At 68.4% G+C, this 57671-nt stretch carries 38 protein-coding genes and 1 other RNA gene (2 of these 39 running past the window's edge); 17 read left to right on the forward strand and 22 right to left on the reverse strand.

Going from position 1 to position 57671, the window contains the following annotated elements; translation table 11 throughout:
* The 4 genes from ACFWPQ_RS27330 to ACFWPQ_RS27345 all read right to left on the reverse strand — a co-directional run.
* On the reverse strand, positions 1 to 316 hold the beginning of the coding sequence (locus ACFWPQ_RS27330; RefSeq protein ID WP_384040021.1) for an ABC transporter permease subunit. Its footprint begins 1058 nt before the window's first position; only the first 316 of its 1374 coding nucleotides appear in the window; the start codon lies at positions 314 to 316; its stop codon lies beyond the left edge, outside the window.
* 5 nt (positions 317 to 321) lie between these two features.
* Positions 322 to 1653, reverse strand: coding sequence for an ABC transporter substrate-binding protein (locus ACFWPQ_RS27335; protein WP_384040023.1), 1332 nt, complete (start codon positions 1651 to 1653; stop codon positions 322 to 324).
* A gap of 62 nt (positions 1654 to 1715) precedes the next feature.
* Entirely contained in the window at positions 1716 to 3425 is a 1710-nt protein-coding gene (locus ACFWPQ_RS27340) for a glycoside hydrolase family 13 protein (protein WP_384040025.1), read from the reverse strand.
* Between the two features lie 169 nt (positions 3426 to 3594).
* A complete protein-coding gene (locus tag ACFWPQ_RS27345) occupies positions 3595 to 4866 on the reverse strand; it encodes an ABC transporter substrate-binding protein (protein WP_384040028.1) in 1272 nt (423 codons plus the stop codon).
* Positions 4867 to 4992: 126 nt separating this feature from the next.
* Between ACFWPQ_RS27345 and ACFWPQ_RS27350 the strand changes: the two genes are divergently transcribed.
* From ACFWPQ_RS27350 to ACFWPQ_RS27360, 3 genes are read left to right on the forward strand one after another with little or no spacing between them, the layout of a single operon-like run.
* The gene (locus ACFWPQ_RS27350; RefSeq protein WP_384040032.1) at positions 4993 to 5517 is read left to right on the forward strand and encodes a PadR family transcriptional regulator; all 525 of its coding nucleotides are present in this window, start codon (positions 4993 to 4995) and stop codon (positions 5515 to 5517) included.
* Positions 5514 to 6263: an ABC transporter ATP-binding protein gene (locus ACFWPQ_RS27355; RefSeq protein ID WP_384040035.1), complete on the forward strand. Its 750-nt coding sequence runs from the start codon at positions 5514 to 5516 to the stop codon at positions 6261 to 6263. Before ACFWPQ_RS27350 ends, ACFWPQ_RS27355 begins: the two co-directional genes overlap by 4 nt.
* Before the next feature lie 47 nt (positions 6264 to 6310).
* Positions 6311 to 8626, forward strand: coding sequence for an ABC transporter permease (locus ACFWPQ_RS27360; RefSeq protein ID WP_384040038.1), 2316 nt, complete (start codon positions 6311 to 6313; stop codon positions 8624 to 8626).
* A 35-nt stretch (positions 8627 to 8661) separates the two neighbouring features.
* Here the strand turns inward: ACFWPQ_RS27360 and ACFWPQ_RS27365 are convergent, their stop codons facing one another.
* Together ACFWPQ_RS27365 and ACFWPQ_RS27370 are read right to left on the reverse strand one after the other, a co-directional pair.
* The gene (locus ACFWPQ_RS27365) at positions 8662 to 9486 is read right to left on the reverse strand and encodes an SAM-dependent methyltransferase (protein WP_384040041.1); all 825 of its coding nucleotides are present in this window, start codon (positions 9484 to 9486) and stop codon (positions 8662 to 8664) included.
* An 86-nt stretch (positions 9487 to 9572) separates the two neighbouring features.
* A complete protein-coding gene (locus tag ACFWPQ_RS27370) occupies positions 9573 to 10397 on the reverse strand; it encodes a DUF429 domain-containing protein (RefSeq protein WP_384040043.1) in 825 nt (274 codons plus the stop codon).
* Between the two features lie 352 nt (positions 10398 to 10749).
* Between ACFWPQ_RS27370 and ACFWPQ_RS27375 the strand changes: the two genes are divergently transcribed.
* Together ACFWPQ_RS27375 and ACFWPQ_RS27380 are read left to right on the forward strand one after the other, a co-directional pair.
* Positions 10750 to 11475: a DUF4142 domain-containing protein gene (locus tag ACFWPQ_RS27375; protein ID WP_384040046.1), complete on the forward strand. Its 726-nt coding sequence runs from the start codon at positions 10750 to 10752 to the stop codon at positions 11473 to 11475.
* Positions 11476 to 11629: 154 nt separating this feature from the next.
* Complete coding sequence (locus ACFWPQ_RS27380; protein ID WP_384040350.1) at positions 11630 to 11953, forward strand: hypothetical protein; 324 nt, start codon at positions 11630 to 11632, stop codon at positions 11951 to 11953.
* On the opposite strand, the gene ACFWPQ_RS27385 is transcribed toward ACFWPQ_RS27380, so the two are convergent.
* The 6 genes from ACFWPQ_RS27385 to ACFWPQ_RS27410 form a co-directional block, all read right to left on the reverse strand.
* A complete protein-coding gene (locus ACFWPQ_RS27385; protein ID WP_384040048.1) occupies positions 11869 to 12105 on the reverse strand; it encodes a DUF4291 family protein in 237 nt (78 codons plus the stop codon). The two genes, ACFWPQ_RS27380 and ACFWPQ_RS27385, sit on opposite strands and share 85 nt — an antisense overlap.
* The gene (locus ACFWPQ_RS27390; RefSeq protein ID WP_384040051.1) at positions 12015 to 12578 is read right to left on the reverse strand and encodes a hypothetical protein; all 564 of its coding nucleotides are present in this window, start codon (positions 12576 to 12578) and stop codon (positions 12015 to 12017) included. The genes ACFWPQ_RS27385 and ACFWPQ_RS27390 overlap by 91 nt, the downstream gene beginning before the upstream one ends.
* 9 nt (positions 12579 to 12587) lie before the next feature.
* A complete protein-coding gene (locus ACFWPQ_RS27395) occupies positions 12588 to 17027 on the reverse strand; it encodes a DUF6531 domain-containing protein (protein ID WP_384040054.1) in 4440 nt (1479 codons plus the stop codon).
* An 11-nt stretch (positions 17028 to 17038) separates the two neighbouring features.
* Positions 17039 to 17350, reverse strand: coding sequence for a hypothetical protein (locus tag ACFWPQ_RS27400; RefSeq protein WP_384040056.1), 312 nt, complete (start codon positions 17348 to 17350; stop codon positions 17039 to 17041).
* A 752-nt stretch (positions 17351 to 18102) separates the two neighbouring features.
* Positions 18103 to 18921, reverse strand: coding sequence for a hypothetical protein (locus ACFWPQ_RS27405; RefSeq protein WP_384040059.1), 819 nt, complete (start codon positions 18919 to 18921; stop codon positions 18103 to 18105).
* An 84-nt stretch (positions 18922 to 19005) separates the two neighbouring features.
* Positions 19006 to 25782, reverse strand: coding sequence for an RHS repeat-associated core domain-containing protein (locus ACFWPQ_RS27410; protein WP_384040061.1), 6777 nt, complete (start codon positions 25780 to 25782; stop codon positions 19006 to 19008).
* 665 nt (positions 25783 to 26447) lie between these two features.
* On the opposite strand from ACFWPQ_RS27410, the gene ACFWPQ_RS27415 reads away from it, so the two are divergent.
* Together ACFWPQ_RS27415 and ACFWPQ_RS27420 are read left to right on the forward strand one after the other, a co-directional pair.
* Positions 26448 to 29810 (forward strand): DNRLRE domain-containing protein, encoded by a 3363-nt coding sequence (locus ACFWPQ_RS27415; RefSeq protein WP_384040065.1) that lies wholly within the window; start codon positions 26448 to 26450, stop codon positions 29808 to 29810.
* A 205-nt stretch (positions 29811 to 30015) separates the two neighbouring features.
* Positions 30016 to 31596 carry a hypothetical protein gene (locus ACFWPQ_RS27420; RefSeq protein WP_384040068.1) on the forward strand — a complete coding sequence of 527 codons (1581 nt, stop codon included), beginning with the start codon at positions 30016 to 30018 and terminating at the stop codon, positions 31594 to 31596.
* A 655-nt stretch (positions 31597 to 32251) separates the two neighbouring features.
* Here the strand turns inward: ACFWPQ_RS27420 and ACFWPQ_RS27425 are convergent.
* A complete protein-coding gene (locus ACFWPQ_RS27425; RefSeq protein ID WP_384040071.1) occupies positions 32252 to 33955 on the reverse strand; it encodes a TIGR04141 family sporadically distributed protein in 1704 nt (567 codons plus the stop codon).
* 190 nt (positions 33956 to 34145) lie between these two features.
* On the opposite strand from ACFWPQ_RS27425, the gene ACFWPQ_RS27430 reads away from it, so the two are divergent.
* The 6 genes from ACFWPQ_RS27430 to ACFWPQ_RS27455 all read left to right on the forward strand — a co-directional run bounded on the left by ACFWPQ_RS27430 (position 34146) and on the right by ACFWPQ_RS27455 (position 44806).
* Entirely contained in the window at positions 34146 to 36272 is a 2127-nt protein-coding gene (locus ACFWPQ_RS27430; RefSeq protein ID WP_384040074.1) for an N-6 DNA methylase, read from the forward strand.
* A gap of 79 nt (positions 36273 to 36351) precedes the next feature.
* The gene (locus ACFWPQ_RS27435; RefSeq protein ID WP_384040076.1) at positions 36352 to 38418 is read left to right on the forward strand and encodes an N-6 DNA methylase; all 2067 of its coding nucleotides are present in this window, start codon (positions 36352 to 36354) and stop codon (positions 38416 to 38418) included.
* A complete protein-coding gene (locus ACFWPQ_RS27440; protein WP_384040079.1) occupies positions 38415 to 39734 on the forward strand; it encodes a restriction endonuclease subunit S in 1320 nt (439 codons plus the stop codon). The genes ACFWPQ_RS27435 and ACFWPQ_RS27440 overlap by 4 nt, the downstream gene beginning before the upstream one ends.
* Positions 39735 to 39741: 7 nt before the next feature.
* A complete protein-coding gene (locus ACFWPQ_RS27445; protein WP_384040082.1) occupies positions 39742 to 40986 on the forward strand; it encodes an AAA family ATPase in 1245 nt (414 codons plus the stop codon).
* Positions 40987 to 41015: 29 nt separating this feature from the next.
* On the forward strand, positions 41016 to 41642 hold the full coding sequence (locus tag ACFWPQ_RS27450) for a DUF4276 family protein (RefSeq protein ID WP_384040084.1): 627 nt from the start codon (positions 41016 to 41018) through the stop codon (positions 41640 to 41642).
* The gene (locus ACFWPQ_RS27455) at positions 41603 to 44806 is read left to right on the forward strand and encodes a type I restriction endonuclease subunit R (protein WP_384040087.1); all 3204 of its coding nucleotides are present in this window, start codon (positions 41603 to 41605) and stop codon (positions 44804 to 44806) included. The genes ACFWPQ_RS27450 and ACFWPQ_RS27455 overlap by 40 nt, the downstream gene beginning before the upstream one ends.
* Positions 44807 to 44850: 44 nt before the next feature.
* Here ACFWPQ_RS27455 and ACFWPQ_RS27460 read toward each other — a convergent pair whose 3' ends face one another.
* Positions 44851 to 45264 carry an ATP-binding protein gene (locus ACFWPQ_RS27460; protein ID WP_384040090.1) on the reverse strand — a complete coding sequence of 138 codons (414 nt, stop codon included), beginning with the start codon at positions 45262 to 45264 and terminating at the stop codon, positions 44851 to 44853.
* A 252-nt stretch (positions 45265 to 45516) separates the two neighbouring features.
* Here ACFWPQ_RS27460 and ACFWPQ_RS27465 point away from each other — a divergent pair, with 252 nt between their 5' ends.
* The 3 genes from ACFWPQ_RS27465 to ACFWPQ_RS27475 all read left to right on the forward strand — a co-directional run bounded on the left by ACFWPQ_RS27465 (position 45517) and on the right by ACFWPQ_RS27475 (position 48262).
* On the forward strand, positions 45517 to 46365 hold the full coding sequence (locus ACFWPQ_RS27465) for a helix-turn-helix domain-containing protein (protein ID WP_384040093.1): 849 nt from the start codon (positions 45517 to 45519) through the stop codon (positions 46363 to 46365).
* A 9-nt stretch (positions 46366 to 46374) separates the two neighbouring features.
* Entirely contained in the window at positions 46375 to 46566 is a 192-nt protein-coding gene (locus tag ACFWPQ_RS27470) for a hypothetical protein (protein ID WP_384040096.1), read from the forward strand.
* A 79-nt stretch (positions 46567 to 46645) separates the two neighbouring features.
* Positions 46646 to 48262 (forward strand): protein kinase, encoded by a 1617-nt coding sequence (locus ACFWPQ_RS27475; RefSeq protein ID WP_384040098.1) that lies wholly within the window; start codon positions 46646 to 46648, stop codon positions 48260 to 48262.
* 16 nt (positions 48263 to 48278) lie between these two features.
* On the opposite strand, the gene ACFWPQ_RS27480 is transcribed toward ACFWPQ_RS27475, so the two are convergent.
* The 8 genes from ACFWPQ_RS27480 to ACFWPQ_RS27515 all read right to left on the reverse strand — a co-directional run bounded on the left by ACFWPQ_RS27480 (position 48279) and on the right by ACFWPQ_RS27515 (position 56403).
* Positions 48279 to 50435, reverse strand: a complete 2157-nt coding sequence (locus ACFWPQ_RS27480; RefSeq protein WP_384040101.1) for an AIPR family protein — start codon at positions 50433 to 50435, stop codon at positions 48279 to 48281.
* Between the two features lie 3 nt (positions 50436 to 50438).
* On the reverse strand, positions 50439 to 51791 hold the full coding sequence (locus ACFWPQ_RS27485; RefSeq protein ID WP_384040104.1) for a hypothetical protein: 1353 nt from the start codon (positions 51789 to 51791) through the stop codon (positions 50439 to 50441).
* Positions 51792 to 52461: 670 nt separating this feature from the next.
* An RNA gene (gene rnpB, locus ACFWPQ_RS27490) (RNase P RNA component class A) lies at positions 52462 to 52867 on the reverse strand.
* A gap of 18 nt (positions 52868 to 52885) precedes the next feature.
* Positions 52886 to 53833 (reverse strand): DMT family transporter, encoded by a 948-nt coding sequence (locus ACFWPQ_RS27495; RefSeq protein WP_384040107.1) that lies wholly within the window; start codon positions 53831 to 53833, stop codon positions 52886 to 52888.
* A gap of 16 nt (positions 53834 to 53849) precedes the next feature.
* The gene (locus ACFWPQ_RS27500; RefSeq protein ID WP_384040332.1) at positions 53850 to 54617 is read right to left on the reverse strand and encodes an AraC family ligand binding domain-containing protein; all 768 of its coding nucleotides are present in this window, start codon (positions 54615 to 54617) and stop codon (positions 53850 to 53852) included.
* 78 nt (positions 54618 to 54695) lie between these two features.
* Positions 54696 to 55214 (reverse strand): TetR/AcrR family transcriptional regulator, encoded by a 519-nt coding sequence (locus ACFWPQ_RS27505; RefSeq protein WP_384040335.1) that lies wholly within the window; start codon positions 55212 to 55214, stop codon positions 54696 to 54698.
* 13 nt (positions 55215 to 55227) lie between these two features.
* Positions 55228 to 55701 carry a DUF4260 family protein gene (locus tag ACFWPQ_RS27510; RefSeq protein ID WP_384040110.1) on the reverse strand — a complete coding sequence of 158 codons (474 nt, stop codon included), beginning with the start codon at positions 55699 to 55701 and terminating at the stop codon, positions 55228 to 55230.
* An 81-nt stretch (positions 55702 to 55782) separates the two neighbouring features.
* Complete coding sequence (locus ACFWPQ_RS27515; protein ID WP_384040113.1) at positions 55783 to 56403, reverse strand: TetR/AcrR family transcriptional regulator; 621 nt, start codon at positions 56401 to 56403, stop codon at positions 55783 to 55785.
* Positions 56404 to 56449: 46 nt separating this feature from the next.
* Here ACFWPQ_RS27515 and ACFWPQ_RS27520 point away from each other — a divergent pair, with 46 nt between their 5' ends.
* On the forward strand, positions 56450 to 57671 hold the 5' portion of the coding sequence (locus ACFWPQ_RS27520; RefSeq protein ID WP_384040116.1) for an FAD-dependent monooxygenase. The gene runs 434 nt beyond the window's last position; only the first 1222 of its 1656 coding nucleotides appear in the window; the start codon lies at positions 56450 to 56452; its stop codon lies off the right edge, out of view.

The raw sequence follows: 57671 nt of genomic DNA on the forward strand, positions 1-57671 counted from the left end.
GGATCAGGCCGAGCCCGGTGAGCAGGGTGGGGGCCACCATCACCCAGATCACGGTGTTGCGGATGGCCTTGAGGGTCGCCGGGTCGCGGAACATCTCGGTGTAGTTGTCGCCGCCGACGAACCGGGTGCCGGACGCGTCGAAGAAGCTGCGCCCGATCGAGAACAGCACGGGGTAGACGACCAGCGCGCCCAGCAGGAGCAGCGCCGGGAAGACGAAGAGCAGGGCGATGATCCGGCCGCGGCGCCGCGTCCGCCGGGCGCGTTCGGCCTGCCCGGTGACGGGTGGTCTGGTCTGTGGAACCACAGTCGCGGTCACGGCCGTCAGCCCTTGTACGCCTTGGCCGCGGCGGCCTCCAGCTGCGCCGCGGTCGCCTTCGGGTCGGACGGGTCGGCGAGGAAGTCCTGGAGGATCTTCCACTCGCCGGCGCCCTTGGTACCGCCGAAGGCCGCGGGTGCCTGGTCGGACATGTCGAAGCGGACCGAATCACCGCCGCCCACCAGGGACTTGGCGATCTCACGGGTGACGTCGTCGCCGTAGGAGGACAGGTCCAGGTTCTTGTTCGGGGAGAGGAAGCCGCCCTCCTTCGCCCAGACGGCCGCGGCCTCCGGCGTGGCCAGGTACTCCATGAGCTTCATGCCGGCCGTGGCGTTCTTGCCCGCCTTCAGTACGACGGCGGCATCGCCGCCGCTGACCACGGGCGCGGTGCCGCCGTCGACGGCCGGGAACGGGAAGAACGTGGCGTCCGTGCCGATCGTCTTGCCGAACTGGTCGTGGGCGACCCCGGCGACGAAGTCGCCCTCGTAGACCATGGCGGCCTCCGGCTTGGGCCCGAAGACCTTCTCCACGGAACCCGGGAAGTCGGTGTTGAGGGCCTCCTTCTGACCGCCCGCGATCAGCTGCTTGTCCTTGAAGAGGGCGCCGAGCGTGCCGAGCGCCTTGACCACCGACGCGTCGGTCCACGGGAGCTTGTGGGCGGCGAGGGCGTCGTACTTCTCGGGTCCGGCCTGGGAGAGGTAGATGTTCTCGAACCAGTCGGTGAGGGTCCAGCCGTCCGCGCCGCCTATGGAGAAGGCGGCGAGCCCCGAGTCGGAGACGGTGTGCCCGTCCTTGAGCAGGTCCGCCCAGGTGGTGGGCGGCTTGACGCCGGCCTGGTCGAGGGCGTCGGGGCTGTACCAGACGGTGGACTTGTCGGCGGCCTTGAAGTAGAGGCCGTAGAGGGTGCCGCCGACGCTGCCGTAGTTCTTCCAGACCGGCGCGAAGTTGGCGTCCACGGACTGCTGGGTGGTGCCGGACAGCGGCTTCAGCCAGCCGCTCTTGGCGAACTGCTGGAGCACGCCGACCTGCGGGACCATGACGACGTCCGGGGCGTTGCCGCCCTCGATCTTGCTGCCGATGACGGTGGAGACGTTGTCGCCGGTGGACACGAACTGGGTCTTGGCGCCGGTCTTCGCGCTGAACGCGTCGAGGACCTTCTGGAAGCTCTTCAGCTCGGCCCCGGACCAGACGCCGGCCACGGTGACGGTCTGGCCGCTGAGCGCCTTGGCGCCGCCGCCGGCCGCGACCGGGCCGTCGCTGCCGCCGCAGGCGGTGGCGCCGAGCGCGAGGACGAGGGCGGTGCAGCCGGTGAGCAGGGTGGTACGTCGTCGCATCATCGTTGATGTCCCTTCGGAAGAACGCGAGTTGAGCGGAGGGGTGCAGGGGGTTCGGAGGGGATTCAGAGGTCGTTGATCCACCAGGCGGCGGTGGAGCCGGGCAGTACTCCGGCGGGGCAGGGGCCGCTGGCGAGCAGCGGGGTGCCGGAGACGGGTGCGGGGGTGGGTGCCGTACCGAAGTTGACGGCGCAGACCAGGCCGTCGCCGCGGACGAAGCCGAGGACGCCGGGCGGGGTGTCCAGCCACTCCAGCGGCCCGTCTCCCAACTGGGGCAGTTGGGACCTGAGTTGGAGTCCGTCGCGGTACAGGTGCCAGAAGGAGCGGGTGTCGGCGAGGGCGCGGTCGGTGGCGTACTCGGCGAAGTAGTCGGGCTGCGGCAGCCAGGGCCGGGCCCCTTCGGCGCCGGAGGTGAAGCCGAACGGGGAGGCCTGCCCGGACCACGGGAGCGGGACCCGGCAGCCGTCGCGGATCCGGGCCCGGCTGCCGGTGCGCCGGAAGATCGGGTCGGTGAGCACGTCGTCGGGGAGGTCGACGACCTCGGGCAGGCCCAGTTCCTCGCCCTGGTAGATGTAGGCGGCGCCGGGCAGCGCCAGCATCAGCAGGGCGGCGGCACGGGCCCGGGCGGCACCGAGTCCGCTGCCCTCGGGGGCGGGATCCGGAGTGAGCTCCGGCGTGGGCTCCGGGGCGGGCTCGCCGTAACGGGTGACGGTGCGGACCTGGTCGTGGTTGTTGAGGACCCAGGTGACCGTGGAGCCGGTGCCGGCGATGTCCTGCATGGCCTCGCCGATGACCTTGCGGAAGGCGTCGGCGTTCCACGGCGCGCTCAGCAGGTCGAAGAAGAAGGCCTGGTGGAGTTCGTCGGGCCGGACGTAGAGCGCGTGGTCGCGGGCGGTCGGCACCGACACCTCGCCGACGAGGAGGCGTTCGCGGCCGTCGCGTGCCGTGTACTCCTCGCACACCGCGCGCCAGTGCCGCCAGACGTCGTGCACCTCGGGCTGGTTCCAGGCGAGGGGGTTGACCGAGTCGCGGGTGCGGGCGTCGGCCTCTGGGTCCGGGGAGTCGGGCAGCTCGGGGTGCTTGAAGAGACCGGCGGCGACGTCGATGCGGAAGCCGTCGGCGCCCCGGTCCAGCCAGAAGCGGAGCACCTGGTCGAACTCGGCGGGGACCTCGGGGGTGCGCCAGTTCCAGTCGGGCTGCTCGGGCGCGAACATGTGCAGGTACCACTGCCCGGGCCGGCCGTCCGCCTCGGTCACCCGGGTCCAGGCCGGGCCGCCGAACATGGAGTGCCAGTTGTTGGGCGGCTCGGCACCGCCGGGGCCCCGGCCGTCGGCGAAGTGGAAGCGGCCGCGCTCCCGGCTGCCGGGTGCGGCGGCGAGGGCCTGCCGGAACCACGGGTGCTCGTCGGAGCAGTGGTTGGGGACGATGTCCAGCAGCACCTTCATGCCGAGCCGCCGGGCGGCCGCCGTCAGCAGGTCGAACTCGGCGAGGTCGCCGAAGAGCGGGTCCACGTCGCAGTAGCCGGCCACGTCGTAGCCGTGGTCGTGCTGCGGCGAGGGGTAGAAGGGGCTCAGCCAGATCCCGTCGACGCCGAGCTTCTTCAGGTACGGCAGCCCGGCCCGGACGCCGGCCAGATCGCCGATGCCGTCGCCGGTGCTGTCCAGGAAGCTGCGGACGTACACCTGGTAGATCACTGCGTCACGCCACCAAGGGTGCCGGTTCAACACGTTGTTCAACCCGTTGACCTGTCTCTGCGAAGGGCAGCAGTTATGCATGCATGTTAGGTAGACGTGTCGAGAGGGTGTCAACAAGTAGAGCGGATACTACTGCCAAGTTGGGCATCTATATCGGGAAATATTGCCCCCTGAAGGGCACAGAAGAGACCGTCGCGTTACCTAACAAGTAACTAGCGACAGATGACTGCCGGACTACCCGGCTACCGGACTATCGATCGGAGAGGGCGGCCAGTTCCCGCGCCAGCCGGCGCACCGCCGCCGCCGGCGTCTCGTGCCCGGTCATCGCGTCGTGCACGACGGCCTGCACCACCAGGCTGACCTGGTCGTAGCGCGGGCTCTTGGGGCGCGGCCGGGCCGCCTCCACGCTGGCGCGCAGGGTCGGCAGGTAGGGGAACTCCCGGATCAGCGCGGGGTCGTCGTACAGCGCGGCGCGCACCGGCGGCAGCGCGCCGCGGGTGAGTACCTGGCGCTGCACGGGCGCGCTGGTGAGGTAAGCGATCAGCCGGGCCGCCGAGTCGGGGTGCCGGGCATGGGTGTTGACGGCCAGGTTGGAGCCGCCGAGGACGCTGGTCCCCGGTCCGTCGGGCCCGGGCAGCGGTACGGCGCCGACCTTGCCGGCGACCGCGGAGCCCCTGGCCGAGGCGCCGACGTACGCGTACGGCCAGTTGCGCAGGAAGAGCAGGTGGCCGTCCTGGAAGGCCTGCTTGGACTCCTCCTCCGTGTAGGTCAGCGCGGCCTTGGGGATCCAGCCCTCCCGCACCCCGCGGGTGAGGAACCCGATGCCCTCGCGGGCCGCCGCGGAGTCGACGGTGACCCGGGCGCCCTCGTCCCCGAGGATGGTGCCGCCGGCCGAGTAGACGGCCTCGGCGGCGTTCACGGTGAGCCCCTCGTAGGGCAGGAACTGGCCCGCGTAGCCCCCGAGTCCGTACTTCGGCGCGATGGTCTTCGCGTCCTGCTCCAGCTCGGCCCAGGTCCGCGGCGGCCGCACGCCCTCCTTGGCGAGGACGTCCGCGCGGTACAGGAGCAGGCCGGCGTTGGTGACGTACGGGACCGCGTACAGCCGCCCGTCGTAGGTCGCCGTGTCGACGACCCGCGGCAGGAAGGTGTCCAGCGGGAAGCGGTCGCGGGGCAGCGGCCGGATCCAGCCCGCCGCCGCGAACTCCGAGGTCCAGGCGACGTCGATGTTGAGGACGTCGAACCGGCTGCGGTCGCCGCCGCGCAGGTCGGTGACCATCTGCGCGTGGGCCTCGTCGGCGGAGTCGGGGAGTTCGACGAGGGTGACCCGCTCGCCGGGGTGGCTGCGGTTCCAGCCCTCCAGGAGCGGGCCGAGGTAGCCCGTGAGGTCCCCCGCGGTGGCGACGGTCAGCGGGCCGCGCCCCCCTCCGGCCCCCTCCCCGGCGTGCGCGCCCGAGGCGACGTATCCGGTCATGACCACGACGAGAGCCAGGAGTCCCCTACCCGCGGCACGCAACCACCGCATAGGTTCCTCCCTGTGCACCGCGACCGCACGGGGCACCTTCACCCCGAGTCGGAGGCCATGTATACCTGTTAGGTATGGGCGATACTAGGGTGCGGAGCACAATCGGTAGACAGGAGGACTGCACACGTGCGCCTGCCCCTCCTGGCACTCCTCGCGCGCGGTCCGGCCCACGGCTACGAGCTGAAGCAGGACCTTGAGCAACTGCTGGGCTCCGCGTACCCTCAGCCGAACATCGGCCAGGTCTACGTGACCCTGGGCCGCCTGGAGAAGCAGGGGCTGATCGAGGGCGAGGACGTCGAGCAGTCCAGCCGTCCCAACAAGAAGGTCTACCACCTCACCGAGGCCGGGCAGGACGAACTCCGCGCCTGGTTCGAGAAACCCGAGGACGAGCCCCGGGTGCGGGACGAGTTCTTCATGAAGCTGGCGCTCGCTCCGCAGACGGGACTCGCCGACCAGATCGCCCTGATCAACCGGCAGCGGCGGCAGTACCTGACCACCATGCGCAGCCTGTCGAAGCTGGCCGCCGCCGAGAACCGCGACAACCGGATCGCCCACCTGCTGATCGAGGGCGCGATGCTGCACCTGCAGGCCGACCTGGACTGGCTGGAACGGTGCCAGGAGGAACTGGAAGACCTGGAGGAGCTGGAATGAGCGAAAGTCCCGCTCCTGTGCTGCGCGCCGAAGGCCTGGTCAAGACGCATCACGGCGAGGGTGCCCCGGCCCGGGCCGTACGCGGGGTGGACCTCGCGCTGCGGCCGGGCGAGTTCGTCGCCGTCACCGGTCCGTCCGGGGCCGGCAAGTCGACGCTGCTGCACCTGCTGGGCGGACTGCAGCGGCCGGACGCCGGCAGCGTCTGGCTGGACGGCACCCGCGCGGACGACTGGAGCGAGGCCCGCTGGGCGGTGGAGCGCCGCAAGCGGATCGGGATCGTCTTCCAGTTCTTCAACCTGGTGTCGAACCTGTCGGTGGCCGACAACGTGGAGCTGCCCGCGCTCCTCTCCGGCGTCCCCCCGAAGCAGGCGCGCAGCAAACGCATCGAACTCCTCGCCGAACTGGGCCTGGACGGCAAGGACCGCAGCCTGCCCGGCGAACTGTCCGGCGGCGAACAGCAGCGCGTCGCCCTCGCCCGCGCCCTGGTCAACCACCCCCCGCTCCTCCTCGCCGACGAACCCGCGGGCAGCCTGGACAGCAAGGGCACCCGCGAGGTGATGCGACTCCTGTCCCGCTTCCACGGCCGCGGCCAGACGATCCTGCTGGTCACCCATGACGCCCGGCTGGCCAGCGCCGCGGACCGGGTGATCAGCTTCTTCGACGGCCGGATAGCCGACGACGCGGAACTCGACGGCACGCCCACCCGCGGCACCGGGATATCCGGCGTCCTGGAACTGACGGACTGACGGACCGACATGCGGACGTACGACGTCCCCCGAAGGGGCTGAGCCGTATGCGGGCCACCTTGCGCTGGGCGCACTCCGATCTGCGCACCCACCGCGGCGAGGCACTGTTCCTGATCCTGGCCACGGTGGGAATCGTCCTCTCCCTCCTCCTCGCAACGGCCCTGTTCGGCTACGCCACCAACCCCTGGCAGCGCGTCTTCGAGCAGACCCGCGGCGCCCACGTATGGCTGCACACCGCCCGCTCCGCACAGCTGTCGAAGCTGACCGGGCTGGACGGCGTGGCGTCCGAGTCCGGCCCGTACGCCACCGAGACCACCACCCTCACCTCCCACGGCACCCGGGCCGCCGTGGAACTCCGCGCCACCCCCCAGCACCTCACGATCGCCCGCCCGCTCCTCCTCTCCGGCCACTGGCTCGACCCGGCGACCCCCGACGGCGTGGTCCTGGAGAACCACCTGGCCCGCGCCCTGCTGGCCGAGCCCGGCGACAAGCTCACCCTGCTCGGCACCGCCCGCACGGTGACGGTGCTCGGCATCGCCGACAGCGCCGAGCCGCGCTACGACCCGGACGAACAGCCGGGCCTGGTCTGGGCCCCTCCCTCAATCCTGCGCACCCCGAACGGCCAGGTCATCGGCTTGCGCCTGACCAACCCCGACGACACGGACTACGCCGTGCAGCGCGCGGTGACCGTCCTGGGCGCCGGCGTGATCGGCGAGGTCGCCACCTGGCAGCAGGCGCGCGCCGAGGCACAGGGCGACAACCGGCTGCTCGGCCAGGTCCTCGGCCTCTTCGGCCTGGGCGCCCTGATAGCCGCCGGACTCGCCGTCCACGGCGCGATCACCACCCGCATCCGCGGCCACCTCCGAGACATCTCCATCCTCAAGGCCATCGGCTTCACCCCGGACCAGGTGGTCCGCGTCTTCCTCCTCCAGCACATCGCGTACGCGCTCCTCGGCGCCGTGACCGCGGCCGCCCTCACCCGGTCCCTGGGCAGCAGACTCCCCGGCCGCCTCGGCGACGCGATCGCCCTGTGGCAGAGCCTGCCCGGCCACGCGGTGACGCTGGTGGCGATCCCGGCCGGGGCGGTCCTGTTCATAGCCGCGACCACAGGCCTGGCGGCCTGGCGGGCGGGCCGCGTCCCACCGGTACCGACACCGCTCCCGTCGGTCCGGGGCGCCGCCACCCCGCAGGTGGCCGGGCGAGCGGCCGGGGCCCGACTCTCGGCCCCCGCCCGCCGCGCCCTGGGCCTGCGCGTACCCCCCGCACTGGTCCTGGGCTGGCACACCGCATTCGCCCGCCGGACACGCGCACTCACGACCGTGGCGCGTCTCGCCCTCCCCCTCCTCCTCATCGTCGTGGCGATGAGCGCATGGACCACCATCAGCCGCTTCCACAGCGAACCCGCCCGGATCGGCCTCCCGGCCGCCCTCACCGTCCACGCGGACGCGGGCCTCGACGACCGCGCCGCCCGCGCCCTGCTGGCCCGCGACCCCCAGGTCGCCGCCGCCTACCCAGGCGTCGAGGTGGCCGCACTGGTCCCGGGCCAGACGGCCACGATCGCCCTACGAGGCTTCGGCACCCGCCGGGCCCCCTACCCATACGCCCTGGCCGAAGGCCGCCCCGCCCGCGGCGCCGACGAGGCGGTGGCCGGCCAGGGCCTGCTCGACCTGCTGGACGTACGCGTCGGCGACTGGGTACGGATGACCGTCAGCAACCAGCCGCAGATCCTGCACATCGTGGGCCGCAGCATCGAGACGGAGAACGCCGGCCGGGTCATCTCCACGTCCCTGGACACCCTGCGCGAGAACGACGCCAGCCTCACCCCCACCCTCTACCAGGTCCGCCTGCACCCCGGCACCGACGTGGGCGAGGCCGCCCGCCGCCTGACCACCGCGGGCCACGGCCACCTGGACGTCCACACGGTCACCAACCCGGCGGACGGCCTCTCCCCCCTGCGCGGAGTGGCCGCCGGCGTCATAGCGGTCCTCGCCCTGATCGGCCTGGTAGAACTCCTCACCGCCATCGGCGGCACGGTACGAGAGGGCGAACGCGACCTCCTCGCCCTCAAGGCCATCGGCCTCTCCCCCCGCCAGATCACCGCGGTCACGGTCACGGCCACGGGCTGCACGGCACTGGCAGCGGTGGTGGCGGGCACGACCCTCGGCACCCCGCTCGCCCACTGGCTGATCAACACGCAGGGCAGATCGAGCGGCATCGGCGCGGGCATCGCCCAGAGCCCACCGCTGCTGTTGCTGACCGCGTTCGGCACGGCGGCGGTCCTGGGCGCGGCGGCCCTGTCCGCCCTCCCCGCGGCCCGCGCAGCCCGCCGCCGCCTGGCGGACACGCTGAGCGCGGTGGCCTGACCGCCACCGCCCATTGGACGGCACCACCGCTGCCGTCACGGCTTCCGCGCAAGTCCCCCGTGCTCGGCAACGACCTCCGGAGTGCCCGAACCGCCCTCGCCAGCCTCCGGCCGCCACTCCGTCACCGACACCACGCCCGGTTCGACGAGCTCCAGGCCGTCGAAGAACGCGGTGATCTCATCGATGCCGCGCAGGTTGTAAGGAACGGCACCGCTGTTGTTGTAGGCGTCCTGGGCCTGCTCGAAGACGGGGTCGATGCCACGCGACCCGTCGTTGATGGACAGGTAACTACCCGAAGGCAGGGCGTCCATCAGCGTCGCGACGATGGAACGGGCCTGGTCGTAGTCGGCGACGTGCCCCAGGATGTTGCTGAGGATGAGCGCGGTGGGACGACCGAAGTCCAACGTCTTGGCGGCGACCTCGAGAATGCGCTCCGGGTCCGTCACGTTGGCGTCGACGTAGGCGGTCGCCCCCTCCTTGCTGGAGTAGAGGAGCGTGCGGGCGTGGGCGAGCACCATCGGGTCGTTGTCGACGTACACGATCCGCGTCTCGGGGGCGAGCCCCTGGGCGACCTCGTGGGTGTTCTGCGCGGTCGGAAGCCCGGTACCGACGTCCAGGAACTGCCGGATCCCCGCCTCGGACACGAGGTACGCGATGTTGCGCCGCAGAAAGGCCCGGCTGGAGCGGGCGATGGTGACGATCCCCGGGAAGACCTCGGTGTACGCGTCACCGGCCGCCTGGTCGACGGCGTAGTTGTCCTTGCCACCGAGCCAGTAGTTCCAGATCCGCGCGGAGTGCGGCACCGTCGTGTCGATCTTCTGCTGGTCGGCCGGGTCGGGAGTCATGACGGAGTCGCTCATGGGTCGTGTTCGTCCTTCGGCCGGGGCAGGGGGCGTTCGCGGCCCATCCTACGACCCAACTCCCTCTTCTTTCCTGCTAGTTCACATCAGCCACGGCGCTGCTCGGGGCGGGCCGGCGCGATGATGGTGGGAGCCTGTCCGGGAGGCAGGAGACTGTCCGCTCCGAGTACTTGGCAGCGCGTCAGTCCGTGCCGGAACCACAGCGCGGCCGTCCACGCACAGAGCAGCGCGTCGATGAGATCTTCCCGGTGCTTGTAGTCCGCCGCTTTGTGGGGTGAGGACTCGGAGATCAGCCGACGGGACTCCGGGTGGGAGGAGAGCAGAAGGGGCGGATCGGTGGCGGCCAGCCCCGCCATGTTCGCGATCAGCCTGTCGCACTCCGCAGCCCGTACCGCGCGCCACTGCGCCGTCGGAACTCGTGCCGGCCGACGCTTGTACGTAGGACGTTCCCGGTCATAACCCATCTCGATGGCCCCGACCAAGGTCGTGTACGGATAGCACTCGGAGAAGACCAACCCACCGGTCGGCGGCCCGCTTCTACCGTCGTCGTAGATCCAGCCCGACTCCTGCAGCCGTTCCCGGAGCAGTACTCCAGCCTGTCGAGGGGAGCTCTGGTTGGTGCTGTTCGCGCTCACCTTCCAACGGCCGTACCGCTGGCCGACCTCCCGCTCACACGTCCGCTGGCCAACCGGATTGTCGACGACCAGCGGGGCGTCGACGAACGCCAGGGTCGATCCGCCGACAACTGCCCTGTTCAACCACGCCATCGTCTCTTCGAGTCCGCGGGTCCAGCCGCATTCGATCACGACGCCGTGCCTGTCGATGGCGGCCAGGCCGGTTTCGTTGGGCTTGGTACGGGCTCTGCTCTGCGCCCAGGCGAGGTCGATGCCGATGAACCGTTCAATCCCCATGCATCCGTGGTACCAGAGAACAGGCCACCGACATGGCGTGGCCTTCTCCTTCCTTGCCGACCAACCGGCGCCCTCCCTGTCAGCTGATGTCGTCGACGAGCCGGGAAGGAACAGAAGTGCGGGAATGGACCTGGCCCTTCCCGGTCGCCGCTACATGATCGGCCGTGAGGCACCCGGTCCCGATAGGGCCGAACGGCCCTTCTTCACGCCGCTGAGTGCACAGGCGCACCTCACCCCACACCTCGGCCACCGATTGCTTTACGAACTCATGACGAGCCCAAAAGGTTCTACGGAACCCTCGCATCCGTATGTCCGTACGTGCGGGATCCGAAGAACCGGATCAGGAGACACGGTGCTCGTTTCACGGAAGGCGGCGGGAACTCTCTTTGTAGGTGGTGCCCTCAGCATCACCCTCGGCTCCCTCCTCTACCCCTCCATGCTCGGAGTCCAGAAGGTCAGCAGCGCACCTGAGCGGATCGTCGCCACCCCGGCGACCGGACCGCTGACGGCAGCCGACCAAGATTTCGTGGTCAAGGTCCGCTCGGCAGGACTGTGGGAGTACCCCGTCGGTCAGAAGGCGTCGAAGAAGGGGACGACGAAGACGGTCAGGAACGCCGGGAAGCAACTGGTCGCCGGAGATGCCTCGTTGGACGCCGCCGTCCGCAATGTCGCCAATCAGCTGGGCATCGCGCTGCCCAACCAGCCGTCGCCGCAACAGCAGAGCTTCGAGACCCGGCTGAACGGGGAGAGCGGCAAGCAGTTCGACACGGACATGGCCACCACGGTGCGCGCGACGAACGGCCAGATGCTCACGACGATCGCGAGCATCCGCTCCACCACAAGGAACTCGCTGGTCCGCGCGCTGGCCGACCAGGCCAACGACACCGTCCTGGACCACATCACGGCCGTGGAGAAAACCGGCCTGGTCGACTTCGCCCAGGCCCTCGCCCAGGAGACCACCTCACCCAACCTCCCAGCCCAGTCCCTGACCCCACCCCCCGCAGTCGCGGGCCAGCCGCAGGTCGTCCTCACTCCTCCGCCGAACAGCACGGCCTCGCCTAGTCCGACGGCGGGGTGAGGACCTGGGCCGAGCAGCCGTTGAGCCCGGCCCCAGCCTCGCACCGTCCCCAACGACACGCTGCCGATTAGCCCCTCTTCGGGCGGCGGGCCCACCGCCGCCCAGAGGGGTTCGTCAGGCACGCCCGGCCGTCCGACCAGCGATCGACGGGCTGTTGCGAGCAGTCGCGGACGAGGCGCTCGTCGAAGTCTTCGTTGCCGACGCGGAACTGCGGCGCATCCACCATCCCTACGACGGCCGCCCGGATATCATCCTGGTCACGCCTGCAGAGGGTGACGGCGTGCGTGACCGCCACACCGACTGGCTCTCCGACCCCCAGCCGGCCTCTGAGAGCCGCACGGACCCCCTTTCCCTGGCCGACCGCACAGGAGCCTGCGAACGCGACTTGAAGACTCACGTCATGCGCCTGCGCTTCAATGGCGCTACGCACGCCCGAGCGCGCAACGCCGGTTCCGCGATCTCCTGCGGGTATGCCTGATACACCGCGATCGTGGATTCGGAGTATTCCGCCCGCACGATCCGCCGCTGCTCTGCCTCTGTCACCGACCGCGCACCTCGGACGCCCACGTACCCGCCTTGTGGACTTCCGGTCCCTCGACATGTGTGGCACCGGCCGTGTACAGCAGCCACAGCAGTTCAAGGGAGCCGAAGAAGGGCTCCCCCCAGCTGTCGACCCATACACGGAGCCGCGACGGCCCCACCTGGACGATGTCCCAGAACTCCCAACCGCGAGAATCCTCGTCCGGGTCGAACCGATAGATCCAGTTCTGCAAGGACCAAGGGCCTCCACCGCTACGGTCTACGTACGCGGTGCGGCCGTGGCGGGCGAATTCTTGTGCCGGCGCCTCACCGTCCCGGACGGAGACCGCCGTGAACCAGTCAGGGAACTCGTCCGTCGGCAGATCTTCATCGTCGAACTCCGCCGTGCAGGCCAGGTCGAGGGCGGCCGACAGGACACCGCGTACGCGTGGCGCGTACGCCTCGGGGGTCCCCTCGAACACATCGACGGTGAAAGCGGCCAGAACCGGTGGAACAGACTCGATCGCGGGACGCTGCCGAACGCGGTCCAGTTCGGCAGCGACACTCTCCTCGCTGTGGATCATCGCGCGATCCTATCCTTCCTGTTCGACACGTCCGGAGCCCTTGATGATGTTGTCGCGGAGTTCGTTGAGGAGCTTGGCCGGGATTCCGTAGAGGTCCTTCCCCTTGGTCGGATCGGAGATTTCCGGGTACTCCTGGAGCAGGCCTTTCCATTCCGTACGGGTGAAGGCGTCACCGTCAGGATGGTCGTCCTTGTTCTGCGGCAGAGCGGATTCACGTACCTTGACCAGGTAGTCTTCGGAGATCTTGAAGGAGACGATCTGGCCGCCGTCGCCCCGGTATTCCAACGTGTGCTTGATATTGCCGCTCATGTTCAGATAGAGCTTGCCTTTACCGGTGATCGTCACCTCACCGTTCTCACCGATGTGAATCCGCTGGCTCAGTGGGTGGTCGGTCTGTTTGCGGTAGACCGAGATCAGGTCCTCGCCGCACTCTTCGAGACCGAGTGGATCGGTCCGGGTGTACGGGTTGTGGACGTAGGTGTTGGGGTTGGGGGCGGGAGTGAGACCGAGGGGGTCAGGGGTGAGGTAGCGGGCGGTTTCGGGGTCGTAATGGCGGAAGTAGTTGTAGTGGAGGCCGGTTTCGGGGTCGTTGTACTGCCCGGGGAAGCGGAGGGGGATGTAGGTGGTGGCGTCGCTGCTCCAGGTGGTGGCGCCCCATAGGGTGCTGCGGGCGCGCCAGGCGATGTCCCCTTGTTCGTCGACGAGTTCGCAGGGAAAGCCCACGAGGTCCGTGACGATCGCGAAGAAGCGGGAGTCGATCTCCTGTTGTGGTGCATCGGCCGCGGTGATGCGCTCGGTCTGGGCGATCGGTTTGAGGCCCTGGTGATCCCACGTGAGGGTGACGGGGTTCGGGAGGTCGGTGGATTGCGCGGTCTGTTCGCAGAGTGTTGCGCCGTCCCATGTGAAGTCGACGCGCTCTACGACGGTTTCGCCGTCCGTTGCGAAACGGAGTTTGGCGGTGCGGCGGCCCAGGGGGTCGTAGGTGTAGCGCCAGCGGGTACCGTCGGGGGTGGTGACCTGGGTGAGGCGGTCTTCCGCGTCCCATTGGTAGTGCCAGGTGTCGGGTTTGCGGGACAGGCGGGTCTTCTGGCGCAGGGTGATGCGGCCGAGGGCGTCGTGTTCGTAGCGGACGTTGCCCGCGCGGGTGATTCGGGTGCCGGTGTATGTACGGGTGCCCGTGGCCTCGTGGCCGGGGTGCCGGTCGGGCCAGGTGGCGTGTGTCTGGTTGCCGGCGTTGTCGTAGGCGTAGGTCTCGGTCCAGTCGTGGGCGTGGACTGCGGTGACGCGGCCGGTCGGGTCGACGTCGAAGTGGCGGGTGCCGTTGAGCTGATCGTCTATGCCGGTCAGATAGCCGTCGGCGCGGTAGGTGTAGGACCGGTGTTGCAGCGTGCGGCCGTCCGCTCGGGTTACCGACTGGGTGGTCAGGCGGCCCAGGACGTCGAAGCCGTGGTCAAGGGTGACCGCCCCACCGATGCGACGCGTCAGTTCCCGGCCTGCTTCGTCGTAGGTGAAGTCGATGCTGCGGCCGGAGACCTGTATCCCGGTGGGACGGCCCGTGGCGTCGTAGGACCAGGCTGTGGTGGCGCCGGCGGGGGTGGTGCGGCTGGTCCGGCGGCCCAGGATGTCGTAGGTGTAGGTCTGGGTGCGCCCGTCGAGCGTCTCCGAACTCAGGTGTCCATCACGGTCGTTGAGCAGCGTGAGGGTCGTGCCGTCCGGACCGGTGGCCCGGGCAAGCTGGTCGGTCAGGTCGTAGACGTAGGTGGTCTCCTGGCCCGCCACATCCTTGAGGGTGGTCCGGCCCAGTTCGTCACGTTCGAAGCGGATGGTTTCACCGAGCACGTTGGTGCGGCTGGCGAGCTGGCCCGCGGCATCGTAGGTGTAGGTCTGCGTGCGGCCGTCGAAATCCGTCTCCGTGACCAGCCGTCCGGCGGCGTCGTATGCGTACTTCCAGTTCAGCCCCTGAGGGTTGGTGACCTCGGTCAGGCGCAACTCGGTGTCGTAGGCGAAGGTGTACCGAACGCCGTCCGGGCCGGTACGCGCTGCCAACCGGTCGAAGTACGTGTACTCGAAGCGGGAGACGGCGCCCGTGGCGTCGGTGTGGCCGGTGCGGTTTCCCTCGGCGTCGTATGTCCACGACTCGGTGGTGCCGTCCGCGGCGGTGCTGCGAACGGGCTTCCCGTCGACGGTCCACTCCAGGCGGGTCACGTTGCCGAGCGGGTCCGTGAGTGTGACGGGGCGGCCGAACGCGTCCAGGATGTATCGGGTCGAGGCCCCGCACGGGTCGGTGATGTGTTCGGGAACTCCGGCGGCGTTGGACTGGATGCGGGAGGTGTGGCCGAGTGCGTCGGTGACGCCGGTGAGGCGGCCGGCCCGGTCGTAGGCGGACTTCTTCACGGCTCCCGACGGGGCTGTGGCAGAGGTCAGATTTCCATGCTCGTCGTATGCACAGTCCCACTGCCTGCCGTCCGTGGCGATGACGGTCACCGGCAGCCCGAGTGCGCCGTACGCGACTTGAGTCGTCCGGCCGTCCGGCCGGTCGGCGGAGACGATCCGTCCGTTCGCGTCGCGTTCGTAGCGGATGGTGCGGCCGAGCGGGTCCGTCACCGACACGAGTTGGAGGTCGTCGTCCCACTCCTGGCAGGTGGCGTTGCCGAGCGGGTCCGTTTCACGGATCAGGCGCAGCGCCTCGTTGTGCTCATAGGTACGGACGTGGCCGAGGGAGTCGGTTACGCGGGTCGTGCGTGATTCCTCCTCGTACGTGAGGGTGGAGGCGAGGGCGCCTCCGGTGCCGCCCGTGGCGGTGACTCGGCCTTGGTCGTCGTACCGGTACCAGTACGCCGTGTTGTTGCGGTCGGTCCAGGAGGTGATGCGGCCTTCGGGGTCGTAGGTGTAACGCAGCGGCAGGCCGGAAGAGTTGGTCTCCTCCGTGAGGTGGCCGTGTTCGTCGTAGCCGAAGGTGACCAGGGTGGTGCCGGGCCGGTCCGGGTGGGCGGGGTCGGTCAGGCGCAGGCCGATGATGCGAGAGCGGGCGGGGTTGTGGTCGAGAACGATGCGGTAGCCGCCGGAGTGAACGACGGCTCCGGGGATGTCGCCCGTCTTGTACTCGATGGTGATGCGGTTGCCGTTGCGGTCCTGGATGTACTGCAACGGAAGGTCGACGGCCGTGTCGTCGGCCGCAGGCACAGGGCTGTGGAAGACGTGGTCCAGGCCCGTGTCGGGGTCGTGGACGCGGATACCGCCGTCGGTCTCGGTGTCCCAGGACAGCAGCAGGCGTGAGCCGGGGGTGTCCGGTCGGACGGGTTCGCCGGTGTCGGGGGCGGGGACCGGGAAGCAGAGACGTGCGCCGTCCGCGGTCGCGTACACGAAGCCCTCGCCGTCGGCCTGGACGCGCTGGTCGAGCGTGGAGGCCCAACTGGGCCCGAACCAGCCACCATGGCGGTAGGACGATATGTGCGTGCGCTCCAGGACCAACGGCAACACGCCGGGGAGGATCACGTCGGTGCGGGGCAGGGCCATGTCGCCGGTGGCCACGTCGATCGGGTCACGCACGAACTTCTTGACCATGTTGCGGATCGAAGCGGGCAGCTTGTTGAAGCCGGGGTTCAGCTTCAGCCGCTCGAACGCGGCGCAGTCCAACCCCATCGATTTGCCGAGCCTGGCCAGCGCCGCCGGCCCCAGCGCCTTCAGCCCCTTGCCGAGCGCCTTGCCCAGCATCCCGAACCCGACACCCATCACCGCGCCCTCGGCCAGGATGCCGGCCAGTTTCTCCGGATCCTTGAATGCGCCCGGGTCCTCCAGCAGCGTGGTGAAGGCGGAGAAGGCCGCGCCCTGCTTGGCCAACTTGGCGACCTCGGCGACGGCACGGATCTCCTTGAGCGCCTTCAGCGCCCGCTCCACCCCCCGGATGACCTCCATGATCCCGCGCACGGCGGTCCCGAGTGCGGTGCCCTCCTCCTCGATCCGCCCAACCAGCGCCACCACCTTCAGCGCCCGCTCGCCCGCCATCAGGGTGGCGGCGACGTCCGAGGCACCCGCGGTCAGCACCGACAGCGCCAGACCCGCGATCTCGAACTCGGCGATCTCCGCGAGCATCACACCGATCTCGGACAGCAGTTCGTGGGCCTTGTCCGCGAAGTCGTCCAGGGCCTTGGCGCCCTCGCGCAGCGCGTGCGCCATCTCGGTGGCCTGCTTACGGGCTGCCTTGGAGCGCTTGCCGAATGCTTTGGCGGCCTTGCCCTCCCACTCCACGCCCCGCAGGGCACGCTCCGCGGCGGTGGCGGAGTCGTCCAGGCCGGTGGCCAGGTGCCGCCACTTCTTCGCGATCTCACGCACCCCGTCCGGATCCACCGCCGGATCCGAGATGCCCAGGAACTCCAGACCGCTGGCGACCGAGTCGCCGAACATGTGGTTGAACTTGCTGATGTAGTGCAGGGGGTTGAGGTCGACCATGACGCTGCCGCTCAGCCCTTCTCGCCCCGGGCCGCGGCCGCGATCAGCACGTCCAGCAGATCGAAGGCGTCGGACACCTCGCCGATCAGCTTCGCCTCAGCCGCCCACTCCTCGTCCAGTTGCTTGGCCAACTTGGCGAGCGTGGTCATGCCCTCGCGTATCTCGCCTGTGGCGCTGAGTAGCGACCCGAGAGCGCCCAGCGCGCCCAGGTCATGGGACTGAGCCTCGAACTGCTGCAACGGCTTCGCCGTGTGCTGCCCCACCCCACGCAGCCCCGACGCCGCCTTCTGCATCGACGCGGCTTCCTTCTTCAGGTCCGACATGCCGCCCACCCCCGAACTTCACTCTGTGCACATGCCAACCCCAAGACACTAGGGAGAACGGTTATGCGGGAGGTATGGACACCCTCAAGGGACGGCAAAGATCGGCAAGCGCGCCCGGGCTGCGGTCGCAGCACTCCATGTCTCTGCGGCCACGGCGGCTGCGGACGGTCTCCCACGGCGGCCGCACGGACACTCGTCTCGACCCGTGGGTTGGCGCGGCCTTCCGCTGCCGTCGGCCACGCGCAGTGCGGCACGGGGCGGAGCGGCAGCGGGCTGATCCTCGGGCGGCCGCGGCGGCTGGAGCGGATAGCTGGTGGGGTCGGGTGCTTCGGCAACGGGAGCCTCAGGGCCCCCGCCCGCGGGGGCGGGTGCGGGAAGCGGTTCGGCCGGCTGTGCCGCGGGCTGGTCGACGGCCGTCGGCGTGTATCCGGCCGGCACACCGTGCTCGGCGGCGTCCACGGCCAGCTCGATGTCGTCGGTGTCGACGATGCCGAAGAAACCCGCACCTCCGGATCGACACCGCCCGAGCGTGCTTCGGGGGGGGCAGCTCCGGAGCCAGGTCGGCCTCCGCCACGAGCACCCGCAGCTCCTCGAACGCCGGATCCGTAGCACGACGACCGGCTGGACCGTATCCCGTGATGATCCCCATGCCGAGGTCGCCAACGAAGCTACAAACGGTATGCAGGCAATGCACCTGGTGCGAGCCCGTCGATCTACGCCGGCGTCCCCAGCACGGTAGGACACCCAGTCGTTCAACGAGCCTGAGCGGCGTCCCGAGGCACGAAGCGCATGGTGGGATGGGCTGGATCCGCCTGGGGTTCGCCCTCGGGCAGCACCGGGGCGAGCGCGGTGAACACCCGTTCCATGACCTGGTCCGTGTACCCGGCCACCGTCTCCGAGGCTTGCAGCAGCACCCCGCCTGTCCCGAGCGCAACGACTCGGTGGAACGCCCCGGAAGCAGACAATGCCGCTGCGCCGCCCAGTCGCCGCGCCAACTCCTCGGGGCATACCGTCACCCAGGCATAGCCGCGCAGGAACTCCCGGTCCTCGGGAAGGGACTCGTCGAGGTCACGGCTGAGGACGGCCTCGATGTTGGACCAGTCCGAAAACACGTCTCGCTCGATGCGTGCGAACGCTGGGTCGAGGGCGTCTAGTGCCTGCGCGAGAAATTCCACGAGTCCCGTGCAGTACGTGGGATCGGCGAGGCGCGCGGGTCCTGCCTGGAGCGCGACGACGAGCTTGGACCAATCTCCCTCCACCGGGAAGTAGGAGGACTGCACCCGGCCGAGAATGTCGTCACCGTAGAACTCCGTGACGACCAGGTCCGGGCTCTTCTCCAGTTCCTCCTTCAGTCGCGCGCGATTCCTTCCGAGGTGGGAGAGGTGGAGACGCCGGCTCCCCTCGGACTGCCGAATGGAAGTCCCGGAGTGCACACCGTGTTCGCTGCGCTCCTCCTGGTACGCGAGTTCGGCGAGCGGCCCGGAAAGTGCCTTCTCGAACCAATCGGCCGCGGCTGCCCCCCGTTCGGCCGCACCGAGCGGATCGAGGGTCGCCTCGACGTACACGTCCATTCGTCGTCCATCCTTCTCACACGGCTTCGATCCTCCGGGGCGCCGCCCACGATACGGGGGCGGCGCCCCGTCGTCCGAAGCTCCTCAGCACATGCCGCCCAACAGACAGGCGGGCCCCTTGGACAGGACGTTCCCCAAGCCCACCACGATGGAAGTGAACGTCACGGCCCCGCCGACCACGGCGACTTCGCCGCTGTAGTCGGTATCGGGTGAACTCGGCCCGTAGGTTCCGGTCGCGGACGGAGTGGGTTCGGACGTCGGGGTCCGCGTCGGCTTCGACGTGGGAGCCTCGGTCGGACCAGGGCTCGGCCGCGGTGTGGGTTCGTCGTCATCGTCGTCGTGGAGGCCGTAGAAGCGCATTCCTGGCAAGTCGCCCCTGGACCACACCGCACCCCTGTACCGGGTCCAGGTGAATTCCTTGCGGGCGATCGCAGGGCCGTTCTGAACCGCCCGCTTGTCACCCTGGCCGCGCAAATAGGTTCTCAGTTTGGTCACGTAGTTCGCGAGCTGGTCCGGTCCGTCCCGGAAGGCGTACGTGTCGTCCTTTCCCTTTCCGGGATTGGGCTTGACCTCCCAGATGTACACCCGACCCTTGGCCCACAGGATGACGTCGGCTTCCCCGTCCTTGCCGTCCTCCTTGCGGTGGCCTCCGGGAACGTGATTGGCGGACTTCGACCCCTCCCCGATGTCCACGGTGACGTAGCCGTCGACATTGTGGGCCTTGGCCCACTCCGCGGCCGCTTCTCCGGTCTTGCAGACCGCCACGTCGTGGGGGTTCTTCATCGCGCCCATGGCCGCGCCGGTGCAGGCCGTTCCCAGATTGGACTTCCCCTTGTTGCGGAGGACGGTCTTGCCCTGCTTGTCCTTCCCCTTGGAGCCGGTGTCGGTGCCACCGCCCGAGTCGCCGCCGCCGGTGTGGTTGATGGAGTCGATCGTGTCCTTGGTGCAGCTGTAGTTGGAGAGCCCGCAGCTTTCAAGACCTGTGGGGTCGCTGCGTGTGACGGGGTTGTTGTTGGCGTAGGCGTACCCGTTCATCTGGAGCGGGTCCGCGATGTCGAAGACCGGGTCGGCGGAGATGAAGCGGCCGGTGTTCTGGTCGTACTCACGGGCTCCGAGATGGGTGAGCCCGGTATTGGTGTCGTCGATGCCGACACCGAGGTATGTGTGCTGGTCGGGCCAGCTGGAAGGCTTGGTACCGCGGGACTCGCCGTAGGGCTTGTAGGCACGGCGGGTGACCGTCTGGTCCTTGCCCAGGTCGACCGCGACGGTCGCGGTGCCCAGCTGGTCGGTGAGCAGGCAGCTGAGTCTGTGACCAGTGGCCGAGCCGTTGGTGGTACGGACGACAGTCGGGGCACCGTCCTGGGAGTAGGTGCGAACGGCGTTGACCGGTGTACCGGAGCCGTCGGTCGTGACCTCGGTCTCGCCCAGATAGAGCGTGGTGCCGGAGGCGGAGTGCTGAAGGATGCGATTGCCGTCGGCGTCGTAGACGTACCGGGTGGTGTTGCCTTCTGTGGTCGCGGTGTCGAGCTTCTCCTCGGCGGTCCAGGTCAGGGACTGGTCCTGGGTGGCACCCGGCCGGGTCGTGGTGTTGCCCGACGCGTCGTAGCCGTAGGTCTGGGCACTGCCGGCGATTCCGCCCTTCGCGCTGGTGGCGCTGGTGAGGGTGTGCGGCTGGGTGAGAGTCGACTGGCTGGTGCCGTTGCCGGTGACCAACTTGCCGTAGCCGTAGGTACGCGTGACGTCCTGGGCGGTGTCCAGGCCGCTCGCCGTGGCGTGCTGGGTCTGGGTGGCCCGGTTGCCGATGGCGTCGAAGGTGAACGAGTCCCAGTAGGTCGTGCCGGTGCCCGTCGCGACGGTGCTGGTGTCCGGGGCGGCGTTCGCCAGTGACGTCTTCAGAGCGTCGTCGGGTGCCGTGGCATCGCTCTGGCTGTCCGGGGCGTTGGCGATGGGGCCGGCCGAGCGCTGCCCGTCGCTGCGGTAGCCCCAGCCGGTTCCGTTGGCGGCCTTGCAGCCGGTGCCACTGGTGCCGGGGGTGATGTTCGAGGTCCAGGCGTGGACCAGTTCGCCCATCGCGTCGTAGGTGAAGCACTGGGTGTCCCAGACCGTCGATGTCGTACCGGCCATGCCGGTGGCCTCGGACGTGACGTTGCCGACCGTGTCGTACGAGTAGCGGGTGTCGGCCAGGCGATGCGGCCCGGCGGTCTCCCGGTCACTGACCGTGCGCTGGAGCCGGCCGGTGCGGTCGTCGATGAAGTTGGTGGTCCAGACCCGGTAGGGCTGCGGGCCGGTGACGGTGCGCAGAGCCTCGCCGTAGGGCGAGTAGCTGACATCCGCGGTGTACCAGGAGAGGCCCGAGGTCGATTCGGCCAGGCCGTCACTGTCGTAGCGGGTGATCACTTCTTCCTGCGCAAGGCCGCCGGGGGTGGCGGGCAGGGTGATGCTGCGCTGCTTGCCGGTGGGTGTGTACGTGTAGGCGTACGCGTAGGTGCCGGCAACGCCCTTGGTGAGCGGAGACGTCGCGGGGACGACGACTTGGCGGCCCGTGACGCGGTAGTCGGTGTCGTAGCCGGTGATCCGGTTCACGTAGTCGCCGCTGGCGTCGTGCCGGATGGTCGCGGCCAGCATGCCGTCGGCACCGGGCAGGGTGTCGTACTCCCATTCGCGGGTCGGCGCGGCGCTGGCGCTGCCCTCTCGGGTGGCCTTGACCCTGCCCAGGTCGTCGTACTCCGTGTAGACGGTGTAGTCGGCCTTCTCCCGGCCCTCGACGACCTTGGTCCGGCGATCGAGGTCGTCGTAGCCGAAGGAGGAGTGGCCGGTGTCGGGGTCGAAGGAGTCGGTGAGCCGTCCTCGGGCGTCGTAGAGGTAGCTCCACGCGTCGCCGGCCTCGTCGGTGACCTTCGCTCGGTTGCCGCGGGCGTCGTACTCGTAGGTGGTGTCCCGCCACTGGCTCAGGTCGGCCTTGGTGTAGTGCTGGATACGGCTCACACGGCCCAGGGCGTCGGTCCAGGTCTTGGTCGCGGGTGTGGCACCGCCGGCGGGCTTGGCAATGGTGTAGTCGTCGCCGTAGGTGGTGGAGGCGGCGTAGACGGGATTGCCGCTCTGCACCGTGGTCAGCCTGACCGGACGCTCCAGACCGTCGTAGGCCGTGGTGCTCCCGCTCGGAACGAGCGTGTCGCTCTTGGGCTTGAACTGTTCCGGCTCCGGTTCGCCCTGGGCGAGGTAGGGGTTGTTGGTCTGTGCGGTCAGGCCGTGGTCGTTGTACTTCGTGTCGGTGATGATCCGGCCGGGTCCGTGGGCGGGGCTCTGGGTCTGGATGGACCGCAGCATGCCGTCGTACAGGGTGATCTGCTTGTCGTAGGCGCCGTCGTCGCGCAGGGACTGGACCGTCACGGCGGTGGGCCTGCTGCCTGAGGTGATCTGGTAGGTGACCTGGACGTCAGGGTTCTGTGTACCGGAGGAGTGCGACGGCATCCAGCCCTTGACCAGGCGGCCGAAGGCGTCGAACTCGCTGCGCGTGACGCGGCCGTTGGTGTCGGTGCGGGTCAGGACGAGTCCACGGCCGGGGTCGATGGTGGTCCTGATCGTATGCCCCACCGCGTCGAAGACCTTCATCGCGGTGACCGGCCCGCCCTCGTCCCCAGGGGTGTATTCCGTCCGGGAAACCGTGACGTTCCTGGCGTTGGTGACGGTGCGAATGCGGCCGAGCGGGTCGTAGGTGTTCAGAGCGCTGCGGATCCAGCCGGTGCCGTCGGCGGTGTTCGTCTCCTCGGTGGTGACCAGGCCTGCCGTCGGAGCGTCGCCCCAGGTCTTGCCGTCGTAGGTGTCCCGCACGGCGGACATCAGCTGGTCCGTGGTCGCGGAGGCGGCACCGGCGCATGATGTCGCGGTGGTGCGTACCAGTTTGGGCAGACCGATGACGTTGGCGTCGTCGTTGTTCGCGTAGTCGGTCTTGCTGCAGGTGTAGTTGGTGTGCTTCTCGGCTCCGCCGCTGTCCGGCTGGACGACGGAGGTCTCGACCGCGAGCGGCAACCCGTGGTCGGCGTCCATGCCGGTGATCTCGGTGCGCACCGATCGCCAGCTGGAGCCGAGGGTCTGGATCGCGTCGCTGCGTCTGGTCCAGACACGCTGGGCCAGAAGAGGGTCGAGGCCACCGTCGCGGGCGCGCGAGGCGGTCTGCTTGGAATCGGGGAAGGTAAGGGTGCGCCTGACGATTCTGGCAGCGTCGGAGCTGCTGTCGTAGACGAGCGACTCCGCCGCCAGGCCGGCGAACTCCGGTCTGTCCTCGCCAAGTTCGATCGTCCCCTTGGAGTCCTTCAGAACCCCACCGGCGCCGCGGAAGTAGCGTGTGACGGACTTGGACTGCGTCTGCGGAACATCTGGACCGGAAGTCGGGTCGCCCTTGAGCGTGGTGACGGACTGGTAGCCGCGCCACACGCTGTAGGTCCGCAGCTCCGGCTTGCCGAACTCGTCGTCATCCTTGCCCCAGGCGGCGTTGTCGTACTTGTAGGACGTGTTGATGTCCTTGCCGTTGGAGGAGACCTTGTCGTGCTGCCGGACGGAGGAGACGACGTACTTGTTGAACCACGCGATGGCGGGCTTCTTCTCGTCGCCGTCAGGCGACCAGCGGACGGGGAAGCAGGTGCCGTGGTTGTCCTCCGGGGCGACCGACGGTTCGGCTCGGCAGCCGCCGGTGTAGGTCACCTCGATGTCCTCGCCCGCCTCGGTGGTGATCGTGCCGACACGCGGCCGGGTGAAGCCGGGGCGTGCGTCACCGTCGTAGCGGGGGACGAGGTTGGGCAGATGCTTGTCCGCCAGGTAGTCACCGAGCGGATCGTCCTTGTCGACGGTGTACGCGGAGAAGGTCACCGGGGGCATCTTGGCGCCCTTGGTGTCGCCGGGCCCGTAGGCGTAGTGGGTGATCGAGTTCAGCCACAGACTCGGGGACGTGTTGTACCAGTCACGCGGGAAGGACTGATCGAGGTCGTACCTGTCGACGGTGGCGAGCCCGCTCACGCCAGGACGCGCGGCTTCGGTGGTGACGGCGTCGAGGCGCATGCGCGTCCAGAACGAGGGGAAGGCCGGGCACATCTTCGAGTCGGACTTGCAGTTGAGGTTGCCCGGGCTGTCCCACCAGGGGCGGTAGGCCGCGGGATCCTTGGTCTTGTCGAAGTTGGCCGGATCGCACACGGTGTCACTGGCCAGGCATCGCTCCTTGGCGTCGAACAGGACCCGAGCGGCGGGCTTGGTGAGATCGCCGCGCAGTCCGTACTCGATGCTGGTCGGGTAGCCTCCGCGGACGTACTGCACCGGAGACGTGAACTTCTTGTTCGCGGCGTAGTAGTTCGTCTCCGGCTGCCAGTTGACGATCATGGTGTTGCCGCTGGTGTCGACGACCTTGTCCAGACCCCACTGCCAGCCCTGATTGCAGCGCGAGTCCGCGAAAGCATCCTTGTGGCAGGGCTCCTCGGGGTGATTGCCGAAGACGGGCACGGTGAAGACGGAACGAGTGTCGGCGTGCGAGCCACCCACCTTGTTCAGACCGAAGAAGTACTTGGTGCCGTCGGTGGTGGTGACGACCCAGTACTCGTGGTTGTCGTCATCGTTGTCACCATCGGTCTTCAGTTCGACGCGTGTTCCGTCGTCGCTCTGAGGACGATAGACGTTACCCGTCCCGACCCGGACCAGTTCGACGCTCCGGCCGTTCAGGGTCATCACCGCGTTGTACGACACCCAGCACAGGTCGGAGGTCCTGTCCTTCCTGGCCGTGTTGTTCGGGGTCTTCCCGCCGACGTCCTTGGTGTCGTCCTGGCAGGAGCGATAGCGGCGCTCGATGTGCCCCGGGTCGTAACTCCAGCCTTCACCGACCCAGGAGGCCTGCGGCGAGGACACGGCCGTCTTTCCGTCCACCGCCTGGGAGTTGTACGCGAACGAGACCTGCGGTGTCGGACCGGCCGGTGCCGGCGGCACCTGCACCGGGTACGAGTAGGTGAACGCTCCCGCCGAGCCGCCCGCCTCCCACTTGTCCGAAGCAGCCAGCGGAGTCGCCTTGAAGGTACCGCTCGCCCCCGCCCCGGAGTCGACGACCCCGACCACGGCCTTGTCTCCGGTGGCCGCGGCGGGCTGTGCGTACGAGGCCTGGACGGCGCCCGATGGCTCACCGACAGCGGTGCCGTTCACCGAGGACTGACTCACGGTGCCGTCGGCGGCGGTGTCCACCGTCGCCGAAACGGTCTTCGCCGCGGCGTCGTTGACGGTTTCCAGCTCCTGGTACGCGTCGCAGCCGGTCGCATCCGGGGTGGTCAGGTAGCACTCCGGGAACTGCACGAACTTCAGCCGGGACGCCCAGTCGGCGCCGTAGAGGTTCTGGAACTGCGAGTAGTCCAGTTGTACGTCGATGGGCACGGAACCGGTCGCCGGTGCGGTCACGGTCAGCAGAGCACCGTCAAGTCCGCTTGCCAGAGGATCGGACCGGTCGTACAGCTTCACCTGCCACGTTCCGCTCGGGGCAGGTGAGTCCGTGGCCTGGGCGAGTTTCACCGGCAGCGTTCCCGCCTGGGTCCCGGCTGCCGCGGACAGCGCGCGGGGCGCCGACGTGGGTGCCAGGGTCGTGGTCGCCGCGGTGGTTGAGGCGGTCGTCGCGGAGGCGGCGAAGACAACCGGAGCGGTGCCGCCCTGAGGTGCCACGACGGTTTCATCCGGAGGTTCCTCGGAATGCACCGGTGCCCGGAAGACCAGTCCGGTCCGGGAGACCGCCTGTTCGGTGCCGGACGTCAGCGCGTCCTGCTGCAGTTCCTCCAGCTCTATCCCACTACGGTCGGGGTCGGGCGGGACAGCCAGGGCCTGCGCCGGTAGCAGCGTCACCAGAAGGGCAGCCCCCAAGGCTGACGTGATCATGCCACGCCACGACGTCCGCACCCGCCAACTCATCGCAAGTCCCCCCACATATTGATCAGTTCGCGCCGATTCTGTGGGAGTCATGTGAACGATGAACAGGTCAACAAAGTTCAAGTGATGATCATCACATGGTCAATTAAATAAAAGGTATAGCGATGGACCCCATTCACTGACAAGTCATCAAAAACCAGTGACACACAGGACGTTCACAGCTTTTCGGTGCGTCACCTTTCATTCCGGCTTCACAGGTCACATCTCCGTCGCCCATATGAGTAACTACAGTGCTTATTTCTGTAATTCATGGCCGTCCAAGGAGATGCAGCCTCGGCGTACCCCTGCCCGAGGCCATGTCGCGGACGGACGAGGGGACGGTCCTCGGGCGACGCCCGCCGGAAAACAAGGTGATGACGGAACCGACGTCCTGAGCCATGATCTGCTCCCGATATCCGCGTGCCGGGCCGCGCCGACAGGGCGCCGGCCCAGGAGCGGAGGGGGGATTCCTGCGCATGTCCATAACCTGGCGCCACCGACCACCGCGCCTGGCTGTCGCCGTAACCGCTGCAGCTGCCGTCCTCGCGGGCGGTCTCACCTATGCGGGACTCGGCGATTCCGGCCAGGAGCACACACCAGTGATGCGTGGGAAACACGCCGCGAAACAACCGGCTCTGAGCGAGGCGAGCGCGGTGGCCGACGCAGCCAGGACCGGCAAGCGGATCGAGGCGACCGCGCTGCGTACCGCCTACTCGACCACATGGGCCGACCCCGACGGCTCACTTCACAGGCGTATCCACGCCAGCCCGATCCGCGCCAGGGTGAACGGTACGTGGAAGCCGATCGACGCCACGCTCGCACGCACCGATGAGGGCTGGTCGCCGAAGGCGACCAACACACACATGGTGTTCTCCGCCGGCTCCCACGGCACCCGCTCCGAGCGGTCCTCCCGCTCACGTATGTCTCGCGCACAGCTGGCCTCGGCCACCTCGGACGACGCGACGGGCGGTGCCCTCGTCACCCTCTCGACAGAGGGACACGACATGGTCCTGACCTGGCCCGGTGAGATCCCCGAGCCCATCGTCGACGGTCCCCGGGCCCTCTATCCGGAGATCATTCCCGGCGTCGACCTGGTCCTCTCGGCAGACGACGGCGGCTTCGCCCAACTGCTCGTGGTGAAGAACCGCGCGGCGGCCGACGATCCCCGCCTGGCCCGCCTGTCCTACGGACTCTCCTCGCCCGACCTGTCCTTCGCCCTCGATCCCGGAAGCCGCATCCTTCACGCGCGCGACGAGACCGGAAAGGACGTCGCGATCTCGCCCACGCCTCTGATGTGGGACTCCGCCGGACATTCCGCGACCACCGACGGCACCGCCGACAGCGGGCCGACGCCGAGCGCGAGCGAGGACCACACGACGGACGGCGCTTCCACGGGCGAGGAAGCCCCGGAGGACGACCCCTCCCCCACACCGTCGGTCACAGCTCCGGAATCCCCGGCGCCTGCGGACGGCGAGCGCTCAGACCCCTATCCCGAGACACGGCCCTCCGCGACGGACGAGGCACCCGAGCCTCCCATCACCGGCACCCCGACCACCGGCACCCCGACGCCGCTGGCCGAGCCGACACCGACCCCGGCCCACACAGGTGCCGCGACGACGCTCGACCTGCCCGGCCTCAACGGCCCCCAGCCGGATTCCCACGGAACTCTCGTCGGCGCCGACCTGGACGGCAGCACCTGGACCCTGACGCCGGACCAGAAGATGCTCACCGACGACGACACCGTCTACCCGGTCTTCGTCGACCCCTCTGCCGAGAAGCACACCAACGACTGGACCACCGCCTACAGCCTCTGGCCGAAGGCCAAGTTCTACAACGGCAAGGGCTTCAACTCCGGCACGCACGAAGCCCGCGTCGGCTTCGAGTCCGACACCTGGGGCACCTCCCGGTCCTTCTTCACCATCGACTGGGACCCCAAGCTCAAGGGCGCCAAGGTCTACGGCGCCACCCTGCACGCACGCGAGACCTACTCGTGGTCCTGTGACGGACGCGTGGTAAAGATCTATCGCACCGGCGCCATCGACGGCGACACCTCGTGGTCCAACCAGCCGAAGTGGTACGAGGAACTGGACTCCAAGGACGTCGCGCACGGCTACCGCTCCTCGCGCTGCCCCGACGACTACGTGTCCTTCGACGTCAAGGACGCAGCGGTCCAGGCCGTCGACGGCGGCTGGGACACCCTCACTCTGGGCCTGCGCGCCGCAAACGAGAGCGATCAGTTCGCGTGGAAGAAGTTCCAGGCCGACGGCGGTGACGATCCGTATGTGGATCTCGACTACAACCGGCCGCCCAAGGAACCCACCAGCCTCGACATGGACCCGGACCTGTACTGCGACACCACCGCGGACAAGGACGGCAAGTACGTCAACGTCGGCAAGACCGCCGTCACCCTCTACGCCAGCGCCAGCGATCCCGACGGCAACCTGTCCAAGATCCACTTCGACCTGTGGCCCACCGGCGACGCCGACCATCCCGTGGTCAAAACCGATATCCCCGTCGGCGACGGCGGTGGCTCCAAGGCACGCGTCCACACCGACGAGATCTCCCCGTCGAAGTTCGTCAACGGCAAGACCTACTCCTGGCAGGCGCGCGCCATCGACAAACGGGGCTCCACCTCGACCAACGCCCCCAAGGGCGACATACCCTGCCGCTTCACCTTCGACGGCGCACCGCCCCAGTCCCCCAAGGTCACCTCGACCGACTTCCCGGACGCCGACGCCAACCACGACGGCGACACCGACGACAACGGCGACAGTTCATGGAGCAGCAAGAAGTTCGGCACCGCCGGCAGCTTCAGCTTCAAGAGCTCCAGCGACGCGGTCCGCTTCGAGTACGGCTTCAACGGCTCCTACGACCAACCACCGGTCACCCGCAAGCTCACCGACTCCACCACCGTGACGGTCACCGGTGTCAAGCCGCCCGAGGCCGGCCCGAACCTGCTCTACGTACGCGCTGTGGACGACGCCGGTAACGTGTCGCAGCCCAGCAAGTACTTCTTCTACGTCTCCCCACGGGACACCGCCGACGCGGCGGGCGATGTCACCGGCGACAAACTGCCGGACCTCTTCGTCATCGACGGCAACAGCGACCTACGGCTCTACCCGTCCGAGGGCAATGCGGACCTCACCAAGGGAACCGGCGACCTGCATATCTCCATGCCCGGCGCCTACCGCAACAACCCCGACCGCGATCCCAACGACCCGGACGAACCCAAGTACTCGCCCCTGACGACCGGATACTGGAAGGACGCCCTGATCACCCACCTCGGTGACAGTTATCACGGCGACGGAGTCCAGGACCTCATAGCCCGTCTGGGCGGCAGACTCTGGGTCTACCCGGGCGACGGATACGGCGCGGTCAACGTCGACCGACGCCAGGAGATCTATCTGCCGACCGGAGCTCCCGATCCGGCCACGTACAGCCAGATCGTCTCGGCAGGTGACATCACAGCAGACGGCAACCCGGACCTGTTCGTCGTGACGGCCGACGGCCAGCTCTGGGTGTTCTCCGGATACGAGGGCGGCTCCTACAAATCCGCCATCAGACTCGCGTCCACGGCATGGGGCGACCGCGACCTCGTCAGCGTCCAGGACATCAGCGGTGACGGCATTGCCGACCTGATCTACCGCAGCAACGCCAGCGGCCGCCTCGTGCTCCGCACCGGCAAGGCGGCCACCAGCGGTGGAGGCGTCGACCTGAACTCGCTCGCCTCCGCAGCGGCCTCCGCGGGCGGGGCGGACAGCGAATACGTGGGCTCAGGCTGGTACCGATCCGACGTACGGCTGATCCGCGGTACACCTGACGCCAACGGCGACAGGATCCCGGACATCTGGGCGCTCATGGCCGACGGCTCCGTCCGCTTCTACCCGGGGGGACGCAGCACGCTCGGTACACCCACCACTGTCATCGGCTCCGGCAACTGGACGTACAAGCAAGCCCTCGGCTGACCTGACGGGCGGACACTCGACGCCGTGCGCCGATTCCACGCTCAAGTGGCAACGGCGCACGGCGTCGCACTCATATTCCCGGTGAACTTCCGGCCGTCGGCTGTCGCTGGTTCGAGGCTCCGGAGAGGTTCCCGGAGCGCAACCCGTCCGTCACCTGACGGACGCTCGGACACAACCTTCCCGTGTCCCGGCGTGTCCACGTAGCGTGCTGACGATACGCAGAACATGGCGGACAGCTGCGGCCGCCGTCTTCGCGACCGCCGCTGTGGCGGTCGCAACCCCGGCCGCGCACGCCGCCGGAACGACGCTCGTCCTGAACGCCCAGGAGGACTACTACCTCCCCACCGAGGGCGAGGGCCCGAACCTGGACCTCGGCATCACCGCCTTGGGCGGGGACGCCCATGACGTCTCGGTCGCGGTCGACGCGTCGTCCCTCGCCGGGAAGGCAACGATGGTGATCACGGGGGACTGCGTGAGCACCGGCACCCTGAAAGTGAGATGCGACGTGGGCCCGCTGTCGGGCAGGGAGTCGATCGACCCGTTCTTCCTGAAACCCACCGCGGCCGCCAAGGCCGGCGACAACGGTGCCATCACCTACACCGCCACCGCCTCCGACACGGCCACCGTGACGGGGAAGACGGACGTCCTGGTCGGCGGGCCGAAGCTCGTCCGCCGGCCCTACCCGGCGCTGAAGGGCATCGCGCCCGGCGCCGTCTTCGAGCGCACCCCGGCCTTCGCCAACACCGGCACAGCCCCCGCCGACAAGGGCGTCATGCTGCTGGTGCAGGACTCAGAAGACGTCTCCCTCGCCCGTGACCACCCCAACTGCCACTACTCGGACCTGCCCGACGTCGGCGCCTGGTGCCGGTTCGACACCCCGGTCGCGCCCGACGCGGCCTACGAGACGGATGCGCCGCTGCGCTACACCGCCTCCAAGGACACGATGTACGGCTACAACACCTACGTCGTGTGGCCGGTCGGCGGCACCGCACCCGACTCCTTCGACCCGTCCGACTTCCCCGAGACAGGCACCGGCGCGCCGCTCGGCCTGAAGTCCGTCGCCTCCGGCTCCGGATTCACCGGCTCCGGGTACGGCACCTTTGCCACCACCCAGCACGCCGACTACCAGGCGCTCGGTGACACAGTCGAGGGCAAGGTCGGCGAGACGGTGAGCATCACCGTGGGCGTGCGGAACAACGGGCCGGGCCGGATGGACTTCCAGTGGGTGGACGCCGACAACTCCGGCACGTACGTGGTGACCCCGCCCGCCGGCACCACCATCACCGGCGCCCCCGGCCCCGGTGAGCAGGGCGACCCCGGGCCGCTGTGGAACTGCACACCGGGCAAGGCCGGAGCGAAGAGCTACACCTGCGACATCGGCAGCACGGACTTTCGGCCGGGCGACTCCGTGACCCAGGAGTTCACGGTGCGGATCGACCGGGTCGTCCCCGGCGCGCGAGGCAGCGTACGGGCGGTGGAGAACCCCGAGTACCCCAATCGTGACGACGACGCGGCGAACGACACCGCGGCGATCGCGGTGACAGCCACCGGCTCGGCGACATCCAGCCCGTCGCCCAGCGCCTCCGCGTCCCCGTCGGCCACGGCCACCGCGACCCCGTCCAGCTCCGGGGCGGGAACCAGGAGCGGGACGACGACTGGCGGCGGGCTGGCCGCCACGGGCGGGGACGGAGTCCTGCTGTGGGCGGGCACCGCCGTCCTGCTGGTGGCGGGCGGCGCGCTGGTGTTCCTGGCAGCGCGGAGGTCGCGGCCGCAGGGCGGCCGCTGACGCCGCCCCCGACGTGGCAGGGCGTCAGCGGCCGATGAGGTATTCCGTCACCTCGAGAACCGCATTTCGTCGGTAACCCTCCCTCGGAGACAAGCGCCAAACCGGCGCAGGGCACGCTTGGTGTCTACCGAGGGACTTTCAGCCACTTGACGCGGCAAGCCCCGAAAAACCGGAAAGGCCTCCGCCGCAGGTCAGAGGCCTTTTCCCAGACGCAGCCGCAAACAGCAGCAGACGAGTCGGGCTGTACGCCGGGGAGCGTCACCGCATCGCTATGACCTGCACAAACGTGCAGGGAGGGCGCTTGTGTGGCTACCTTGATGGCTACGCAAGACGACTTCCCGCCCTGAAGCACTCCGGACGGGGTCTTCGTCGCCATTGGGGTCAGACGGTCTGCTCGATGCGCTCGACGACGCCCGGGTCCGACTCCATTCGGCCGCCTTCGCATACTGCAGCAAACCCGACGCTGGTCACGTAGACCGCGAGCCCATCAACGGCTGGGCAGAGCGGAGCCTCAGCAGGAGCATGGACACGAGGTGGTTCCCCAGGGGACAAGTGACTCCTGCGGGTGAGGGTATGTCCTCGCGCAGGGGAAGCCTGTCGGTCCGCAATCGGTGCGAGTGTTCTTCGTTACCCATGGACGTGTTGGACAAGCCCGCTACGCGGCCAGGCGGCGGATTCCCGCCCGGCTCGGGGTCGCCGTCGCAGCCTGGATCCCGGTGACCTCGACCGCGACGCCCCACGCCTCAAGGATCTTGGCCGTCTGTACGAGGGTGACCTGTGAAAACGGGAAGAGCGTATCGGCAGTGAGGTCGGTTCCGTTCTTGAGCAGGATCGCGAAGACGACCTTTGAAGGCCGGAAGCCTTCCGGCAGCCCGTTGCCAGGTCGAGCCGCGTCCACCTTCCGAGCGAACCCGTCCACGGCCTCCGGCGAGTGCAGCAGGGTCTGCACCGCGACCACGCCCTGGCCGAACAGATGGCTCAGCGCGTCGGACCCCTTGGCCCGCTTCACCATGACCAGGACGTCGTCCGGGCTCAGCAGGTCGCAGATCTCCACACCGTTGCCCCGGTGCAGCGCGGTCCGGACGTTGTCACGGTCGAAGCAGACGTACCCGGGCCGCAGGTCGGGCACCGACTCGTTGTAGTCCCGCTCCTTGTCCCCGAGCACCCAGGCCGGAAGGTCGACCGAGGGCGTGCCGGTGATGAGCCGCTCGACCTGCGAACGGATCGCCGCCAGATACGCCTCGCCGATCTCGTACCACTGCCCGTCCAGCAGGAAGAACCGGCGGGCGCCGAGTGCCACCTCCGCTTCGATCCAGCGCAGCACGTGCGAGGTCCGGATGACGTCGTCCTTCGCCGCCCGGGTGTGCGAGTGGAGGGTGACCGTGCCGTCCCGGAGCGCGGCGAAGCGCGTTCCGGGCCTCTGCACACGTGCCCGGTTGAGGACGTACTCCAGGCTGAAGTCGTCGGTGAGGTACGCCTCCGTGCTGTGCACCTTGGTGGCGAACGCCTGGGCGGCGGCGTAGTCGTCCCAGTGGTCGGACGGGACGGCGACGGCGATACGTCCGTCAGGCGGCTCGCCGAGCATGTCGTCGAGCCGCTCCTCCAGCCGCGTGACGAGGTCGCCGTCCTTGACCGGGACGATGTGCTCGACGAATTCCAGTGCCTGACTCGGGTCCTCCTCCCGGAGAACACGGGCGATGGCCCTGATGTCCGCGACCAGGTCCGCGGGGTCGACGCCGAGCCGCATCCGCAGCCCGGTGCCGCCCTCGACGCTGGAGACCTTCGTACGGTTGTCCCGACCGATCGCGAGCTGCATCCGCTCCAGCCGACCGCCCAGCCGACGCACAATCTGCGCGTGCTCCTGGACACCCAGGCTCCAGACCGGAGTGCCGCCCGGCACGAGGGTGATGTCGGTCCGGCCGCCGCCCGGCGTATGGGCGACCAGGTCGCGGATCTGGGCGGGGTCCACCCTGCGGATCACGAAGCTCAGTCCGAACCGCCGGTCCTTGACACGGTCGGGCACCAGGCGGAACCCCTGGTCGTAGCCGATGGCGTACACCTCGCCGTCGACCGCGAGCATCAGCAGCCCCGCCGACCGGTTCACCGGCCGCGACACCTCGCACCCGGTCGTGCGGTTGATCTCGCCGCACCAACTCGCCTCGGACTGCTCGAAACTGCCCGAAACCAACAGTGCCGGAACCCCCAGGTGCTCCTCCGGGAACTGCAGTTCCGCGTCGACAACTTCGAGCTGCTCGGGGTCAAGAACGTCGAACATCGCGTCGACCGTGGGAGCGACGCCCGTGAGCCGGTACAGGGTGCGCTTGGAGGTGCTGGAGGGACTGGAGGTCCTGGTTGCCATGGTGCTGATCCGTTCGAAGGTGTTGTGGGCAGAGGGATGCCCGGGAGTCCCGGGGAAGTCGGGAGGCCGGGTGAAAGCACTCCCAGTACATCTTCAACTGAAAGCACTGTCAAACACTTCATGCCAGTGAGGCGCTGGTATAGAGTGGGGCCGTCCAGCCCGCCCACCCCTACGTCACCGGCAGGAGCCCATGAACCAGCAGGCCAGTGCCCTCGTGACCGCCGCCGACATCTCCCGGCTGGCCGGGGTCACCCGCGCCACGGTGAGCAACTGGCGCCGTCGGCACGCGGACTTTCCCGCCCCGGCCGGAGGCACGGACACCAGCCCCACCTACGACGTCGACGCCGTACGCGCCTGGCTCTCGGCCCGTGGCCAACTCCCCGAGGACACGCCGGCGGACGAACTCCGCACGGCGCTGCGCGCCCACCCCGGCGACTCGGACCTGGCCCTCCACCTGCTCCCTGCGGTGCTCGCAGCGGCCCGACTGGACCGGAGAAAACGCGAAGCCCTCCCCGAACTGCGTGACGACGCGCTGCTGCGATGGGCCCGAGCGGTGACGACCGACAAGGCGGATGACGTTCCCGGATTCGCAGGCCTCGCATACGGCGCCGACGCGGCCGGGCCGCTCAGGGCCTTGCTGCGAAGCGTCGCCGCGGACGGTGCCGAGGCCACGACGGACGTCCTGGCCGAACGTCTGCTGGAGGACTCCGGGGGCACAGGCACTTACCGCACGCCGCGCCCCCTGGCCGACCTCATGGCCCGGCTTCTGACCGACAGCACGGGCAACGACTTTCCCGCGAGCGTTCTTGATCCCGCGTGCGGCACCGGCTCGCTGCTCGCCGCGGCAGCATCCGCCGGGGCGACCGAACTACGCGGCCAGGACATCCTGGTCGCCCAGGCCGCCCAGGCCGCCGCGAGGCTCCGGCTGAGCGCCCCCGAGGCGGTGATCTCCGTACGTACCGGGGACAGCCTGCGCTCCGACGCCTTCAAGGGCCTGACCACGGACGCCGTCCTGTGCAATCCGCCGTACGGCGTCCGTGACTGGGGGCACGAGGATCTGGCCTACGACCAACGCTGGGCGTACGGCGTGCCGCCCAAGGGCGAGCCCGAACTCGCCTGGGTCCAGCACTCCCTGGCCCACCTCGCGCCCGGCGGCCGTGCCGTGCTCCTCATGCCGCCCGCCGTCGCGGAGCGCACCGCCGGCCGGCGTATCCGGGCGCAGCTCGTACGCGACGGAGCCCTCCGCGCGGTCGTCTCGCTTCCCCCGGGCGCGGCCACCCCGCTCCACATCGGCCTGCACGTGTGGGTGCTCGAACGGCCCGATCCGCAGGCCGAACCTCCGGGAACGGTTCTCCTCGTCGACGCCGCCGCTGCCGAGAACCGGGACCTCGACTGGACGGCCATCCACAACACCGTGCTCTCAGCGTGGCGGCCTTACCTCGCCGACCGGGACGGCTTCACAGGCGTCCCGGGCATCACGGGCGCCGTGCCGATCACGGACCTCCTCACCGAGGCCGTGGACCTGACCCCGGCCCGCCACATCCGAACGGCTTCCCGGCAAGCTCTACTCCCTGCCCTGCTGGCCCGGCAGGCATCGGAGTCGTACGGCCGACTCCGCCAAGCCGCGCAGGATCTGACCGACCTCAGCGCCGACGGCGACTGGCCACCGGCCGACGACCGCCCCCGCGACTGGCGTACAGCGACGGTCGCGGATCTTCTTCGCGGCGGCGCTCTCACTCTGCTTCGCACCGCGCCCGCGAGCCGCCGGACTCGTAGCGTCGAACCGCTGTCGCAACCCGAACCAGAACGCGGCGGAAGGCCGACGCTCACAGCCACGGATGTCGTGAAGAACCGACCCGCCTCCGGAACGAAAGCGGACCTGCCCGCCGATGCCCCCCTCCCCTCGATCCAGGAAAGTGACGTGCTGCTCACGGAGACGCTCCGCGTAGGACACAGCACCGTGGCCCGGGTCGTCGAGCCGGACGAGTCAGGCTGTTTCCTGGGGCCCCATCTGCTGCTCTTCCGTCCGGATCAACGCCGTCTCGACCCCTGGTTCCTGGCCGGGTTCCTGGCAGCGGAACAGAACGTCAACGCCGCAGCCACCGGTACATCCATCGTTCGGGTGGACCCCCGACGACTCCGCGTTCCCCTGCTCCCGCTCGCCGAACAGCAGCGCTACGGCGCGGCGTTCCGCCACCTGCACGAACTGCGCACCGCCGCACGTCGTGCCGACCAGGCCGCTGAGGACGTCACACGTCTCCTCGGCACCGGACTCACTGGCGGCGCGCTGTTGCCGAACGGCCACGGATCGGCGTGAAACCTTCGGCCCGGCACCGTGAGCAGCCAGACTTGACCTCTCCGTCCCTCGGGGGCGGCGAAACTCCGGAAGGACAGTGTTGAACAGCAGTAAGCACACGGAATTGGCGAACCACGCGTGGTCGGTCGCCGACCTCCTGCGCGGCGACTACAAGCAGTCCGACTACGGCAAGGTGATCCTGCCGTTCACGGTGCTGCGGCGCCTGGAGTGCGTCCTGGCTCCGACCAAGGACAAGGTCCTGGAGGTCGCCGCCCGCTACGCGAACGAGGACATCAATCCCGACCGCTTCCTGCGCAAGGCGTCCGGCCACAGCTTCTACAACACCAGCACCTACACGCTGAAGGCCATCGCGGGCGACGCCTCGCACGCGGCGAAGTACCTCAACGAGTACTACGGCGCCTTCTCCCCCAACGCGCGGGAGGTCCTGGAGCGGTACGACTTCGCCCAGCAGATCAGGCGACTGGCCGCGGCGGACCTGCTGTACCAGGTGGTCGGGCGGTTCGCCGACCTCGACCTCCGGCCGGTGAAGAGGGACGAAGACGGCGAACTCGTGCTCGGCGAGAACGGCAAGCCGATCGAGATCGTCACCAACCATCAGATGGGCTACATCTTCGAGGAGCTGATCCGGCGCTTCGCCGAGCAGTCCAACGAGACGGCCGGTGAGCACTTCACACCGCGGGAAGTCATCCGGCTGATGGTCAACCTGCTCGTCGCCCCGGACACCGACGCGCTGGCCCTGCCGGGCACCGTCCGCACGGTCATGGACCCGGCCTGCGGCACCGGCGGCATGCTCAGCGCGGCCGAGGAGCACATCACCGCCCACAACCGGGACGCCACGGTCAAGGTCTTCGGCCAGGAACTCAACCCCGAGTCCTGGGCCATCTGCCGGTCCGACATGATGATCAAGGGCCAGGACCCGGAGAACATCAAGTTCGGCAACTCCTTCAGCGACGACGGCCACGCCGGCGCCACCTTCGACTACCTGCTGGCCAACCCGCCGTTCGGCGTGGAGTGGAAGAAGGTCAAGGACGCGGTCGAGGACGAACACGAACGCCTCGGTGACAGCGGGCGGTTCGGGGCCGGCCTGCCGCGCATCAACGACGGGTCGCTGCTCTTCCTCCAGCACATGATCTCCAAGATGAAGCCGGTGGACGCGTCGGGGGCGGGCGGCAGCCGCATCGCGATCGTCTTCAACGGCTCCCCGCTGTTCACGGGGGCGGCGGAGTCGGGTGAGTCCAAGATTCGGCAGTGGATCCTGGAGAACGACTGGCTGGAGGGCATCGTCGCCCTGCCCGACCAGCTCTTCTATAACACCGGTATCTCCACGTACTTCTGGGTGCTCAGCAACCGCAAGGCCAGGGACCGGCGCGGCAAGGTCGTCCTCCTGGACGCGCGCGACTACTGGCGCAAGATGCGGAAGTCGCTCGGCGACAAGCGCAAGGAACTGGGCGATCAGCACATCTCCGAGATCACCAGGCTCTACACGGAGGCGCTGGCGGTCGTCGACGCGGCGGAGAAGGGCGGCGGCCACGACCTGGCCGACCGGGCCGGGAAGATCAAGGTCTTCCGCAACGAGGACTTCGGGTATCACCGGATCACCGTCGAACGGCCGCTGAAGCTCCGCTTCGAGGTGACGGAGGAGACACTGGCGGCCCTCACCGCATCGAAGCCGATCGTGCGGGCCACGGACGCGGAGGCGTTCGCGGAGGCGCTGCGCCCGCTGGTCGGCAAGTCCTGGACGACGAAGTCCGACGCGTGGATCGATCTCAAGGACGCGGTCGTCGCGGCCGGCCTGTTGTGGCCGACAGGCGCGCCATTCAGCAAGGCGCTGCGGGAGGTGGTTGGCGTGCGGGACCCGGGGGGCGAGGTCCAGCGCCTCAAGGGTGAGCCTGAGCCGGATCCTGAGCTGCGGGACTACGAGAACGTGCCGCTGGAGGAGGACGTGGAGGAGCACCTGCGGCGGGAGGTTCTGCCGCATGTTCCGGATGCCTGGATCGACCGCAGCAAGACAAAAGTGGGGTACGAGATTCCGTTCACGCGGCATTTCTATGTGTACAAGCCACCGCGGGCATTGGGGGAGATCGACGCGGAGCTGAAGGCTCTGGAGGGCGAAATCCAGGCTCTGCTTGGGGAGGTGACGAAGTGACGAATACTTCCGTCGCCCCCTGGCTTGAACGGTCTCACTGGCCAACCGTGCCAATTCGCCTTGTTGCCCGGCTTGGTTCCGGGCACACGCCCAACCGAAGCGTCCCCGAATACTGGGATAATTGCACGGTTCCCTGGATCACACTGGCAGATGTATGGCAGTTGCGTAGCGGCACCACCGATGTAATCACGGAGACGAAAGAAAAGGTTAGCAAGCTCGGTTTGGCGAATTCGGCAGCGGTAAAGCATCCGGCTGGCACTGTGATTCTCTCCCGCACTGCATCGGTCGGCTTCTCCGCCATCATGGGTGCGGATATGGCGACGAGTCAGGATTTTGCCACGTGGACGTGTGGACCAAAACTGGATCCCAGATATCTCCTTCACTCCCTCAGGGCGACGGCTCCGGATCTCAAGCGCATTGCGACGGGATCCACTCACAAGACGATTTACATGCCGGATATTGAGCAATTGAGGGTTCCACTACCTCCTACGGCCGAGCAGCGCCGCATTGCCGACTTCCTCGATGTTGAGACCAGCCGTATCGACACCATACTAGCGCTTCGCGAATGCCAGATCAGGCTCATTGATGAGGCTGCGGTCGCACGCGCGTTTGATGTGGTTGCTGGTCGAGATGTGCAGGGAGACAGGAAGGACAGTGGTCTGCGATGGCTCGGTACTGTTCCGTCTGATTGGCGAATCGCTGCCGTAACACACCTCTTCGAGGTCGAGCTTGGCAAGATGCTTAATCAGGACCGAACGACGGGATCCCATCTACGACCCTACCTGCGTGTAGCCAACGTACAGTGGGACGAGATTGATGTCCAAGATCTCGCAATGATGGACTTTCCGCCGGACGAGCAGCAACGCTACAGGCTCAGCAAAGGGGATCTCCTTGTCTGTGAAGGTGGCAGTTGGCCTGGTCGAGCGGCGGTATGGGGCGGCCAACTGGAAGAAATTTACTACCAGAAGGCATTGCACAGGATTCGCGCTCGAGGTGCAGATCTGGCGCGCTGGCTATATTACTGCATGCTTGTTGCGGAGAAGTTGCGCGTCTTTGCAGTGCAGGGAAATTCGAGCACGATGACGCATCTCACGCGCGAGCAATTGAGGCCTCAGCGCTTTCCGTTCCCAGATGTGGCCACGCAAAAGGTGGCTGTCGAACGGCTGGATCGCGCGGCCGCTCGAGACCGGTCCATGAAGACTCTCTTGCAGAAGCAGCAAAAAGTGATGGTTGAACGCCGCCAGGCCCTGATCACTGCCGCCGTCACCGGCCAAATCGACGTGTCCACCGCCAGCGGACGAGGGATCGAGGAATGATCGCGCTATGAGCCCCACCGCGCCCCACCACCCGATGCCGCTCATCACCCGTGTCCGCGTCGACAACTACAAGTCCATCGCCCATTGCGACGTGACTCTTGGCCCGTTCACTGTGCTGCTCGGACTGAACGCCGCAGGCAAGTCGAACTTCCTGGATGCCTTGCGCTTCGTCCGCGACGCGCTGTTGGACGGTCCGGCCGAGGCCGTGGCGGCGCGTGGCGGGTGGGAGGAGGTTGTGCGCCGGGTCCCTGAGCCGGCGACCTCTTGCACGATCGGTCTGGAGTTTTACCTGCCAGCGTTCCCACCCCATGACAGGAAGCCATGGGTGGGGTCGTATGAGATCACCCTCGCGCCGACGGCAGCCACCAGGCTGGGCCGAGACACAGGATCTGGTATCCGTATCCAACGTGAGTTCTGCAAAATGCGCCGCCCTGGCGACGAGAGCGGGACTGACACCAAGCAATTCGTGGTGCGAGACCGCCCGGAAACGGGACATCGTAAGAGTCGGCTGGAGCTTGCGCGAGTGGCTGACACAGAGCCGTTCTTCAAACTTCACGGGACTCTCGCGGATATGTTCTTCTATAGCCCTGACCTATCCAACCTCCGTGCCGCCCGCCCCAACACGCCAACCGCCGGAATGCTGAAGGAGGACGGCAGCGGCCTCGGCTCGGCGCTGGCCGCGCTCGGGGAGCAGCAGCGTGAGCGCATCTCGCAGTACCTCGGGGCGATTGTGCCCGGAGTCGTAGAGGTCGGCTCAACAGACCCCTCCGCCGACTACATCGCGGCGCGGATCGGCTTCGCCGCTGACGGTGACACCGAACCGCACATCTTCCGGGCCGAGTCCATGTCGGAAGGGACAATCCGAGCGATCGGTCTATTGACCGCACTCTTCCAGCACGATGCCCGCGACGGCTGGATTCCTCCCATCGCCGTCGAGGAACCCGAACTCGCCCTGCACCCGCTCGCGGCCGGAGCCCTCTACGACGCGCTCACGGAAGCGAGCGAACACGTACAGGTCCTCGCCACCACGCAGAGCGCGGAGTTGTTCGACCGCAAGGAGGCCGACCTGTCGGCAATCCGCGTGGTCGCCGCCGAGCACGGAGTGACAGTGATCGGCGAAGTCGACCCGGTGAGCCGGTCGATCGTGGCTGACGGCCTGGCCACCACGGCCGAACTGCTGCGCTCCGACCAGTTGCGCCCGGTCGTCGAACCCCCAACCCGACCGGATGAGCGGCCGGAGGGTGAGGAGTGAACCAGCAGAGAGTCACGATCGCCTCTGTCGTGGAGGGCGAGGGCGAGATCAGCGCGCTGCCCGTCCTCCTGCGAAGGCTGATGTACGAGGCGGAGATTTGGGATGCGGACATCCTGAAACCCTTCCTGGTCGACCGTGGCCGGCTCGTCCGGCCCGGCGGCGTAGAAAACGCCGTGAAGGTCCAGGCTCGACGCGTACCCGCCGACCACGCTGGCGGCATCCTGATCGTGATCGACGCAGACGACGACTGCCCGGCCAGCCTCGGGCCTTCACTCCTGGCCAGGGCCGAAGCCGCCCGTCCGGACCGCCGTACGGCCGTCGTACTGGCGAACAGAGAGTTCGAGGCGTGGTTCCTCGCCTCGGCGCCCTCCCTCAGCGGCCGGGCGGGGCTCGCCGACCACTTGGAGATCCCGGCGAACAGCGAGACGCTCCGCGACTGCAAGGGCTGGCTGTCCCACCACCGGCGCGACGGAGTGCGCTACCGCCCCCGCGTCGACCAGCCGGCACTGACCCAGGACATGGATCTCGACCTGGCCCGTGCCAACTCACCGTCCTTCGACAAGTTCTGCCGCGACATCACGTACCTGACCACCGGAAAGCGGGGGAATAACCGCTCATGTCCGTCCACGACGAAGCAGCCTTCGGAAACGCCATAGTCGCCGCCTTGCTGGAACGCGGCTGGACTGAGGGAAACAAGCACGACTACCGACCCCAACTCGGCCTGGACACCGCCCAGCTCACCGAGTTCATCGGCAAGACTCAGGGCGACGACTGGGCCGAACTGATCGCCCTCTACGGCGACGACGCCAACGCCGCCCAGGCCGGGTTCGCCAAGCGCGTGGACCAGGCGATCGGAACCGACGGCGTCCTGGACGTACTCCGCAAGGGCGTGAAGGACCACGGCATCCTGATCAGGCTCGCCTACTTCAAGCCGTCGCTCGTCGCCTCGGACGCCGTCCTGGACGACTACCGGGCGAACCGGCTGACCTTCGTCAAGGAGTTGCAGTACGCGGCGAAGCAGGCGGACAAGGGCAACGAGCTGGACATAACCCTTTTCCTCAACGGAATCCCGCTGGCGACCGCCGAGTTGAAGAACGCCCTCACACGTCAGGGGGCGGAGCACGCCAAGGAGCAGTACCGACTCAAGCGGGACCCCACCGAGCTGATCTTCGCGCGCCGCGTCATCGCGAACTTCGCCGTCGACACCGACGTGGTCTACGTCGCGCCCGAGCTGCGCGGCAAGCTCACGCGGTTCCTGCCGTTCAACACCGGCTCGGAAGGCCCGGGGAAGCCCGGCGGCGCGGGGAATCCGGAGCCCACCGTCCCTGGGACGTACGCGACTTCCTACCTCTGGGAGCAGATCTGGGAGCGGGACACCTGGCTCGACCTGATCGAGCGGTTCGTGCACCTCAGCAAGGAGAAGGGCCCGGACGGGCGGACGCGGAAGAAGCTGATCTTCCCGCGCTACCACCAGTGGGACATCGTAAAGAAGCTCACAGACCACGCGGCCCGCCACGGCGCCGGTCACAACTACCTCGGCATGGCCTCTGCCGGTTCCGGCAAGTCGAACACCATCGGGTGGCTGGCTCACCGCCTGTCGTCGCTGCACACGCCGACCAACCCCGCCGAGATCGAGCCCGACGCTCTGGCCGATGGCCTCAAGCCCGGTGCGCCCGTCTTCGACAAGGTCGTGATCATCACCGACCGCCGCAATCTCGACGCCCAACTACGCGAAACCGTCGGCAGTTTCGAGAAGAACGCCGGTCTGGTCGTGAAGATCGACGAGAAGCACGGCGCGAAGTCGGAACAGCTCGCCAAGGCACTGTCCCGCGAGACCGGGAAGATCATCACGGTCACGCTGCACACCTTCCCGGCCCTCATCGACTACCTGCGCCGCAGTCCGACCGAGATACAGGGCCGCAACTTCGCGATCATCGTGGACGAGGCTCACTCCTCCCAGTCCGGCGACGCGGCAACAGCCGTACGCGCGGCGCTGCGTGACCTCGGCCTGGACTCCGACTCCGACGACGCCGGGGCAACCAAGGTGGAAGCAGAGGCAGCCACCACCGATGCCAAGCTCATCCGCAAGGCCGCCCAGCGCAGCAAGGCCTCCAACCTCTCCTACTTCGCGTTCACAGCCACACCCAAGGCCAAAACGCTCGAACTCTTCGGCACCCTGGACACCGTCAACGGCAAGCCGACGTACGTCCCCTTCCACACGTACTCGATGCGCCAGGCCATCGAGGAAGGCTTCATCCTCGACCCCCTGCGCACCTACGTCACGTACGACACGTACTGGAAGCTGGTGAACAGGAACCCGGACGAGCGCGAGGTGGACCCGTCCAAGGCGAATCCGCTGCTCGCCCGGTACGCGCTCACACACGACTCCACCGTGACCCAGCAGGCGCAGGTGATCGTCGAGCACTTCCGCACGCATACCGCCGGCCGACTCGGCGGACGCGCCAAGGCCATGGTGGTGACGGCCTCCCGGCACAGCGCCGTACAGATGGCCCGCGCGATCAGGAAGTACGTCAACGATCTCGCATACGCCGACCCTGGCGTCCTGGTCGCGTTCTCCGGCAGCCTGACGTACGACGGCGAGGAGACCACCGAGCCGAAGGAGAACGGCGGCCTCGCCGAGTCCGCACTGCCGAAGGCGTTCGCGTACACGCGCAAGGACGACAAGGCCGTGCGCACCGGCGGGACAGTGACACAGCGCGAGTACCGCATCCTGGTCGTCGCCGAGAAGTACCAGACCGGCTTCGACCAGCCGCTGCTCACCACGATGTACGTGAACAAGAAACTCGCGGGCATCAGCGCCGTCCAGACCCTCTCCCGGCTGAACCGTACCGCCGACCGCAAGTCGCAGTCAGACCTGGCCGTACTGGACTTCGTCAACGACGCCGAGAGCATCAAGGAGTCCTTCCGCCCGTACTTCGAGGAGGCCAACACCCTTCCCTCCGACCCCAACCTCCTCTACATCGCGCAGAGCCAGGTCATGCAGCCCGACATCCTCGTCGAGGAAGAGATGCGGGAGTTCGCGGACGCCTATCTGGCAGCCGAGGAGAAGGCGGCGGGCTCGGTGGCCCGCTGGGAGAGGCTCCACGCGGAGCTGTACCGGCAACTCGCCCCCGCCGTCCAGCGGTTCACCGACCTGCTGGACCGCAAGGACGAGGCTGGCGACCCCGACGAGGAAGCCGCCGAGGCCGCCGAGAAGTTCCGCGCGGATCTCAACGACTATGTACGGAAGTACGGCTTCCTCTCGCAGATCGTGCCCTACCGCGACGCCGACCTCGAATGTCTCTACCTCTACGGCCGCCACCTGCTCAACCGCCTGCCACGACGCGGAGACGGCGGCGTGGACATAGGGGACGTCGACCTCAGCCATCTGCGTATCCAGAAGACCGGCGAGCACGACCTCGCTCTGACCTCCGAGGGAGCGGCGGAGCTGCGCGGCTTCGGCGAAGGTGGGGGCGGTGCAAAGGAGCCGGAGAAGTCGCTGCTGTCGGAGCTGATCGAGAAGTTCAACGACAAGTACGGCACCAGCTTCACCGACCAGGACGTGATCACGCCCTGGTTGGAGGCGAACGCGGACCCGAAGGTGCGTGCCGCCGCCGTCAACGACGAGGAGAACTTCGGTCTCGTCTACGACGAGGTCTTCGAAGACAAGATGGCCGAACACATCGACACCATCGCCGACTTGGGACGGCAGTACTTCAGCCACGACGACAGCTTCAAGCAGTCGCTCAACCAGAGTGCGCGCCGGGCGGCCTGGCGGATGATCCGCCGGGAGGAGAACATCGACGACGAGGTGGCCTGACCCGCCCGCCCCTCCGTCTCCTCCCAGCCGACCACTCCCCCTGGTCAGCCTCCCTGGCGGAACGAGAGCCCCGCGATCACGGACGTTCCGCGCGCGGAGCGGGACCGGACGGTCCAGGCGGCGGCGAGGCCTTCGACGAGGATCAGGCCCCGACCGTTCTCCGAGTCGACGCCCGGGTGAGCGAGTTCTGGTTTGCCGGTACCCGGGTCGGAGACGGCCAGCCAGTAGTGGCCGTCGGCCGGCCACAGAACGAGTTCGACGAGGTCCCCGTCCTCCCCGCAGGCACCGTGACGGATCGCGTTGGTGAGCAGCTCCGAGGTCAACAGGCCCAGGTCGTGGCCGAGTTGTGGACGAAGGGCGTCCGGCAGCGATTCGGCGACGGCGTGCCGGGCCCGCCGTACGGAGGCGGGATGGGCGGGGAAGCGCCAGTAAGCGGGGACGAGGGGGATCTCGGGCATGGCGAACTCCACGGCTCTGTGAGGGGTTTGGGGTCGCCGGTGGCCTACCGCCCTGGTCGCGGACACACCTGTCCCAGGGCGGACGGGGCATGCTCACGCGGTGCGCTTCCGGCATTGCGGTGTGTAGCTTGCGCGATACCGACAGTAGAGCAGGCGGTGGTAAATTTTCCACGCACTCAAGAAAATTCACCACCGAGAGGTTGGACGGTCTCCGAGTGCGACCGAGCGGACCCACTGGATGGAAGGAACTCCATGCCCCCGAGGACAACCCCCACGGAACGGCAGAAGCGACTGGGAAGTGAACTACGCCGTATCCGTACGGTGGCGGGCATGTCCGCAGAGTTCGCGGCGGGCCTACTGGGCGTGGACCGAGGAAAGATCTCCAACATCGAGTCAGGAGTCCGGGGTATTAGCGCCGACCGCCTGCTCACACTGGCCTACAACTGCGATGTGACCGACGAGGCATACGTCAAAGCGCTTGTCGCGATGGCCGAGTTGAGTACGGGCTGGTGGGAGCGTTATCGAGGCACCCTGCCCCAAGGCCTGCTGGACATCGCGGAATCGGAGAGCAGCGCTGTACGCATGCGCGGTGCCAACACCGTGCACGTGCCGGGCATGCTGCAGACATCGGAACAGGCGATGGCCATCTTCCGAGCCGCGGTTCCTGCCCTGCCCGAGCACGAGGTTGCCCTACGCATCGCACTGCGTTCGGAACGCCAGCAGGTGATCACCGGTGACACCGCGATCCCGTACGTCGCCGTCATCCACGAGGCCGCGCTGCGGATGCAGTTTGGTGGTATCGACGTGGCTCGCGCCCAGTTGAAGTACTTGCTGGAGGTCTCCGAGCGGGACAACGTCACCGTGCTCGTCGTCCCCTTCGCCCATGGCGCCTTCCCTGGAGCCGGGCAGACGGTCGTCTACTTGGAAGGGCCCGTACCGCAGCTCGATACAGTGCAGGTGGACAGCTCCCACGGACCCACCTTCCTCCACGCCGAAGGGCAGTTGGCGAAATACCGGGCACAGCTCGATCTGTTGGAAGGTCTGGCACTGCCGCCAGAGCAGTCCCGAGATTTCATTCGTGAACTCGCACACCAACTGTGAGGAGCACCAGTGCCCGACATCATTTGGGAAGACCCCTTCTGCGCCGAAGGCAGTTCCTGCTTCCGCCTCGGCACCGACGCCGACGGCAACGCCTACATAGCCGTCAACGGCCAGGAGGACCGCCACCTCACCGACTCCCTCGAAGCCCTGCGCACCCTCATCACCGACATCAAGGCCGGCAAGGCCGACCACCTGCTGTAACCCCTGCCCCGCACCCCGCCAATAGGTACCGTGTACAGCGATCGGCTGACGTGGCATCAGGACGACGGGGGCGCAACGCGTGTCGCAGGCAAGGAGAATCGGCGAGCAGGGCCGCTATGAGCTGATCGAGGAGATCGAGTCCGGCGGTATGGGCACGGTCTGGCGGGGTTACGACGCCGTTCTCGACCGGGAGATCGCGGTCAAGCTCATCCGGCCCGACGTCGTCGCATCGCCCGCGCAGGCGCAGGAGTTCGCCCGCCGCTTCGAACGCGAGGCGCGCGTCACCGCTCGGATCGGGCATCACGGTGTGCCGCAGGTGTTCGACGCGGTACTCGACGAGGCGTCGTACGACCGGCTGTACCTGGTGATGGAGTACGTGCGCGGGATCTCCCTGCGCAGGGTGTTGGCAGGCGCGGAGGACGGAGCGGCGGCCGGCCTCCCGGTGAGCTGGGCCGCGTCGATCGCGGCGCAGATCTGCACCGTTCTGTCGTACGCGCACGCCATCCCGGTCGTGCACCGTGACCTGAAGCCGGACAACGTCCTGATCGCCACGGACGGCACGGTCAAGGTGCTGGATTTCGGCATCGCGAAGCTGCTGCGCACGGATGTCACCCGGCTCACGGCCACCGGCAACCGGATCGGTACCAGCCGGTACATGCCGCCCGAGCAGATCGACGGCGCGCAGATCACACCGCTCAGCGACCTCTACGCGCTTGGCTGCATGCTGCACGAACTCCTCACCGGAGAGCCTGTCTTCAGCGGCGACAACGAGTACCAGCTACTGCACCAGCACATGAACGTGCCGCCGAAGCCGTTACGCACCCTGCGGCCCGAGGTACCGGAGGACCTGGAAGCGCTGACCCTGGACCTGCTGGCCAAGGTGCCCGAACAGCGTCCCGCTGACGCGTACGCGGTGTACGAACGCCTGTCGCCGCACCTGCCGCAACCGGGATCGGCAGCCGAACCCGTGACCCTCACCCAAGGCGGCTCCTCTTCCGAGGTTCCCGACCCGACGGTGGTCTACCGACAGCCGAACGTACCCCTGCGGCGGACCACGACGCCCGCGCCCTCACCCGAGCCGACGGCTCCGGTGCCGACCCCGGCGCGCGTCGACACCGCGCTCCGAGACGCGATCCGGGACGCCTACACCCGGTCCGCGGACCTCGCCGAAAGCGGACGGTTCGCCCAGGCCGCGGATGTCCTCAAGGTGGTGATCGCCACGGCAGCCACAGCTCTCGGCGCGCACAACCCCCGTGTACTCGGCCTGCGACGGCAGCGCGCGGCTGTCCTCATGGCCGGCGAGGACTTCCGGCGTGCCTTGCCGGAGTTCGACGCGCTGGCCGCCGTCTACGCCCGTACCTCAGGACCCTCCAGCGAGAGCGCGCTGGAGTGCCGCCGACGCGCCGCCCACTGCCGGGCCAACCTCGGCCAGGCCACCGCCGCCCTGCAGGAGTTCCAGGAGGTCCTGGAGGTCGTCTCCGACACTGACGGAGACGCCTCCGAGACCGCTCTCGACCTGCGCCGCAGCATCGGCCTCCTCCTCTTCTCGGAGGGCCGCCGCACCGAGGCTGAAGGCGTCCTCGACACCCTCCACGAGGACATGTGCGTCCTCCTCGGCGAGGACCATGAGGAGACCCGCGAGATCGCCGATCTCCTCGCCCGGCTGCGCGGCCCGGAGGGCTCGGGCCCCTACTGACGGCCCGCCGGTAGCGTCACGCTTCGCCTTCTTCTTCCTCTTCGCCGTGGATGCCCTTCGCCAGGTCCCAAAGGCTGCGGCCGTCCGCGAGGAGCCAGCGAGTCGTCCCCTGGTTGGCCACCGGCCGTTCGTCCCATTCGGCATCCGCCCACATCTTCGACACCAGCCCGGACGGCGAGTACTGCTGCTCGTCGTACGCCCACAGGATCGACTTGGTCCGGTGATTGACCCAGGTCGCCTGACGCCGCCGTTCGTCCTGGACAAGCCACTCTTCCATGGCGTCGCGCTCGGGCTCGTTCTGAGCCACGTACTGGAGAGGGGCTCCGTCCTTGATCACACGGCGGTCGACCAGGAGCGGCACGGTGTTCGGGCGACGCTGCTTGCGCTCCTTCGCGGGAGGTACGGGAACGGCAACGCCATCGGCCAGGTCGCCGAGGACGTGCTTCGCTAGCTCCCGGCACATCTCCGCGGTCTGGAAGGCGGTCCTGATCTGGGGACGTGGCCCGTAACGAGCGACGATCTGGTGCGTCAGCCGACGCACCAGATCCGGTACGAGGGCAGGGATCTTCTCCAGGACCTCGCTGTCCCAGTCGAAGTCGGGGTCATCGATGCTCGTGGCACCGAGATGCTGGAAGATCAGGTGGGTGACGAGAAAACCACCATGCTCCGCGGTTGCCGCCTCGCGGCTGTTCTGCCCACTGCCCAGTTCGTAGACCGCGCTCCGTGCCGCGCGCAGCGTGAGCACGGAGCGCCACACCTTCTGCGGCGAGGGTTCACGTTTGAACAGCAGGGTGTGGCTGCCCTTGGGGCCCTGCTCCCAGAGGTTCTCCGTGGAACTGGCGGCCCGGGCGGCCTGTTCCGCATCCGGGTGCAGGCACGCGAGTGCGAGAGCGACTTCGTCCAGTGAGCAACCGGTCTCGGGCGCGGCAACCGGCTCGCCGCGCTTGATCACGTACTGCTTGCGCAGTTCGGCGCGCAGGTTGGCCTTGATCGCCTGGTGCACCGGTTCCAGCGCGATGTGATCGCGCTGCTCGATGGCGTTCTGCCGGTTCGCCGCCTGCGAGACCTGGACGCCAAATTCCCGGTCTTTCTGCGTGTTGATGACCTTGATGCTCAGGGTGGCGTTGGCTGCGGCCTCACCGTCGTCGTGCATGGACCTGGCGACAGCCCGTACCGTCTGAGCACCGTTGACGATGCTCGCCCCCGTCACGGTGAGAGTGGTCGGCTTGCTCTGCGGTGCCCTGGCGCTGTCGTTCTCCGCCGTGAGCGAGTCGCAGATCATGGTGATGCCGTTGTTCAGGTGCCAGAACCTGGTGGGATCGGAGGTAAGAGTCAGACCGATCTCCGCATTGGTGACGGTGGTCCCGAGTGGGGCCCGGAGATTCTGCTCGAACAGGCCCGTACCGTACGTCTCGTACCACTCGGCGACGCTCTCGGCGGAGACCGTGCCCTGATAAGCCTTGAGTGGTCCCTTCTGCTCGTACCAGTCGTCAAGGCGTACCTTCAGACAGATCGGCTCCGGCCGAAGATCCGCATGGATCTGGTCATGGAAGTCCGCGGCGTACAGCACCTCGACGCTCATACGGGCGCCATGCTTGTTGAACTCGGCGAGAGCGTTGTCGAGAACCTCGCGCGCGGGTGGAGAGGGCTCTACAGTGCCCATCAGCGCGATGACCAGAGTGGCTCGCTCGTTGATGATGAACGGCCGGGCCTCCAAGGCGAGCGCGCCGGCACGCTGGTTGAACTGGTCGTACAACTCGTTCTCGATACGGTTCAGACCGTCCACCATCGCCTTGGCGGCGCCCACGTCGAAGGTCGCCGTGCCCTTGTCGCTCCACTTCGCCTGGACGAGCAGAGCCCGCCCGCTGTCCGGCAGGGGAGCGATGGCGTCCATTCCCTGGTCCGCGATGCCGTCAGTGACGAACCGAGCCGCCTCGGCCACACTGCACTTGGCCACGCGTCGTACCGCGAGGGCTGCAAGAGCACGGGAGAGAAAACGCTGTTCGTAGTTGTCGCCTCGGAAGTGGGCGATGTCGCTGTCGTCTATCACCCCGTCGAACGTCTCGTGCAGCTGCTCGCGCACCTGCGTGACCTGGCGAGGTGTGTCCGCCCCCGAGGTGGCCATGAATGATTGCCTTCCCACTGATGGTGTCTTGTTGATGGCCTGGGCCATCGCCTAGATCCCCGAGCCGTTGCCACGCTGCCGGAGGCTGAAGTCCACGACCAGCAAAGCAACGCCAGCCGTGTCGATCGAGGCCTCCACCCACTCCAAGGCCACCTGGAAGGGCACGCCGCTCGCGCCGAGCCAACCGTCGCGCACCAGCCCGGCAAAGCTGGTGTGTGCCAGGTGGCGGGTGAGCACGCGCAAGGAAAGGCCGGGGAGACCGGTCTCCCCTGCGTCCGAGATCGCTCCGGCGACCTGGCCGTAGGGGTAGATCGCACCGGAACTCGTCCGGTGCAGAGCGGCGGTGAAGGGCTCCGGCTCATGAACGCGGAGAAAGAGAGGGTCGTCCAGCAAGCTGTAATCGTCGGCGCTCCGCCAGTCGCGTGTCGACAGACGGTGAGCACGGCTGCGGAACTCGTCAAGGCCGCGCCAGGTGTCAGGGGAGAGGAATCCGTTGGGGCCGGGACGCAGGTAGCGCAGCGTGACGAGCGTCCGGGTGTCGAAGTGGTAGTAGTGGGCGTCGAGGGAGCCCTCCCCGCCTTCGACCACCCGCTGATCGGTTATCGACGTGGCTTCCAAGTCATAACTATGGCGGCCTTTGCGATTCGAGAACGCGCGGACGACGACCTCTCCGGCACCACGGAACCTCTCCGCCGCCTGCCCACGGACATCGTCGAACATCGGCTGAATCTCAGTCCCTGTCAGCCCGCTGACAAAGGCTGCCCGGGCGGCTGTCCTGTCCCAGCGACGCACCTCGGAGAAGTCGCTCGGGGTCAGCCCGGCTATCTTGGCGAAAAGCAGAAGGGCGTCACGCTCATCACGCCAGCGGAGCTCTCCCTCGCTCCAGCCTTCAGCTTCGTCGAGCAGGGGCAGCAGCCTCTGGACTTCGGCCTCGACATCAGGGGAGATCCGTCTCAGATTGGCGAACACGGTGCCCGCGCCGACCGTGACAGGACCGCTTTCCGGTAACGACTCGGAGAGTTCGGCGTCTGACTCGCCGTCGGCGCACCAGAGCCCTGAGACAGACACCAGACTTCGAAGGCTTCGTGCACGGGTAACGACGACCTTCCGGTCTCGGTCGGTCTGTCGAGCAGGGCGCACGATGCCCAGGCCCCAGATCCGCTCCTGCTGCTCCCGGTCGCGTTCATCGCCCTGCTCGTCGGAAGGAACAAGCAGGATCGCGAGGTGTGACTTGACCTCGGGCCAGTCACGGCAGGACTCGGAGTAGGACCTTTCCTTGATGTGGCCTTTGGTGAGGTCCTCAGCGAGCAGACGAAGAAAGCCACTGTCAGGGCGCAGAATCGCCAGCCGCGGCGATCGCGCCGAAGACGGTAAATCTGCCCGCCTCGGTTGTGCGAATGTCATCCACTCCCCCGAACCGCCTGCCACCACGCCGAGCCAGGCTCAGGGGGATGGTAGCGCGCCAGTTCCAGCATCCGGCTTACACGTCCCTAGTTCTCGCCGTTCTCGCCGCCCCGGCCGGCTCCGTTACGTCTTCGCCCAGTTCCTCGGGGACCGGGCCGACGGACTTACCGTTTGCCTGGCACGCGCGCAGGTCGCCGTCCCCGCGTCAAACGGCCCCCTGGAATCGATGTTGTCCCGCATGGTCGTCGAGCCGATCGAAGAGACTTCGGCCACCACTCTGCAGTCCCTCGTCGCCAATTGAGGCCCGCACGGGACAGGTGCGCCATCGACACCATGCCCGGCTCCGCCACCTTCGCCGCACATCCCCCGTTCACCGTACTCACCCCGACCCTGCCCACCTCACCACCCAATGCACCGGACTCATCACCTTGATCAAGCCTGACGCGCTCGCGGGCGACATCCCGCGCCACTCTCCACACGACAACGTGTGTATGGCTGCCCAAATCCCACACAGCCGTTCTCCAACCTGGCGCACTACGGCTACTTTGATGGCTACGCACGTAGCCGCGCGGCCCCGTTTGAACGGGTACGGAACGGGGTTTGATCAACCCCTCTCTTCCAACAATAAGGGCTCTGACCAGCAGCTTCGCTGGCCAATGGGCCAGAGCGGCAGACGAGTCGGGCTGTACGCCGGGTTCTGTTCCGAGGGTTCCTCGCGGAGCCCTCGGCGACGGCCATCCATCTAGGGCCGGTGTTGCCACCGGCCTCGTGCGGTCTACCCGGGGGCTCGGGCGGGCAGCCCTCGAACGTCCCCGCAGAAGCACCGGGGTGCTTCCTCTTAACCTTGCTCCGGGTGGGGTTTACCTAGCTGCCCAGGTCGCCCTGGGCACTGGTGGTCTCTTACACCACCGTTTCACCCTTACCGAGGACCGAGGTCCCCGGCGGTTTGCTTTCTGTGGCACTGTCCCGCGAGTCGCCTCGGGTGGCCGTTAGCCACCACCCTGCCCTGTGGAGCCCGGACGTTCCTCGGGAAGCCCCCCGTCAAGGGAACTCCACGCGGCCGTCCGCCCGGCTCGTCTGCCGTGTCGACCATGTTACCGGGCGCGGGCCTCGCCTCGTTCCGGCCGGGGGTCCGGGGGTTGCCCCCCGGGACGACGCAGCACCGGGCGCGCCGGCCTCTTCGGTGCCGAGGACGCCGTCGCCAGCACCGAACCCGCCAGGATCAGCGCGAAGGACACCGCGATCGTCGGGGTGAAGCTCTCGTTCAGGAACAGCGCACCTGCCGCGACCGCCACCGCCGGGTTGACGTACGTGATGACCGTCGAGCGGGTCGGGCCGATCTCCTTGATCAGTTCCAGGAAGGCCACGAAGGCCACCGCCGTGCACAGGACGCCCAGGGCGAGGAGGGAGAGCAGCGCGTTCGTGGAGGGGACGGACGAAGGCCAGGTCGCCGCCGCGGCCGGCGCATAGACCAAGGCCGCCAAGGTCAGGCACGGTGCTATCAGCTGCAGCGTCGGGACGTCCTTCAGGCGGCGGGCCGCTATCAGGGGGGCCGTGGCGTAGCCGATGACCGTGAGGAGTACCTCGCCGAGGGAGCGGGCGTCGCCGCCGGTGAGGTGGGGGATGGTGAGGACGGCAACGCCGGCCAGGCCGATCAGGAGGCCTGCGATGCGGCGTGCGCCCAGGTGTTCGCGCTCGCCGCCGAAGTAGCGTGCCGCGACCACCCCGACTATCGGAACGCCGGCTATCAGCAGGCCCGCCGTCGAGCTGGACAGGTGGCGTTCCGCGTCGGTCAGGGTGAACCACGGGCCCATGATCTCTATGCACGCGAAGGCCAGCATCGGGCGCCAGTGGGTACGGAGGGTGAGGAACAGGCCCCCCTGGCGGATCGCCAGGGGGAGGAGGAGCAGGGCGCCCACCGCGCAGCGCGCGAACACCACCGTCGACGGGGACACCTCGTCCACCGCCACCTTGATCATCAGATAGGGGATGCCCCAGATCACTCCCATGAGGGAGAACAGGAACCAGCCGCGTGCAGTCATGCGCCAAGCATGGGTGTCAGTACCGTGCCGCGTCTTGAACGCTGTTGCGGTACGCCGCCGGGGTCACCCCCAGCACCCGGCGGAACCAGCGGGTCATGTGGGCCTGGTCCGCGAAGCCGACGAGCGTGGCGGCCTCCGCGGGGCGCAGGCCGGCATCCAGGAGGGCGCGGGCCCGGGTCACCCGGTACTGGGCGAGCCAGGCGTACGGCGGTACGCCCATCGTCGTACGGAAGGTCCGCAGGAGCTGGTAGCGGGAGAGGCCCAGGTCGGCCGCCAGGTCGGCGAGGGAGGGAGGGGCGGTGAGTTCGTCGGCCAGGCGGTCTCGGACGCGGAGGGATATGCCGTGGGCTCCGGGGATCTCGTCCCTCGCCGGGCGGGCCGTGGAGTGGCGCCGGGACAGGGCCGTCAGCAGCCAGGGGAGGCGGGATTCGGCCTCCAGGGGGTCCGGGCAGGCGGCCAGTTCGATGTGGGCCTGGCGGAGGGCCGCGGTCAGTTCCGGGTCGTCGACGACCGGGTCCCGGAAGTGCGGTACGGCGTCCAGCGTGCCGTCCGCCAGCAGGGACGGGGCCACGTACAGGGCGCGGTAGGCGTAGCCGTCGGTCGGGGTGGCCGGGCCGCCGGTGTGCATCTCGCCGGGGGCCAGGACGACGATCGAACCGGGGCCGGTGTGGATGTGGCCGCCCCGGTAGGCGATCACCTCGGAGCCGGCGACGCACACCCCTATCGAGAACTCGGCGTGCGTGTGCGGGGCGTACACGTGTTTGTCGAAGCGGGCGGTCAGCATGTCGAGCGGCGGGCCGCAGCGGCCCAGCCGTGCTCTTGTCCACCGTGCGTGTTCAGCCACCTTCGGCACCCCCTTGCGCTAAGGGTGCAACGTCCGCAGGCCCCGTTTCCATGCCGCGTCCAGGTCGGCGTCGTCCGGGAAGCGGCCGTGGATCTCCAGGATCACCATGCCGTGGGCGAACGCCCAGGTGGCGCGGGCGAGGTCGAGATCGCCACCGCAGGCCCGCAGGAGGGGAAGGGCGGCCCTGTCCTCCAGGCCGGGCGGCAGGAGAGGGCGGGGCAGGGGGCGTTCCGTGGCCAGGCAGTACAGGTGGGGGTGGGCGAGGGCATACGTGCGGTACGCCTGGGCCAGCGCCTCCAGGGAGCCGGGGGCATCGGAGGTGCGGGACTCCGCCGTCTCCAGCGCCTCGGCCGTCTCCTCCAGCATCTGCGCGATGAGTTCGACCTCGACGGCGTGCTTGTCCGGGAAGTGCTTGTAGAGCGACGGCGCCTTGATGCCCAGGCGGTCGGCCAGGGTGCGCATGGTGAGGACGGCGGGGCCGGACTCCTCCAGCAGTTCCCGGGCCGCCGCCACGATCTGCCGTGCCCGTGCCGTCAGGCGCTCAGTCTCGTCAGTCACGCTGGAAACCCTCCTTCGTCCGCAGCCCGTACCCGAAAGCGCGATCGTACGAGATGTGGGCCAGCCAGCCGCAGAGGGCGGCGAACGCCGGGGGCCATGTGAAGTAGGGCTGCGACGCCGTGTATGCCGCCAGCAGGATCAGCGGCACCAGCACACGGTGCATCGCGTTGTAGTACGGCACCGCGCGCGGCGGCAGCTGGCCCTTCGCCATCCGGGGCGCCTCGTCCGCGGCCACCAGGAAGGTGAGGTCCGGGAGGATCAGGAAGAGCAGGGCGAGGGCGCCGGCGAGCCAGCCGTGGTTCACGCCTTCGAGGATCGCGAACGCCGTCCAGAAGAGGGCACCGGCCAGCCAGGCCGCGCGGCGCGCCACCCCGGTGGCGGTGTGGCGCGCCACCCCGGTGGCGGTGTGGTGCGCCACCACCGTGGCGGTGCGGATGGTGGGGGTGACGTTCGTGGTGCTGGTCATGACTGCCTCCCGAGGGCGCTTCAGCTAACGTCGTTAGCCATGACAGTAAGGCTAACGACGTTAGCCGTCAAGCGGGTGCGGTCACGACACCATCCGCTCCAGCGCGTCGAACGCCGACCCCATCCGTTCCCGGTGGTCCTCGACGATCTCCGCGAACCGGTCACCGGCCAGCTGGCGGCGCACGGAGGTGACGCACACCGTGCGGTACGCGGCGACGGTCACGGCCGCCACCAGGTCCGGGTCGGCGAGCCCGGCCTCGGCCAGCGCCCCGGCCAGCGCCCGCTCCACCTCCTCGACCGCCTCACGGGCCCGGGCCCGCAGCGCCGCCGAGTCGGCCACGACCGGCCAGAAGCCCGCGAAGTTCTCGCCCACCCCGCCCAGCGGATGCCGCGCGTCGATGAACCGGAAGGCCAGGCGGCGCAGCGCCGCGAGCGGGGGTTCGCCGGGCGCGCGGTCCCGTACCGCCCCCGCGAAGGCCGCGACGGCCTCCGGGATGCGGTCGAGGAACAGATCCTCCTTGCGGGGGAAGTAGTTGAAGACGGTCATCGCCGAGACCCCGGCCGCCCGCGCGACCTCCACGACCGTCACCTGGTCGAAGCCGCGCTCGCGGAACATCACCGTCGCCACGTTCGAGATCCGCTGCCGCGTCTCCCGCTTCTTGCGCTCCCGCAGGGACTCCCCTGGCCTGTTTTCATCGATCACGAGAAAACTATAGCCGCTCGAAACTTTTAGTGACTACAGTGAAGTCATGAGCGAAAGCATGCGGAGTGCACGGACTGCACACAAGAACGACTACGACGTGGTGGTGGCCGGCGGCGGGCCCGTCGGGCTCTTCCTCGCCTGCGAGCTGCGGCTCGGCGGCGCGGACGTGCTGGTCGTGGAGCGGCTGGCCGAGGTGGACGAGACCATCAAGGCGGGCGGGATGAACACGGCGGGCGCGGTGACCCTCTACCGGCGCGGGCTCCTGCCCGACCTCACGGCGGCCTGGGAGCGGAACCGGTGGCGGATGCGGGCCTTCCTCGGGGACCGGGACCAGGGCCAGGGCCAGGGCCAGGGCCGGAACCGGGAGCAGGGCCGGAACCGGGAGCAGGGCCAGGACCGGGAGCAAAGGGCCGACGCGCCCCGGACTCCCCCGAGGATTCCCCCGAAGTTCGCCGGGCACTTCGCCGGGATCATGATGCGCGGCGACCTGTTCGACGACTCCGACCCCGCCTTCGCCGACATCGGCCCCGCCGACGGCGTCGGTCTCGGCGTCCCGCAGGTGGAGCTGGAGCGGATCCTGGGCGCCCGCGCCGAGCGGCTCGGCGTCGAGGTCCGCCGGGGCGTGGAGCTCACCGGCTTCGACGCGGACGCCGACGGAGTCGTCGTGGACCTCGCCGGGGACGCGACGGTCCGAACCGGGTGGCTCGTGGGGTGCGACGGCGGCCGGAGTACCGTCCGCAAGCTCGCCGGGTTCGACTTCCCCGGGACCGAGCCGGAGATCACCGGCTATCAGGCGGTCGTCGAGATGAGCGGCGGCGAGCGGCTGGGGGTCGGATGGAACACCACCGACGTGGGGACGTACGTCAACGGGCCCTTCCCCGGCCGGATCCTCACCGTCGAGTTCGACGGGCCGCCCGCCGACCGTTCCGCGCCGGTCACGGCCGAGGAGCTGCAGGCCGCGCTGCGCCGGGTGTCGGGGGTGGACGAGGTGACCATCCACGAGGTGCACTCCTCGACCCGGTTCACCGACAACGCCCGGCAGGCGAGCGGCTATCGCAAGGGCCGGGTGCTGCTCGCGGGGGACGCGGCGCACGTGCACTCGCCGTTCGGCGGGCAGGGGCTCAACCTCGGGCTCGGCGACGCTATGAACCTCGGCTGGAAGCTCGCCGCCGTGGTGCGCGGGCTCGCGCCCGAGACCCTGCTCGACAGCTACACCGCCGAACGGCACCCGATCGGCGCCTGGGTGCTCGACTGGACCCGCGCCCAGA

The sequence above is a fragment of the Streptomyces sp. NPDC058464 genome, assembly GCF_042721035.1.
GTDB lineage: Bacteria > Actinomycetota > Actinomycetes > Streptomycetales > Streptomycetaceae > Streptomyces.

Excerpts from the sequence above, each read along its gene's own strand:
- ACFWPQ_RS27335 (WP_384040023.1), bottom strand. The coding sequence starts at position 1,653 with ATGATGCGACGACGTACCACCCTGCTCACCGGCTGCACCGCCCTCGTC.
- ACFWPQ_RS27340 (WP_384040025.1), bottom strand. The coding sequence starts at position 3,425 with ATGCATAACTGCTGCCCTTCGCAGAGACAGGTCAACGGGTTGAACAAC.
- ACFWPQ_RS27345 (WP_384040028.1), bottom strand. The coding sequence starts at position 4,866 with ATGCGGTGGTTGCGTGCCGCGGGTAGGGGACTCCTGGCTCTCGTCGTG.
- ACFWPQ_RS27355 (WP_384040035.1), top strand. The coding sequence starts at position 5,514 with ATGAGCGAAAGTCCCGCTCCTGTGCTGCGCGCCGAAGGCCTGGTCAAG.
- ACFWPQ_RS27360 (WP_384040038.1), top strand. The coding sequence starts at position 6,311 with ATGCGGGCCACCTTGCGCTGGGCGCACTCCGATCTGCGCACCCACCGC.
- ACFWPQ_RS27365 (WP_384040041.1), bottom strand. The coding sequence starts at position 9,486 with ATGAGCGACTCCGTCATGACTCCCGACCCGGCCGACCAGCAGAAGATC.
- ACFWPQ_RS27370 (WP_384040043.1), bottom strand. The coding sequence starts at position 10,397 with ATGGGGATTGAACGGTTCATCGGCATCGACCTCGCCTGGGCGCAGAGC.
- ACFWPQ_RS27390 (WP_384040051.1), bottom strand. The coding sequence starts at position 12,578 with ATGATCCACAGCGAGGAGAGTGTCGCTGCCGAACTGGACCGCGTTCGG.
- ACFWPQ_RS27395 (WP_384040054.1), bottom strand. The coding sequence starts at position 17,027 with ATGGTCGACCTCAACCCCCTGCACTACATCAGCAAGTTCAACCACATG.
- ACFWPQ_RS27400 (WP_384040056.1), bottom strand. The coding sequence starts at position 17,350 with ATGTCGGACCTGAAGAAGGAAGCCGCGTCGATGCAGAAGGCGGCGTCG.
- ACFWPQ_RS27405 (WP_384040059.1), bottom strand. The coding sequence starts at position 18,921 with ATGGACGTGTACGTCGAGGCGACCCTCGATCCGCTCGGTGCGGCCGAA.
- ACFWPQ_RS27415 (WP_384040065.1), top strand. The coding sequence starts at position 26,448 with ATGCGTGGGAAACACGCCGCGAAACAACCGGCTCTGAGCGAGGCGAGC.
- ACFWPQ_RS27425 (WP_384040071.1), bottom strand. The coding sequence starts at position 33,955 with ATGGCAACCAGGACCTCCAGTCCCTCCAGCACCTCCAAGCGCACCCTG.
- ACFWPQ_RS27430 (WP_384040074.1), top strand. The coding sequence starts at position 34,146 with ATGAACCAGCAGGCCAGTGCCCTCGTGACCGCCGCCGACATCTCCCGG.
- ACFWPQ_RS27445 (WP_384040082.1), top strand. The coding sequence starts at position 39,742 with ATGAGCCCCACCGCGCCCCACCACCCGATGCCGCTCATCACCCGTGTC.
- ACFWPQ_RS27455 (WP_384040087.1), top strand. The coding sequence starts at position 41,603 with ATGTCCGTCCACGACGAAGCAGCCTTCGGAAACGCCATAGTCGCCGCC.
- ACFWPQ_RS27460 (WP_384040090.1), bottom strand. The coding sequence starts at position 45,264 with ATGCCCGAGATCCCCCTCGTCCCCGCTTACTGGCGCTTCCCCGCCCAT.
- ACFWPQ_RS27465 (WP_384040093.1), top strand. The coding sequence starts at position 45,517 with ATGCCCCCGAGGACAACCCCCACGGAACGGCAGAAGCGACTGGGAAGT.
- ACFWPQ_RS27480 (WP_384040101.1), bottom strand. The coding sequence starts at position 50,435 with ATGGCCCAGGCCATCAACAAGACACCATCAGTGGGAAGGCAATCATTC.
- ACFWPQ_RS27485 (WP_384040104.1), bottom strand. The coding sequence starts at position 51,791 with ATGACATTCGCACAACCGAGGCGGGCAGATTTACCGTCTTCGGCGCGA.
- ACFWPQ_RS27495 (WP_384040107.1), bottom strand. The coding sequence starts at position 53,833 with ATGACTGCACGCGGCTGGTTCCTGTTCTCCCTCATGGGAGTGATCTGG.
- ACFWPQ_RS27500 (WP_384040332.1), bottom strand. The coding sequence starts at position 54,617 with ATGCTGACCGCCCGCTTCGACAAACACGTGTACGCCCCGCACACGCAC.
- ACFWPQ_RS27510 (WP_384040110.1), bottom strand. The coding sequence starts at position 55,701 with ATGACCAGCACCACGAACGTCACCCCCACCATCCGCACCGCCACGGTG.